Origin of the sequence: Mesorhizobium sp. M1143 (genome assembly GCF_040318435.1) — a bacterium.
GTDB lineage: Bacteria > Pseudomonadota > Alphaproteobacteria > Rhizobiales > Rhizobiaceae > Mesorhizobium.
The window spans coordinates 1-57671 of the sequence record NZ_JAMYMJ010000001.1 but is presented as its reverse complement, the minus strand read 5'-3'; the positions used below and the strand labels follow the sequence as shown (position 1 = coordinate 57671).

The 57671-nt window shown below is 63.7% G+C and carries 53 protein-coding genes (1 of these 53 running past the window's edge); 24 read left to right on the top strand and 29 right to left on the bottom strand.

The annotated features are described in order from the left end of the window. Positions 1 to 127: the 5' end (the start) of an asparagine synthase (glutamine-hydrolyzing) gene (gene asnB / locus NKH35_RS00265; RefSeq protein ID WP_023735002.1), read on the bottom strand. It extends 1811 nt beyond the left edge of the window; 127 of the gene's 1938 nt are visible here — the first part of the coding sequence; its start codon is at positions 125 to 127; its stop codon lies beyond the left edge, outside the window. Positions 128 to 425: 298 nt separating this feature from the next. Between asnB and NKH35_RS00260 the strand changes: the two genes are divergently transcribed. Continuing rightward, on the top strand, positions 426 to 1295 hold the full coding sequence (locus NKH35_RS00260; RefSeq protein WP_023737698.1) for a hypothetical protein: 870 nt from the start codon (positions 426 to 428) through the stop codon (positions 1293 to 1295). Between the two features lie 207 nt (positions 1296 to 1502). Here the strand turns inward: NKH35_RS00260 and amaB are convergent, their stop codons facing one another. The 11 genes from amaB to NKH35_RS00205 all read right to left on the bottom strand — a co-directional run bounded on the left by amaB (position 1503) and on the right by NKH35_RS00205 (position 16859). Further along, complete coding sequence (gene amaB, locus NKH35_RS00255) at positions 1503 to 3017, bottom strand: L-piperidine-6-carboxylate dehydrogenase (RefSeq protein ID WP_023671784.1); 1515 nt, start codon at positions 3015 to 3017, stop codon at positions 1503 to 1505. Positions 3018 to 3192: 175 nt separating this feature from the next. After that, complete coding sequence (locus NKH35_RS00250; RefSeq protein WP_023707663.1) at positions 3193 to 4467, bottom strand: RNA polymerase sigma factor; 1275 nt, start codon at positions 4465 to 4467, stop codon at positions 3193 to 3195. Continuing rightward, positions 4464 to 4838, bottom strand: a complete 375-nt coding sequence (locus NKH35_RS00245; RefSeq protein ID WP_023671781.1) for a YciI family protein — start codon at positions 4836 to 4838, stop codon at positions 4464 to 4466. Before NKH35_RS00245 ends, NKH35_RS00250 begins: the two co-directional genes overlap by 4 nt. An 82-nt stretch (positions 4839 to 4920) precedes the next feature. Further along, positions 4921 to 6021 (bottom strand): DNA topoisomerase IB, encoded by a 1101-nt coding sequence (locus NKH35_RS00240; protein WP_023686314.1) that lies wholly within the window; start codon positions 6019 to 6021, stop codon positions 4921 to 4923. Between the two features lie 63 nt (positions 6022 to 6084). Then, positions 6085 to 6846, bottom strand: a complete 762-nt coding sequence (locus NKH35_RS00235) for a hypothetical protein (protein ID WP_023686315.1) — start codon at positions 6844 to 6846, stop codon at positions 6085 to 6087. After that, the gene (locus NKH35_RS00230) at positions 6843 to 7721 is read right to left on the bottom strand and encodes a glycosyltransferase family 2 protein (protein ID WP_023725134.1); all 879 of its coding nucleotides are present in this window, start codon (positions 7719 to 7721) and stop codon (positions 6843 to 6845) included. Before NKH35_RS00230 ends, NKH35_RS00235 begins: the two co-directional genes overlap by 4 nt. Continuing rightward, positions 7714 to 8649 (bottom strand): glycosyltransferase family 2 protein, encoded by a 936-nt coding sequence (locus tag NKH35_RS00225; protein WP_352913055.1) that lies wholly within the window; start codon positions 8647 to 8649, stop codon positions 7714 to 7716. The genes NKH35_RS00230 and NKH35_RS00225 overlap by 8 nt, the downstream gene beginning before the upstream one ends. 101 nt (positions 8650 to 8750) lie before the next feature. Further along, positions 8751 to 9635, bottom strand: coding sequence for a transglutaminase family protein (locus tag NKH35_RS00220; protein WP_023683456.1), 885 nt, complete (start codon positions 9633 to 9635; stop codon positions 8751 to 8753). Between the two features lies 1 nt (position 9636). Further along, positions 9637 to 12048 (bottom strand): circularly permuted type 2 ATP-grasp protein, encoded by a 2412-nt coding sequence (locus NKH35_RS00215; RefSeq protein WP_023703955.1) that lies wholly within the window; start codon positions 12046 to 12048, stop codon positions 9637 to 9639. A gap of 6 nt (positions 12049 to 12054) precedes the next feature. Further along, the gene (locus tag NKH35_RS00210) at positions 12055 to 15414 is read right to left on the bottom strand and encodes a transglutaminase family protein (protein WP_352913053.1); all 3360 of its coding nucleotides are present in this window, start codon (positions 15412 to 15414) and stop codon (positions 12055 to 12057) included. A gap of 248 nt (positions 15415 to 15662) precedes the next feature. Continuing rightward, positions 15663 to 16859 carry an acyl-CoA dehydrogenase gene (locus tag NKH35_RS00205; RefSeq protein ID WP_352913052.1) on the bottom strand — a complete coding sequence of 399 codons (1197 nt, stop codon included), beginning with the start codon at positions 16857 to 16859 and terminating at the stop codon, positions 15663 to 15665. 106 nt (positions 16860 to 16965) lie between these two features. Here NKH35_RS00205 and NKH35_RS00200 point away from each other — a divergent pair, with 106 nt between their 5' ends. Beyond that, entirely contained in the window at positions 16966 to 17877 is a 912-nt protein-coding gene (locus NKH35_RS00200) for a LysR family transcriptional regulator (protein ID WP_352913050.1), read from the top strand. Between the two features lie 11 nt (positions 17878 to 17888). Here the strand turns inward: NKH35_RS00200 and NKH35_RS00195 are convergent, their stop codons facing one another. The 9 genes from NKH35_RS00195 to NKH35_RS00155 all read right to left on the bottom strand — a co-directional run bounded on the left by NKH35_RS00195 (position 17889) and on the right by NKH35_RS00155 (position 28756). Continuing rightward, the gene (locus tag NKH35_RS00195) at positions 17889 to 18071 is read right to left on the bottom strand and encodes a hypothetical protein (RefSeq protein ID WP_352913048.1); all 183 of its coding nucleotides are present in this window, start codon (positions 18069 to 18071) and stop codon (positions 17889 to 17891) included. 65 nt (positions 18072 to 18136) lie between these two features. Next, positions 18137 to 20458 carry a Tex family protein gene (locus NKH35_RS00190; RefSeq protein ID WP_352913047.1) on the bottom strand — a complete coding sequence of 774 codons (2322 nt, stop codon included), beginning with the start codon at positions 20456 to 20458 and terminating at the stop codon, positions 18137 to 18139. A 114-nt stretch (positions 20459 to 20572) separates the two neighbouring features. Further along, entirely contained in the window at positions 20573 to 21754 is a 1182-nt protein-coding gene (locus NKH35_RS00185) for a serine hydrolase domain-containing protein (protein ID WP_352913045.1), read from the bottom strand. 32 nt (positions 21755 to 21786) lie between these two features. Continuing rightward, positions 21787 to 22983, bottom strand: coding sequence for a serine hydrolase domain-containing protein (locus tag NKH35_RS00180; protein ID WP_352913043.1), 1197 nt, complete (start codon positions 22981 to 22983; stop codon positions 21787 to 21789). Between the two features lie 62 nt (positions 22984 to 23045). Next, a complete protein-coding gene (locus tag NKH35_RS00175; protein ID WP_023671767.1) occupies positions 23046 to 24080 on the bottom strand; it encodes an ABC transporter substrate-binding protein in 1035 nt (344 codons plus the stop codon). A 23-nt stretch (positions 24081 to 24103) separates the two neighbouring features. Next, positions 24104 to 24904, bottom strand: coding sequence for an ABC transporter permease (locus tag NKH35_RS00170; protein ID WP_023671766.1), 801 nt, complete (start codon positions 24902 to 24904; stop codon positions 24104 to 24106). Next, on the bottom strand, positions 24897 to 25817 hold the full coding sequence (locus NKH35_RS00165; protein WP_023691712.1) for an ABC transporter permease: 921 nt from the start codon (positions 25815 to 25817) through the stop codon (positions 24897 to 24899). The genes NKH35_RS00170 and NKH35_RS00165 overlap by 8 nt, the downstream gene beginning before the upstream one ends. Positions 25818 to 25819: 2 nt before the next feature. After that, positions 25820 to 26920 (bottom strand): ABC transporter ATP-binding protein, encoded by a 1101-nt coding sequence (locus tag NKH35_RS00160; protein ID WP_023699750.1) that lies wholly within the window; start codon positions 26918 to 26920, stop codon positions 25820 to 25822. A 156-nt stretch (positions 26921 to 27076) separates the two neighbouring features. Next, positions 27077 to 28756, bottom strand: coding sequence for an amidohydrolase (locus NKH35_RS00155; RefSeq protein WP_352913041.1), 1680 nt, complete (start codon positions 28754 to 28756; stop codon positions 27077 to 27079). A gap of 277 nt (positions 28757 to 29033) precedes the next feature. Between NKH35_RS00155 and NKH35_RS00150 the strand changes: the two genes are divergently transcribed. Both NKH35_RS00150 and NKH35_RS00145 read left to right on the top strand, forming a co-directional pair. Continuing rightward, entirely contained in the window at positions 29034 to 29687 is a 654-nt protein-coding gene (locus tag NKH35_RS00150) for a TetR/AcrR family transcriptional regulator (protein ID WP_352913039.1), read from the top strand. 24 nt (positions 29688 to 29711) lie between these two features. Next, complete coding sequence (locus NKH35_RS00145; RefSeq protein ID WP_023671761.1) at positions 29712 to 30743, top strand: histone deacetylase family protein; 1032 nt, start codon at positions 29712 to 29714, stop codon at positions 30741 to 30743. A gap of 87 nt (positions 30744 to 30830) precedes the next feature. Here the strand turns inward: NKH35_RS00145 and NKH35_RS00140 are convergent, their stop codons facing one another. Next, the gene (locus NKH35_RS00140; RefSeq protein ID WP_352762457.1) at positions 30831 to 32024 is read right to left on the bottom strand and encodes a TMEM43 family protein; all 1194 of its coding nucleotides are present in this window, start codon (positions 32022 to 32024) and stop codon (positions 30831 to 30833) included. Positions 32025 to 32054: 30 nt separating this feature from the next. Beyond that, entirely contained in the window at positions 32055 to 34994 is a 2940-nt protein-coding gene (locus NKH35_RS00135) for a M16 family metallopeptidase (protein WP_352913037.1), read from the bottom strand. Positions 34995 to 35501: 507 nt separating this feature from the next. Here NKH35_RS00135 and NKH35_RS00130 point away from each other — a divergent pair. Genes NKH35_RS00130 through NKH35_RS00120 form a run of 3 tightly spaced genes read left to right on the top strand, consistent with a single transcriptional unit; the run spans position 35502 to position 37484 of the window. Beyond that, complete coding sequence (locus NKH35_RS00130) at positions 35502 to 36212, top strand: helix-turn-helix transcriptional regulator (RefSeq protein WP_023671758.1); 711 nt, start codon at positions 35502 to 35504, stop codon at positions 36210 to 36212. Further along, complete coding sequence (locus NKH35_RS00125; RefSeq protein ID WP_023686334.1) at positions 36209 to 36979, top strand: helix-turn-helix transcriptional regulator; 771 nt, start codon at positions 36209 to 36211, stop codon at positions 36977 to 36979. The genes NKH35_RS00130 and NKH35_RS00125 overlap by 4 nt, the downstream gene beginning before the upstream one ends. Positions 36980 to 37016: 37 nt before the next feature. After that, complete coding sequence (locus NKH35_RS00120) at positions 37017 to 37484, top strand: hypothetical protein (protein WP_023725150.1); 468 nt, start codon at positions 37017 to 37019, stop codon at positions 37482 to 37484. 64 nt (positions 37485 to 37548) lie between these two features. Here NKH35_RS00120 and NKH35_RS00115 read toward each other — a convergent pair whose 3' ends face one another. From NKH35_RS00115 to motA, 6 genes are read right to left on the bottom strand one after another with little or no spacing between them, the layout of a single operon-like run. After that, positions 37549 to 37983, bottom strand: a complete 435-nt coding sequence (locus NKH35_RS00115; RefSeq protein ID WP_023725151.1) for a BspJ family T4SS effector nucleomodulin — start codon at positions 37981 to 37983, stop codon at positions 37549 to 37551. Continuing rightward, positions 37980 to 39062 (bottom strand): flagellar biosynthesis protein FlhB, encoded by a 1083-nt coding sequence (gene flhB, locus NKH35_RS00110; RefSeq protein ID WP_352913035.1) that lies wholly within the window; start codon positions 39060 to 39062, stop codon positions 37980 to 37982. The genes NKH35_RS00115 and flhB overlap by 4 nt, the downstream gene beginning before the upstream one ends. A gap of 13 nt (positions 39063 to 39075) precedes the next feature. Further along, positions 39076 to 40092: a flagellar motor switch protein FliG gene (locus tag NKH35_RS00105; RefSeq protein WP_023728370.1), complete on the bottom strand. Its 1017-nt coding sequence runs from the start codon at positions 40090 to 40092 to the stop codon at positions 39076 to 39078. Between the two features lie 44 nt (positions 40093 to 40136). Further along, positions 40137 to 40526 (bottom strand): flagellar motor switch protein FliN, encoded by a 390-nt coding sequence (gene fliN / locus NKH35_RS00100; protein WP_023671753.1) that lies wholly within the window; start codon positions 40524 to 40526, stop codon positions 40137 to 40139. Between the two features lie 33 nt (positions 40527 to 40559). Beyond that, positions 40560 to 41492: a FliM/FliN family flagellar motor switch protein gene (locus NKH35_RS00095; RefSeq protein WP_023671752.1), complete on the bottom strand. Its 933-nt coding sequence runs from the start codon at positions 41490 to 41492 to the stop codon at positions 40560 to 40562. A gap of 35 nt (positions 41493 to 41527) precedes the next feature. After that, positions 41528 to 42403, bottom strand: coding sequence for a flagellar motor stator protein MotA (motA, locus tag NKH35_RS00090; protein WP_023691719.1), 876 nt, complete (start codon positions 42401 to 42403; stop codon positions 41528 to 41530). A 144-nt stretch (positions 42404 to 42547) separates the two neighbouring features. Between motA and NKH35_RS00085 the strand changes: the two genes are divergently transcribed. From NKH35_RS00085 to fliF, 17 genes are all read left to right on the top strand, one after another. After that, positions 42548 to 44359, top strand: coding sequence for a DUF1217 domain-containing protein (locus tag NKH35_RS00085; RefSeq protein WP_352913033.1), 1812 nt, complete (start codon positions 42548 to 42550; stop codon positions 44357 to 44359). A gap of 7 nt (positions 44360 to 44366) precedes the next feature. After that, positions 44367 to 45092, top strand: a complete 726-nt coding sequence (gene flgF / locus NKH35_RS00080) for a flagellar basal-body rod protein FlgF (protein ID WP_352913031.1) — start codon at positions 44367 to 44369, stop codon at positions 45090 to 45092. Between the two features lie 4 nt (positions 45093 to 45096). Further along, positions 45097 to 46518 (top strand): flagellar protein export ATPase FliI, encoded by a 1422-nt coding sequence (gene fliI, locus NKH35_RS00075; RefSeq protein WP_352913029.1) that lies wholly within the window; start codon positions 45097 to 45099, stop codon positions 46516 to 46518. Next, positions 46505 to 47371 (top strand): hypothetical protein, encoded by an 867-nt coding sequence (locus NKH35_RS00070; protein ID WP_031249020.1) that lies wholly within the window; start codon positions 46505 to 46507, stop codon positions 47369 to 47371. Before fliI ends, NKH35_RS00070 begins: the two co-directional genes overlap by 14 nt. Before the next feature lie 84 nt (positions 47372 to 47455). Continuing rightward, the gene (gene flgB, locus NKH35_RS00065; RefSeq protein ID WP_023691724.1) at positions 47456 to 47836 is read left to right on the top strand and encodes a flagellar basal body rod protein FlgB; all 381 of its coding nucleotides are present in this window, start codon (positions 47456 to 47458) and stop codon (positions 47834 to 47836) included. Between the two features lie 2 nt (positions 47837 to 47838). Next, positions 47839 to 48255, top strand: coding sequence for a flagellar basal body rod protein FlgC (gene flgC, locus NKH35_RS00060; protein WP_023733433.1), 417 nt, complete (start codon positions 47839 to 47841; stop codon positions 48253 to 48255). After that, entirely contained in the window at positions 48255 to 48590 is a 336-nt protein-coding gene (gene fliE, locus NKH35_RS00055) for a flagellar hook-basal body complex protein FliE (protein WP_023733434.1), read from the top strand. Before flgC ends, fliE begins: the two co-directional genes overlap by 1 nt. A 12-nt stretch (positions 48591 to 48602) precedes the next feature. Then, positions 48603 to 49391 (top strand): flagellar basal-body rod protein FlgG, encoded by a 789-nt coding sequence (gene flgG, locus NKH35_RS00050; protein ID WP_023673650.1) that lies wholly within the window; start codon positions 48603 to 48605, stop codon positions 49389 to 49391. A 6-nt stretch (positions 49392 to 49397) separates the two neighbouring features. After that, positions 49398 to 49925 carry a flagellar basal body P-ring formation chaperone FlgA gene (gene flgA / locus NKH35_RS00045; RefSeq protein WP_352913026.1) on the top strand — a complete coding sequence of 176 codons (528 nt, stop codon included), beginning with the start codon at positions 49398 to 49400 and terminating at the stop codon, positions 49923 to 49925. Beyond that, positions 49922 to 51163, top strand: coding sequence for a flagellar basal body P-ring protein FlgI (locus NKH35_RS00040; RefSeq protein WP_023673652.1), 1242 nt, complete (start codon positions 49922 to 49924; stop codon positions 51161 to 51163). The genes flgA and NKH35_RS00040 overlap by 4 nt, the downstream gene beginning before the upstream one ends. Before the next feature lie 3 nt (positions 51164 to 51166). Next, a complete protein-coding gene (locus tag NKH35_RS00035; RefSeq protein WP_027049841.1) occupies positions 51167 to 51748 on the top strand; it encodes a MotE family protein in 582 nt (193 codons plus the stop codon). Further along, a complete protein-coding gene (gene flgH / locus NKH35_RS00030) occupies positions 51745 to 52449 on the top strand; it encodes a flagellar basal body L-ring protein FlgH (RefSeq protein WP_023691727.1) in 705 nt (234 codons plus the stop codon). The genes NKH35_RS00035 and flgH overlap by 4 nt, the downstream gene beginning before the upstream one ends. A 17-nt stretch (positions 52450 to 52466) precedes the next feature. Next, positions 52467 to 52967: a flagellar basal body-associated FliL family protein gene (locus NKH35_RS00025; protein WP_023673655.1), complete on the top strand. Its 501-nt coding sequence runs from the start codon at positions 52467 to 52469 to the stop codon at positions 52965 to 52967. Then, positions 52964 to 53695 (top strand): flagellar type III secretion system pore protein FliP, encoded by a 732-nt coding sequence (gene fliP, locus NKH35_RS00020; RefSeq protein WP_023710973.1) that lies wholly within the window; start codon positions 52964 to 52966, stop codon positions 53693 to 53695. The genes NKH35_RS00025 and fliP overlap by 4 nt, the downstream gene beginning before the upstream one ends. Positions 53696 to 53905: 210 nt before the next feature. After that, complete coding sequence (locus tag NKH35_RS00015) at positions 53906 to 54790, top strand: flagellin N-terminal helical domain-containing protein (protein ID WP_352913024.1); 885 nt, start codon at positions 53906 to 53908, stop codon at positions 54788 to 54790. A gap of 282 nt (positions 54791 to 55072) precedes the next feature. After that, on the top strand, positions 55073 to 55957 hold the full coding sequence (locus NKH35_RS00010; protein ID WP_023683302.1) for a flagellin N-terminal helical domain-containing protein: 885 nt from the start codon (positions 55073 to 55075) through the stop codon (positions 55955 to 55957). A 191-nt stretch (positions 55958 to 56148) separates the two neighbouring features. Beyond that, positions 56149 to 57671 (top strand): flagellar basal-body MS-ring/collar protein FliF (gene fliF, locus NKH35_RS00005; protein WP_352913022.1); only part of this gene is annotated, 1523 nt, incomplete at its 3' end.

The window sequence follows — 57671 nt, the reverse complement described above, 5'->3', positions numbered from 1 at the left end:
GCCCGGCATCGGGTGCTACGAATTTCCCTTGCTCATCCGGCCCACGATGGGCAATTGCGGCTACCATGTGCGTGAGCAAAGCTTCCGCATCCCGGATTGACCCGAAATAACCCCCGAATCCACACATCCCTTGAACTCATATTGAACGCTAAGGAACGGAACATAACCTCGATAGTGGCATCTGAGGTTAATCCGATATTTTCACCGAGCATGTGGTTAACAAGAAGTTTGCCACGATGTGGTCTTCGTGGCTAGGACGCGATGGCTCTCCTTCACCTCGCGGTTGCGGCCGTAATAGCCGGAACGATAGCCCAGGCTCGCTCTAGGCCTTTTTTCCGGGTTGGCATGGCTGGACACGGGCAGCTAAGGCTGGAAATGTGATTGCACGTCTTCGCTGCCGGGGGGCTGGCCGGAGGACGAGGAGGATGGCGCTGAATTTCGAATATATTGCCGGCCATCCGGCGCTGCACCGTCATGTCGAGGCGCAGTCGAAGGCGCTGCTGCATATCTATGAAACGAGCCCACGCCTGGCCGCCGTGTTCGCCACGCAACAGCGCTGGTTGCTGGCTCACACCGGCCTAGCCCTGCATTTCGCCCGCGACCCGCGCGATCCCCGCACGGAACTGACACTGGCCCGCTTCATCGATGCCGTGCTTCACTATTCCGTCGCCAGCCGCAACACGGCCGAAGCCTTCATCAAGGAGATGCTGTACTATCACATCATCGAATACCTGCCGCACACCGGTGATGGACGAGCCCATCCCTTTCAGGTGACGGCAGCGACGCTGAAGGAATTCGATGGCTGGGTGGTTGCGCATCTGCGCACGCTCGACGGTCTCGACGGCGGCGACCGTCTCGCCGCCTTTCTCGAGCAGCACGGCATGATTGCCAGGCTGCAGCCGCTGGTGGCGGAAGGCCTGCTCTCCTCCAACCCTGTGCGTGAGCCCAAGCAGACGTTTTCGCTGTTCATCTGGCTCAACAATGGCGGCATCGTCATGGATTGGCTGATGTCTGGCATCGATCCCGACAATGCCGGCCTCGACCGGATCCCGACCAGCGTGGTTTCGATCGGCGAATTCGCCAGTTGGCTAAAACTCTCGCGCACCCATCTTGCGCGCAAATTGCGCGACGCCGAAAAGCTCGGCAGCGTCGGCTGGCTAGGCCAGCGCGGGCATTCGGTGATGTGGGTGTCGAACAGCTTCTACCAGGAATACATGACCGTCCAGGCCGCCAAGCTTGCCGTTATCGATGCCGCGTTCGAAGCCTGCCGACCGGCGTCGCCGCACGCTGGCTGAACGTTCGGCGCAGACGCTGTTGCGCAGCCGATCGTGCCGACCGCGAGGACCCGTCCGGGCGCATGGCCGAGGTGGCCTTTCCGCCGTCGGGATACGGACATCTGGACAGCGGGGGCGAAGCCTGAAAGCGGAACGATCCGCGCGAGCGGCAGCGATCCGCCCGACGAGTTCGGGTGGATCAACTGGTCAAAGGCCGGGCGCAGCATCTCAATCGATGTCGAATGACACGCCCTGCGCCAGCGGCAGCGCCTTGGAATAGTTCACCGTGTTGGTGGCGCGGCGCATATAGGCCTTCCAGGCATCGGAGCCGCTCTCGCGGCCGCCGCCGGTTTCCTTCTCGCCGCCGAAGGCGCCGCCGATCTCGGCGCCCGACGTGCCGATGTTGACGTTGGCGATGCCGCAATCCGAACCATCGACGCCGAGGAAGCGCTCGGATTCCTGCAGGTCGCGGGTGAAGATCGACGACGACAGTCCGGCGCCGACCGCATTGTGCTCGTCGAGCACGGCATCGAAATCGGAATATTTCATCACGTAGAGGATCGGCGCGAAGGTTTCTTCGGTGACAGGAGCCACCTGCTTCGGCATTTCGACCAGCGCCGGATGCACGTAATAGGCATCGGGATGGCCATTCTCGACCCGCGAACCGCCGGTCAGCTTGCCGCCGTGAGCGGTGGCTTCCTTGAGCGCCTTCTGCATGGCGTCGAAGGCCGCCTTGTCGATCAGCGGCCCGACGAGCGAAGACGTCTCCAGCGGATTGCCGACCGAGACGCTCTCATAGGCCTTCTTCAGCCGCGGCAGCAGCGCGTCATAGACGCTGTCATGCACGAACAGGCGCCGCAGCGTCGTGCAGCGCTGGCCGGCGGTGCCCATGGCGCCAAAGGCGATGGCGCGCAGCGCCATGTCGAGATCGGCGGTCGGGCAGACGATGCCGGCATTGTTGCCGCCGAGTTCGAGCACGGCGCGGGCAAAGCGCTTGGCCAGACGCGGGCCGACATCCCGGCCCATGCGGGTCGAGCCGGTGGCCGAAACCAGCGCCACCTTCGGGTGGTCGACCAGGATCTCGCCGACGGAGCGGTCGCCAATCAGCACCGGTGCCAGGCCCTGCGGCGCATCCGCGCCGAAGCGCTTGACCGCGCCGGCAAAAATCGCCTCGCAGGCGAGCGCCGTCAGCGGCGTCTTTTCCGAAGGCTTCCACACCACGGCGTCGCCGCAGACCAGCGCCAGCGCCGCGTTCCACGACCACACCGCGACCGGGAAATTGAAGGCCGAAATGACGCCGACGACGCCGAGCGGATGCCAGGTCTCCATCATGCGATGTCCCGGACGCTCGGTGGCGATGGTTAGACCGTAGAGCTGGCGGGAAAGGCCGACGGCGAAATCGCAGATGTCGATCATTTCCTGGACTTCGCCGAGGCCTTCCGACGGGATCTTGCCGACCTCGATCGACACCAGCCGGCCAAGCTCGGTTTTGTGCGCGCGCAACTCCTCGCCGAGCAGCCGCACCAGTTCGCCGCGCCGGGGACCCGGCACCATCCGCCAGGCCTGGAACGCCGTGTGCGCGGCATCGATGGTCTTGGCCGCATCGGCCGGCGAAATCGTCTTCAGCGCCGCGATCTGTTCACCCGTCACCGGGCTGCGCACGACGAGGTCGCCGCCGGTCAGCGCGTCCTTGGCCACACCCAGTTTCGCCAGAAGTTCGGCCGTTTCCTTCGCTATCGTCATTTTTATCCCTTTCAGATCCGCTCGCCATCATAGGGCGGCGGTCGAGCCTTGGCGCCATTATCGCCCGCATGCCGCGGGCGCTGTCATGGCGTGCCATTACTCGTTTCAGGGGAAAATCGCCACCCCGGCATGGTCCAAGCCGAGATTGCACGATTGAGCCAGAGGAGGAACAGGCTTAGTGCGCTGTCTTCGCCGGCGCCTTCACGGCTCCGTCTCGCATCAGCCGGTCGATATGCATGCGGATATGGGCGGCTTCCGCTGCCGTGTTGGCCAACGCAATGGCGCGATCGAAGGCGACACGCGCCTCTTCGCCACGGCCGAGCTGCATCAACAGACCGCCCTTGAGGCCGAAGAAGTGGAAATAGCCGGACAGCCTCTCGCCAAGCGGCTCGATCATGGCGAGGGCAGCTTCCGGCCCGCGCACCTTGGCGACCGCAACCGCGCGGTTCAGCGTCACCACCGGCGAAGGTTGCATCGCCTCCAGCAGGCTGTAGAGCAGGTCGATCTCGGTCCAGTCGGTCTCCTCGGGGGTTGCCGCCCGCGCATGAAGGGCGGCGATCGCCGCCTGCACCTGGTAGGGTCCGGGCTTCTGGTGGCGCAGGGCCTTGTCGACCAGCGCCAGGCCTTCGTCGATCATCTTGCGGCTCCACAGCGAGCGGTCCTGGTCGTCGAGCAGCACGATCTCGCCATTCTCGTCGAAGCGGGCCGGCGCGCGCGCATGCTGCAGCAAAAGCAATGCCGTCAGACCCATGATCTCCGGCTCGGTCTGGAACAGCCGCAGCAACAGGCGCGCCAGCCGGATCGCTTCCTCGCAAAGCGGCGCACGCGCCGGCGCCTCGCCGCTGTTGGTGGAATAACCTTCGTTGAAGATCAGATAGACCATGGCGGCAACGGCGGCGAGCCGCTCCGAGCGCTCGACCGCTCCGGGCGTCTCGAACGGCACGCCGGCATCGGCAATGCGCGCCTTGGCGCGCGTGATGCGCTGTTCCATGGCGCTTTCGCCGACCAGGAACGCACGCGCGATCTGCTTGACTGTGAGACCGGAGACGATGCGCAGCGCCACCGCGATCTGCTGCGTAGGCGGCAGATCCGGATGGCAGCAGATGAACAAGAGCCGCAATATGTCATCGCGGTAGTGCGCGCCGTCCAGCCGTTCGGCGATATCGCTCTCGGCATCTTCCAAGTCCGAGATCTGGTCCTCTTCCGGCATTGGCGCCTGCTTGGCGCGCTTGCGCACCGCGTCGATGCCGGTGTTGCGGCCGACAAAGATTAGCCAGGCCGCAGGATCGCGCGGCGGCCCGTTCTGCGGCCAGTTCTTGAGTGCCCTCAGGCACGCGTCCTGGAAAGCTTCCTCCGCCGTATCGAGATTGCGGAAATAGCGCAGCAGCGCACCCATAGCCTGCGGGCGGGCAGCGCTGATCGCCGAGCTTATCCAGGCGAGGTCTGTCATGTGGCTACTCTGGTTGGGTTGAAGACGGAAACCGGTCGGATCTCATAGGATCCGCCGCTGGGATTGACCTCGGAAAGCTCGCGCGCGAAGTCGACGGCTTCGTCGAGATCGGCGCATTCCAGCGTGTAGAAGCCGAGGAACTGTTCCTTGGTCTCGGCAAACGGGCCGTCGATGACGACCGATTCGCCCTTGACCTTGCGCAGCGTCGTCGCGGCGGTGGTGGGCAAAAGCCGCGCCACCGGCCCAAGCCGGCCGGCTTGAGCATATTTTTCCTGCACATGCATGAGCTTTGCCATGACCTCGTCATCCTGTGCCTTGCTCCAGGAGGAGACGACATCTTCGGAGGCATAGCAGAGGATAGCGTAGAGCATGGGACGTCCTTTTCTGTCTCAAAGGACGAAACAGTAGGGCCTGTGCCGACATGGCGTCGACAAAAAAGTTACGCCATTTTTGTCAGCCTTCGCTTGCCTTCAACCATCTCAGCACAAGAGCCTCTTCATCATCGAGACCGTCGATCGCTCGCTTGCGCTTGTTGGCCTCGGTCATTTCGCTAAGCAGCCGCCCTTCCACCCAGGCTTCGAAAACCTGTGGATGGATGTAGCATTTGCGGCAGACGGCGCGTGTGTTGCCGAGCCGCTCGGCCACCTTGTCGATGACCGCGTTCATCACACGCTTGGTCTGCGCCTGGCTTTCGGGAAGCTCCGTCCGCGCAAACAGCGACGCGGCATGGATGGTGCCGCCCCAGGTGCGGAAATGCTTGGAGCTGAAATTGGCGCCGATCGCGTCGCGGATATAGCGGTTGACATCGTCGGAGCGCACTCCATGCCGCTCGCCGTCCTCGTCGAGATATTGGAACAGTTGCTGCCCCGGAATATCCTGCGCGCCGCGCACGACCCGGGCGATGCGGCGGTCGACCAGCTTCAACTTCCATTCCTTGCCGGACTTGCCCTTGAAGGCAAAGCGCAGGCTGGATCCCTTGATGTCGACGTGGCGGTCGCGTAGCGTCGTCAGCCCAAAGCTCTTGTTGTCGCGGGCATAGGCGGCATTGCCGACCCGGATCATCGTGTTGTCGAGCAGCCAGACAATTGCCGCCACGACGCGCTCGGCCGGCAGGCCACGGCGGCGCAGATCGGCATCGATCCGGCGGCGAAGCTCCGGCAGGCTTTCGGCAAAGGCGACAAGGCTGGAGTATTTGGCGCCGTCGCGCTCGGCGGCCCACAGCGGATGGTAGCGGTACTGTTTGCGCCCGCGCTGGTCGCGGCCGGTCGCCTGGATGTGGCCGGCGGGATCGGGCGAGATCCACACATCCGTCCATGCCGGCGGAATGGCCAGCGCCTTGATGCGGGCAATGGCTGCCGCGCCGACGGCCTGTCCTTTCGCGCCCTTGTAGGAAAAGCCTTCGCCCGCCTTCAGGCGCCGGATCCCCGGCTCGCTGTCGCTGATATAGGTGAGCGAGGCCTGTTCGGCAGCGGTCTGCGCGCCGTTCTTCGGCGCTCCATCGTCCCCCTGTCCGGCAGCCGACCGGCCGGATGGCGTCCCAGATTTGTCAAGCATGCCCGCTCCACGAGATTTTTCTCGTAGATAAGCGCCAGGCCGACTGCTGGTTCCACCCCGTTGCTATGGAATGTGGTCGGGTCCACCAATGGTGGCACCAGCCGGCACGGCCATCCAGAGGCCGCCATCGTCGACGTGAGGCGGATGGTAGTCGCGCCCGGGCGGAATCTGTTCGAACACGGCCCCTGCCTCATCGGCAAGGTAGTCATAGCCCACATCCTGCAGGAGCCCCTTTGGATCAAGGTGGTGGTAGAGATTGCGGCGGGCGATCCGCCGCTTCGGCTCCATCATCTTTAAATGATAGAGGTTGAGCCCGCTGTTGCGGGCCTTGAAACCAAGATCGGGAGGATACCAGAGCCCGTGCAGGTCCTCTGGTCGGTACTTCGCCGGATCGTAGGCTCTGAACAGACGATACTGGAACTTTTCGGCCCACAGCCCGTCGACCCGGTACTCGGTCGGCGAATACAATTCGCGGAGCCGGAACCCCCAGGCCATACGCCTGTAATCCCCCGTCAGCTGTCCGATCCGCTCCGCGGTACCGCGTTCCAGCCGCTCATCGGGATCAATAGCCAGGATCCAGTCGGCGGCAGCTTCATGCGCTGCGTCGAGTAAGATCCGCCGCCGCTGCGGCTCGCTGCTGAACACGCCGGTCGCCCCGCGATCGTCATAGGCAATCCAGCCGTCAACGACCGGATCGATATTGGTGATCAGATCGGCAACCAGATGCGCGTCATAACGATAGCTGAAAACTGCGACCGTTCTCTGGCGCGTCCAGAACAGTCGGCTCCGTCGCCAGCGTCGAGGCTTGATTTGGCTCGTTATCATTTTCTTGTTGCCGCTTTCACGCGATTTCGCACGCCAATATAGACACCCACGGATTTGACCAGCAGGGCAAGCCAGACAATTGGCATCGACATCATCGCGAAAGTTCGATCCCGATCGGAAAGCCCGATCTTCGCCAGCTTGCGGGCATTCCGCCGATCGCGAAACGTGTCGCGAAAACACCGAAACGGAGTGTTCAGGGCAGACGCTGCGAGGTAATCGCCGCGGCGACAGCCGCGCCTGTACTGATCGGCAAGCAATCTGGACAGCCGGGTTTCGTTGCGATGAACGGTTTGCACCTTAGGCTCCCACACCGGCTGCAGTTCCTGCGGCAGCCGCCCCAGGAATTCGGTGTCTTCGGCAGCAGGCATGGTTTCATCGAACAAGCCAAATTCATCGAACAGCCGCCGATCGAACGACACGCCGTAACGCAGCGCACGATCCGACGGCAGACCGGGAAGCCGTCGCATGAACATGATCAGATGAGCCGCACAGGCGATCAGATTGCGCGGATGGCTATTCACCATCGCGCTCGCCACGGCGCGGTCGCCAGCCAGATGCCGCTGCATCCGTGCCTCGGCCCAGCCCGAACAGGCGAGGCAATCATCGGCAAGAAAGGCAACGAAAGGCGCTTTGGTGGCCGCAATGCCGAGATTGCGGGCTGCGCCTACAAACAGCCTTCGACCGACCTCGATCACTGGCACCTTGACCCCGGCGCCGGTCAGCAGCGCCATGACCTCGCCTCCGCCCGAGTTGACCACCATGATCTCGAGCGGCTCATCCTGATCCAGCAGGGATGTCACCGCCTCGACGATTTGAGCCGGCGCGCGATAGCCGATGACAATGACGGCAAGCTGCGGCGGGGCTGATTCAGGCACGTTGCAACTGGACGCGCGGAGAGGAAAACCAGCGCCGCAGCGCCAGCTTCAGCTGGTAGCGCCTGCAGCGCCAGGTATTCGACCGCACCTTCGGCGCCGCCGCCGCGATCCTCAGGAACCGCGCCGCCGTCTCCAGATCACCGCGCGCATAGTGAACCCGGGCGATCTTGAGGGCGACCAGCCCCTCCCTGGTCTTTAGCGACGACAGTGGGATGCCACAGTCAGTCAGCTCGCGCAGCGCCAGCCGCCAGTCGAGAAAGCGGCGCACCGGCCTGGTGATGAAGCGATCATCAGAACGCACTGCCGAAACGTGGTAGATCATGACGGGATGCACGATCAGGGCAAGCGACGCCCTGCCCATCAGCCTGGACCAGAACAGCGTGTCCTCGTCATAGGCAAGCCCGGTCGGGAAGCGCGTGTCGCCGACGACCCGCCGGGAAACCAGCGCACTGCCCACGGCGATCGAGCGGATATGACCTTCCAGATAGGCCGAGGCATTGGCTATACCGTCTTCTATGTAGCCGGCTGGAAGCTTGAGGTTCCGGTTCTCGCCATCGGTGCGCCGACGGTAGGCGCCGATCACCATGTCGGCGGCCGGCTGCGCCCCCGCCCGGACCAGCATCGACCGCAGCCCGCCCTCCAGATGCAAGTCGTCGGCGTCGATCAGGTAGATCCAGGAGCATTGCGCCTGCGCCAGCGCCACATTGCGGGAGCCGCCCGCGTCCCGGCAGCTGCTCTTGAGCACGCGCAACGGCAACGAGAATTGCGTGGCGGCATTCAGCGCGGCTTCTGCCGTCCCGTCCGAGGAGGAATCGTCGACCAGCAGCACCTCGCCGATAACCTCGGCTTCGGAACGAAGCGAGGCCAGCGTGGCCGCAATGGTTGCCGCCGCATTGTGCGCCGGGATGATGACACTGATTGCCGTCAATACCGAACTCCGCATCAGCATGCCTGCCGACCGATCCTCCCCGAAGTTTCGACCGAGCATAACGGGCATGGCCGTTGTTGAGAAGCTGTGCTACGAGGCTGTCAGGCCTTCTCGAGCGCGACCGGGATGACGTCGACGGCCTGGTCGCCGACCTGGCCGCCGGTGGTTTTCAGCACGCCGACGATCGGAGCCACGTCGGAATAGTCGCGGCCATAGCCAACGGTGATGTGGTCGTTGCTGGCCCGCATGCCATTGGTCGGGTCGAATTCCTGCCAGCCGGCATCGCGCCCACACCACACCTTGACCCAGGCATGCATGGCATCGGCGCCTTCGAGCCGCGGCTTCCCTTTCGGTGGAATGGTGCGCAGGAAGCCGCTGACATAACCCGCAGGAATACCTAGACCGCGCAGGCCGGCGATCATGATGTGGGAGAAGTCCTGGCACACGCCCCGCTTCAAACGGAAGGCATCGCTGGCCCCGGTACGCACCGTGGTCGCTTCCCCGTCATAGGTGAAGTCGCGGTGGATGCGGTTGCACAGATCGATGGCCATGCCGACCGTCGAGCCGCCGGCGCTGTCGCGAGCATAGGCGGTGATCGCCGCATCGATGCCGGCATGATCGCTGGCGGCGAGAAAGTGATGCGGTGCATCCGGCGCCAGTGACCGTACGGCGCCGAGTTCTTCCCGCAGGCGCTGCAGATCGGGCGACACGTCGAGCCCAGGCTCCGGCCGTGACACCGACACGCGCGCGCTCATTCTGATGTCGAGCCCGTCATGGACGTCGCGAAAGGCGATCGCGGTGACATTGTTGCCGAAGAAATCGGCAAAATCCGTGCGCTCCGATGGGGTCGGCACAAACGAAAGCGAGGCCGCGATCACGCGCTGCACGCCGGCAATGGTCGGCGGCAATACACGCACCTGATGCCGGCTGCCGCCGGCCGCGGCGTCATAATCGTAGCTGAGATGAAGCCTGATATCGTACAGCATGTTAACCGAAATACGCTTTAGCCAGGCTGCTGTAGAGGTTGCCGATCTCAGTTGCGAGATCGTCCAGCACTTCCGCCGACATCTCCGATGGCTCCATGACGGCAATTGCCGTGTTGAGCTGCAGGATTTCCTTGGCCGCGACCGACATATGCCCCTCCGGCCCAACCGATGGCAACAGGCCGATCTCCGCCTTCAGCCGTTCGAGCTGGAACAGGATCGAGCGCGGGTTGAGTGGGTCGAGCGCCAAGAGGTCGATCACCGTGCGCCGTCCGGCCCGCACCGGATATTGCCGGCGGTGGGTCATGACGCTGTCACCGATCTCCAGCATCATGTCGAGCGAGCCGTCCGGCGCACCGGACCTTGTCAGTCGGGCTAGCGTACGGGCGATCTGGATGCCGCGCTCGATCCGCCGGCCGATCTCGAGGAAACGCCAGCCGGTGAAACGGTACATATTCTCGTGCAACAGGCCGGAAAAGCCGGCCAACTTGCGCAGCATGACCGTCATCGCCCGTGTCGCGTCGTCACCCGGCGCCACCGTGGTGGCGAACTGATGAATGGTCTTCGACAGGTCCTTCAGCGCCAGCCAGCCATCGGGTGAAAAGCGGTCGCGGATCTGTCCGGCGCTGTAGACGGCGCTGTCCAGCGTGCCGATCAATCCGGGCGGAATGGCCGCTTCGAGATCGATGCCGAAGGGTTCGAGATAGTCCCTTATATCGGCGAGCAGCAGCATGTCAGGATCGGACGTCTCGGCCAGCCGCACATGATAGGCGCGCAGGATACGCACCGTATCTTCCGAACGCTCGATATAGCGGCCGAGCCAGGTCAGGTTTTCCGCCGCGCGGCTGGGCAGGCTGCCCGGCATGGTGCGGACGAAGCTGTCATGCTCCTGCGGCAGCAGCGTCTCGCGCTCGACCGACCGGTCGCTGACCACCCAGACGTCGGCCGCCTGGCCGCCGCGCTGCATGGCGATGGCCGTCGGGTCGAGCGATAGGCCGACACGGGCGAAACCGCCCGGCATTACCGTCCAGCCATCGGGCGTGCGCGCCAGATAAACGCGCAGGCTTGCCGGTCGCGGTTCCAGCCAGCCGCCGACATAGACCGGCGTCGTTGACAGCGTCACCGCTTCCTGGCCGACGAAACCGCTGCCATCGCTCTCGATGCGCGCGATCAGCGCGATGCGTTCCTCCGGCGTCAGTGCCGAACCGAGCCTGGTCTGGCCGTCATCCTCGAAGGCCAGCCGCGTCGACAGCGCCGGACCGATCACCATGCGATCGATATTGGCAAGCACATGGGCCCGTTCGGTTGCTTGCCCGCACCACCAGGTGGCGACGCTTGGCAACAGAAGTTCTTCGCCGCGCAATGCGCGCGAAATCTTCGGCAGGAAAGCGAGCAGCGCCCGGGTTTCCATCAAGCCCGAACCCAGCGCATTGACCGTCGAAACCGTGCCGCGGCGGATCGCCTCGACCAGCCCCGGCGTGCCGATATGCGAGTCCGACCTCAGTTCCAGCGGATCGGCAAAGGCGGCATCGAGCCGCCGCCACAGCACGCTGATCGGCATCAGCCCGGAAACCGTGCGCACCATCAGCTTGCCGCCGGAGACGGTCAGATCCTCGCCCTCGAGCAGCATGATGCCGAGATAGCGGGCGATATAGGCGTGCTCATAATAGGTCTCGTTGAGCGGCCCCGGCGTCAGAATGGCGACGCGGCCGTCATTCTCCTTCGCCATGCCGATCAGAGCATCGCGAAAGCGACGGAAGAAACCGGCCAGGCGATGCACATGCATCTCGCCATAGATGTCGGACAAAGCCCGCGTCGTGGCGACGCGGTTTTCCAGCGCAAAGCCGGCGCCCGACGGCGCCTGCGTGCGGTCGCCCAGCACCCACCAGCTTCCATCCGGCCCACGGCCGAGCTCGAAGGCGCAAAAATGCAGGAAATGACCGCTGGCCGGCATGGTGCCGACGACGGGGCGCAAATATTCGGGGCTCGCCGCAATCAGGCCTGCCGGCAGGATTCCCTTCTCGATCAGCCGGTTCGGCCCGTAAATATCAGCGACTATCTCCTCGAAAAGCTCGGCGCGCTGGACGAGACCGGCGCTGATCCCGGCCCATTCCTTGTCTTCGATCAGCAGCGGGATATGCGCCAGTGGCCATTCGCGCTCGTTGGCGCCGGCCTTGTCGTAGACGCGATAATAAACGCCGGCGTCGCGCAGATACTGGTCGGCGCGGGCAAAGCGCTGGCCCAGCTTTTCGGGACCCAGCTCCTCCAGCGCCTCGATGAAGGGCGCCCAGGCCGGACGCGGATGGCCCGAAGCATCGACCATCTCGTCGACGACGCCGTCAATCGGCTGATAGTGCTCCAGCAGACTGTGCCTCAGCGGCTTGCCGCGGACCTTTTTCTGATTCCCCTTTGCCATCGCTGATCAGAGTCTTGCTGGCCGCCTGAGGTCAAGGGTCATGGGGAAGTCTTCAGAGGCTTCTTCATTGCGCACCACATAGGCCGACGGCGTATGGCCGCGCGGCTCGAAGCGGGCGAGACGCCGCGCCTCAGCCTCATTGCCGTTGACCGGGAAGGTGTCGTAGCTGCGCCCACCTGGATGCGCGACATGGTAGACGCAGCCGCCCACCGCCCGCCCCGACCAACGGTCGTAAATGTCGAAAACCAAAGGCGTGTTGACCGGCAGCGCCGGATGCAGGCCCGACGAAGGCTGCCAGGCCTTGAAGCGCACACCGGCCACCGCGACCTCGCGATTGTCGGTGACCTTCATCGGCACGATTCGGCCATTGCAGACAATGGCATGACGTTCCGGGTTGAGGCCTTCGGTCCTGACCTGCAGCCGTTCGACCGAGGAGTCGACGAAACGCACAGTGCCGCCGATTGCGCCTTGCTCGCCCATGACATGCCACGGCTCCAGCGCCTGCCGCAGTTCCAGCTTGATGCCGGCATGCTGGACTTCGCCGCAGAACGGAAAGCGGAACTCCAGCTGGGCATCGAACCATTCCGGCCGGAATTCGAACCCGTTGAGCTTGAGGTCGTCGAGCACGTCGAGGAAATCCGCCCAGACATAGTGCGGCAGCATGAAACGGTCATGGAGCGAGGTGCCCCAGCGCACGAAGCGGCCATCAAGCGGGTTGTTCCACGCACGGGCGATGATGGCGCGTACCAGCAATTGCTGCGCCAGCGACATGCGCGCATTGGGCGGCATCTCGAAACCGCGGAACTCAACAAGCCCAAGCCGGCCGGTCGGGCCATCGGGCGAAAACAGCTTGTCGATGCAGATTTCCGAGCGGTGCGTATTGCCGGTGACATCGGTCAACAGGTTGCGAAACAGTCGGTCGACCAGCCAAGGCAGCGGTGGGTTGCCCTGGCCCGGGTGCGGCACCTGCGCCATCGCGATCTCGAGTTCGTAAAGCGAATCGTGCCGCGCCTCGTCGAAGCGCGGCGCCTGGCTGGTCGGGCCGATGAACAGGCCGGAGAATAGATAGGACAGCGACGGGCGCCGCTGCCATTGCAGCACCAGGCTCTTCAACAGATCGGGCCGGCGCAGGAACGGGCTGTCATTGGGCGTCGCGCCGCCGACGACGACATGGTTGCCCCCGCCGGTACCGGTGTGGCGGCCGTCGATCATGAACTTGTCGGCGCCAAGCCGCGTCTGCCGTGCTTCCTCGTAGATCGCCGTCGTCGTCGCCACGCAGTCCTGCCAGTTGGCAGCCGGATGGATGTTGACCTCGATGACGCCGGGATCGGGTGCCACCCTGATGACGTTGAGGCGCGGATCGTGCGGCGGTCCATAGCCTTCGATATGGACGGGAAGGCCGATCGCCTTGGCCGCGTTTTCGGCGGCTGCGACGAGTTCGAGATAGTCTTCCAGCGCCTCGACCGGCGGCATGAACACGCAAAGCCGCCCGTCGCGCGGCTCGACCGAAAGTGCTGTACGCACCGCGCCGCCGATCTCGGTGATCTCCTGCTCCACCCGGTCTTGCTGGCCGGTCGTCGCAGTGAAAGAAATCGCCTGCTGGCGCCGCGCCATCTCGTCGGCGCCTTCCAGCTCGGCCGGAGCCGGTTCTGGCAGTATGGCTTCCCGCGCCGGCAGCGGTCCACGCGGCAGCGACGGATCGACCGGCACGATATAGGGGAACTGTGCCGGCGGCACATAGGGCAGCGTGCCCAGCGGCAGGCGGTAGCCGACCGGGGAATCGCCCGGCACCAGGAACAGCCGCCCGCGCCGCGTCTTCCACTTCTCCGAGCGCCAGCGCGGGTCCGATGCCTGGCTGTTCCAGCGCTGGACCGGCAGCACATAGCCGGACGGCCTGGTCAGCCCGCGCTCGAACACTTTCGCCATGCGGCTGCGCTCTTCGGGGTCTTCCAGTTTGGAGTTGGACGGATCGACATTGTCGGGCAGCTTACCTTCCTTCAGCAGCCATTCGGCCGGGTCCTCATAGGCCTCGCTGACCATCGCCTTGTCGATGCCGAGTTCGCCGGCGATTGCCGTCAGCAGGCTTTTCGCCTGCTGCGGCCCGACCTTCGCATCGCTCTTTTCGTGTGCGATCAGCGACGGATCGCTCCACACCGGCTGGCCGTCGGTGCGCCAATACAGCGAGAAGGTCCAACGCGGCAGGCTCTCGCCCGGATACCATTTGCCCTGGCCGTAATGGAGGAAACCGCCCGGCGCGAAGCGCTCGCGCAGTTTCCGGATCAACGCATCGGCCTTTTCGCGCTTGGTCGGGCCGACGGCGGCGGTGTTCCACTCGGCGGACTCGAAATCGTCGATCGACACAAAGGTCGGCTCGCCGCCCATTGTCAGCCTGACATCACCCGCTTGAAGTGCGGCGTCGACCTTGTTGCCCAGCGCATCCAGCGCCTGCCAACTCTCATCCGAAAACGGCTTGGTGATGCGCGGATGTTCGGCAATGCGGTCGACACGCATGTCGAAGCCGAACTCGACATTGGCAAAGCTCGCAATGCCGGAAATGGGCGCGGCGTTGCGGAAATGCGGCGTGGCCGCCAGCGGCACATGGCTTTCGCCGGTGAGCAGGCCGGACGTCGGATCGAAGCCGATCCAGCCGGCGCCCGGCAGATAGACCTCGCACCAGGCGTGCAGGTCGGTGAAGTCGACGGCGGTTCCGGCTGGGCCATCGAGCGCGACCAGATCGGGCTTCAGCTGGATCAGATAGCCTGAGACGAAACGCGCGGCGAGGCCTAGATTCCTGAGGATTTGCACCAGCAGCCAGCTCGAATCCCGGCACGATCCCTTTTTCGCGGCCAGCGTTTCCTCCGGCGAGAACACGCCGGTTTCCATCCGCACGATATAAGCGATCTCCCGCTGCAGCCGCGCATTGAGGTCGACGACGAAATTGACGGTGTTGGTGGCGCTACGGTCGATGGTTGCGAGGAAAGCAGACAGCAGCGGCCCCGCCGGCTCCGGCGTGCGGTAGATGGCGAGATCGTCCCTGATGTCTTCGGGGTACTCGAACGGGAGGGTCTCGGCCGATGGCTCGACGAAGAAATCGAACGGATTGTAGACCGTCATGTCGGCGACGAGGTCGACCTCGATCTTCAATTCCGTCACCGGCTCCGGGAAGACGAAGCGGGCCAGGAAATTGCCGTAGGGGTCCTGCTGCAGATTGACGAAGTGGTTCGCCGGCCCGACCTTCAGCGAATGGCTGAGCACCTTGGTGCGGGAATGCGGTGCCGGCTGCAGCCTGATGACCTGGGGCCCGAGAACCACCGGCCGGTCGTATTTGTAATGGGTCAGGTGGTAGACGGCTGCCAGTATTGCCATGGGGCCCCGGAGATCGGCGTTTCTTCAGCCGAACCCTGACACATCTATTGGCCATTCTCCAAGCAGAGATGTTGCGCTGCACCTAAATTAAGCAGCCGAAGCCGGCTACGCTGTGTCGAGATTCAGGTCAGGCCGAGTCGAAAATGGCTGATACCGAGAACCGGAGCAGAGCGTACTTTTGGTACGCGAGCACCGGAAGCGCAGGTATCGGCCATTTGCAGGCCGGCCTCACTTGAATTCGGCACAGCTTAGAAAAACGCCTGTATCCCCGTCTGAGCCCTGCCAAGGATCAGCGCATGCACGTCATGCGTGCCTTCATAGGTGTTGACCGTCTCCAGGTTCTGCGCGTGGCGCATGACGTGGTAGCCGATCTGGATGCCGTTGCCGCCATGCATGTCGCGGGCCTGGCGGGCGATGTCGAGCGCCTTGCCGCAATTGTTGCGCTTGACGATCGAGATCATCTCCGGTGCCATCTTGCCCTCGTCCATCAGCCTTCCGACCCGCAAGCTGGCCTGCAGGCCCAGCGCGATCTCGGTCTGCATGTCGGCGAGCTTCTTCTGGAACAGCTGCGTGCCGGCGAGCGGCTTGCCGAACTGCTTGCGGTCGAGGCCATATTGCCGCGCCCGGCGCCAGCAATCGTCGGCCGCGCCCATCGCGCCCCAGGAAATGCCGTAGCGCGCGCGGTTGAGGCAGCCGAACGGACCGCCGAGGCCCCTGGCGTTGGGCAGCAGCGCATCTTCGCCAACCTCGACGCCTTCCATCACCACTTCGCCGGTGATCGACGCGCGAAGGCTGAGCTTGCCGCCGATCTTCGGTGCCGAAAGCCCCTTCATGCCCTTTTCCAGCACGAAGCCGCGGATTTCGTCCTTGCCGTTGTCGCCCTTGAGCTTCGCCCAGACGACGAACACATCGGCGATCGGCGCGTTGGAGATCCACATTTTCGAGCCGGAAATCCTGTACCCGTTCGCGGTCTTCTCGGCCCGCGTCTTCATACCGCCGGGATCGGAACCCGCATCCGGTTCGGTCAGGCCGAAGCAGCCGATCCATTCGCCGGAGGCCAGCTTAGGTAGAAATTTCTTGCGCTGTTCTTCCGAGCCATAGGCATGGATCGGATACATCACCAGCGACGACTGCACGGACATCATCGAGCGGTAGCCGGAATCGACCCGCTCGACCTCGCGCGCCACCAACCCGTAGGTGACGTAATTGGCGCCGAGCCCGCCATATTCCTCGGGAATGGTGATGCCGAGCAGGCCGGCCTCGCCCATCTCACGAAAAATGCCGGCGTCGGTCTTTTCCTCGAGATAGGCCTCCTCGATGCGCGGCGCGAGCTTGTCGGCGGCAAAGGCGGCCGCGCCATCGCGCACCATGCGCTCATCCTCGGAAAGCTGGTTCTCGATCAGGAAGGGGTCTTCCCAGACGAACGCGTTCTTGTCGGCGGCCATGGCTTCGCTCTCTCCCAAAATCTTGAAGTGCTCGGGCTTATCCACCTCCGCTTCGGAAAAATCAAACAAAATTGCATCACAGATCAATGAGGTTTAGTAATGGATCATGAACGTCCAACGCCGGCTTTTACCCAGCACCAGCGCCCTTGCCGCCTTCGAGGCCGTGGCCCGCCTTGGCTCCTTCACCGCTGCCGCCCAGGAACTCGATTTGACCCAAGGGGCCGTCAGCCGCCAGATAGCACTTCTGGAGGAACAGTTCGGCCGCCGGCTGTTCGAGCGCGACAGCCGCAATGTTCGGCTGTCCACGGCGGGCGAAATCTATGCCGAAGCCGTGCGGGCGGCACTCGGGCAATTGCGCGACGCCGCGCTCGGATTGATGAGCAACCGGCATAGCGGCATGCTGAACCTCGCCATACTGCCGACCTTCGGCACGCGCTGGCTGATGCCGCTGATCCCGGATTTCGTCGCAGAAAACCCTGACATCACCATCAACTTTGTCACCCGCATCGGCCGCTTCGACTTCGCCCGCGAACGCCTCGACGCCGCTATCCATCATGGCCAGCCGGACTGGCCGGACGCCGATTCTACATTGTTGATGCGCGAAACCGTGATGCCGGTGGTTTCGCCCGACTTCCTCGCCAGCCGCGACATCACTGCTGCGGCCGACATCAGCCGCCTGCCGCTGCTGCACATGGCGACGCGCCCTGGCGCCTGGGGCGAATGGTTCGAGGAACAGGACTTGAGCGCACCGATCGGACCCGGCATGCAGTTCGAGCAATTCGGCACTGTTGCCCAAGCCTGCATGGCGGGGCTTGGCGTCGCGCTCCTGCCGCAAGTTCTTATCGCCGGCGAATTGCAGCGCGGTCAGCTCGTGCCGGCGCCGGGACAGCCGATGGAAAGCCGCAGCGCCTACTACCTCGTCGTCCCGAACGACAAGCGCGGCCATCCGCCGGTCGCCAGCTTTCGCGACTGGCTGCTGGGCCAGGTTGAGAAGGAACCGGCTGTTCTGGCCTGGTAGCTACTTCCGCTTCATCGGCTCGGTTTCCGGCTGGAAGCGCAGCGTTTTTGCGACTTGCGTTCGGCAACTTTCGCATCGAGCTTGCTTTTGATCCGGGCGAAAGCCTGGTCTCCATCGACCGAACTGCCACTCGCCATGCCCCCGTCCCAAAGACGCCCCAAGTCTTGGACACTCACTTTCTCGAAACTTGCCATATCGCGCGTATCTCCACACAAGGATGGTAGATAACGCTCTAGCGATTGCAAGGAACCATTCGAGGCTACTTCCGCTTCAAGGCATCGGCCAGTGCTGCGCCAAACGCGCCTTGCTGTGCCGGTCGTTCCGGCTGACGCTGCGGCATCGGCGAAGGTTGCGCCGGCTTGCCGCCGCCATTGTCGCGCGGCCCCTTCGGCGTCCCGCCCTCGCCGCCGTCCTTGCGCATGGACAGCGCGATGCGCTTGCGCTTGATGTCGACATCGACGACCCGCACCTTCACCACGTCGCCGGCCTTCACCACCTCATGCGCGTCCTTGATGAAACGATCGGCCAGTTGCGAGACATGCACCAGCCCGTCCTGGTGCACGCCGATATCGACGAAGGCGCCGAAGGCAGCGACATTGGTAACGGTGCCTTCCAGAAGCATGCCGGGCTTCAGATCCTTGATGTCGTCGATGCCATCGGCAAAGGTTGCGGTCTTGAAGCCGGGGCGCGGGTCGCGGCCGGGCTTTTCCAGCTCGGCAATGATGTCGCGCACCGTCGGCAGGCCGAAGCGTTCGTCGACGAAGACTCGCGGATCGAGCGCCTTGAGCGCTGCGCTGTCGCCCATCAGCGAGCGCACATCGCGGCCGCAGGCAGCGACGATCTTCTTGGCCACGCCATAGGCTTCCGGATGGACCGACGAGGCGTCGAGCGGCTCGCTGCCATTGGCAATGCGCAGGAAGCCTGCGGATTGTTCGAACGCGCGCGGTCCAAGCCGCGCCACCTTGAGCAGTTCCTTGCGGCTGGCGAACGGCCCGGTCGCATCGCGATGCGCGACAATGGCATCGGCAAGCGACGCGCCTAGGCCTGACACGCGGGCCAAAAGCGGCGCCGAGGCGGTGTTGAGATCGACACCGACGGCATTGACCGCGTCCTCCACCACCGCTTCCAGCGAACGGCCGAGCCGATACTGGTCGACGTCATGCTGGTACTGGCCGACGCCGATCGATTTCGGTTCGATCTTGACCAGTTCGGCGAGCGGATCCTGCAGCCGCCTGGCTATGGACACCGCACCGCGCAGCGACACGTCGAGCCCGGGAAACTCAGCCGCCGCTGTCGCCGAGGCCGAATAGACCGAGGCGCCGGCCTCGCTGACGATCACCTTGAGCGGCTTTGGCCTACCATCCGAAGGCATGTCGGACAGCATGTCGGCGACCAGCTTTTCAGTCTCGCGGCTGCCGGTGCCGTTGCCGATCGAGATCAGCTCGACCTTATGCTGGCGGATGAGTGCTGCGAGCTGGGCCTGTGTGCCGCGCACATCGTTCCGCGGCGGAAATGGATAGACGGTCGTCGTCGCCAGCACCTTGCCGGTGCCATCTACCACCGCGACCTTGACGCCGGTGCGGATGCCGGGATCGAGCCCCATGGTCGGCCGCGAGCCGGCGGGTGCCGCCAGAAGCAAATCCTTGAGGTTGCGTGCAAAGACATGGATCGCCTCTTCCTCCGCCCGCTCGCGCAGGTCGCGCATCAAATCGAGCGTCAGGTGCAGCGAAAGCTTGATCCGCCAGGTCCAGCCGGCGACTTCCATCAGCCAGCGGTCGCCCGGCAGGCTGCCGCCGATGGCGTAGGCATTGGCGATCATCCGCTCGACCGGCTTCACCGGCGAGGCATCGTCGGCATCGACCTCGATGTCGAGCGACAACACCTCTTCGTTGCGGCCGCGCAGCATGGCCAGCGCGCGGTGGCTCGGAACATTTGCCCAACGCTCAACATGCTCGAAATAGTCGGAGAATTTCGCCCCGGCCTCCTGCTTACCGTCGACGACACGGGCACGCATGAAAGCGCGCTCCTTCATGTAGGTGCGAAGCTTGCCGACCAGATCGGCATTTTCCGCGAACTGTTCCGACAGGATGTCGCGTGCGCCTTCCAGTGCGGCCTTGGCGTCGGTCACATCCTCGGTCACATAAGCCAGCGCCGCCTCGGCGGGCACCAACGACCGGTTGGCCAAAATAGCCTCCGCCAATGGTCCCAGCCCGCGCTCCCGGGCGATCTCGGCCTTGGTGCGCCGCTTGGGCTTGTAGGGCAGGTAGATGTCTTCCAGTTCAGCCTTGGTGGCGGCAGCCACAATTTTGGCCTCAAGTTCTTCGGTCAGCTTGCCCTGCTCGCGGATCGAACCGAGAATGGTATCGCGGCGCGCATCGAGTTCGCGCAGATAGGCCAATCGCTCGGCAAGGTCGCGCAATTGGGTGTCGTCGAGCCCGCCGGTGACCTCCTTGCGGTAGCGCGCCACAAACGGCACCGTCGCGCCCTCATCGAGCAGCCCTATAGCTGCTGATGCCTGCTCCGGCCGCGCCCCGATCTCTGCCGCGATGATGGATGCGATGCGTTTGCTGTCTGCTGCCATGCTGGTCCCTGTCGCAAAGAGCGGCGACCATAGGCGCTGATGTCCGTCACGCCAACCGCAGTGTTCTCAAGCGTCAAAGAGGTCCACAGGAAAGCGCCTTGCTTTGGCTCGTCCTCAGACCATCCCGCTCAGCGCCTCGAAAAAGGCAACGATCTCGCGTTCGAGCGGATAATCTTCAGGCACCGGCTGCGACCCCATTTTTGCAATCACCACTTCCGTCTTCGGGTTGACGTAGAGCCATTGGCCGTGGATGCCGATGCCGCAGAAGGCGCCGTTTGCCGCCCCCGTCTGGTACCATTTGTTACGGTAACGGCCCTTCGGGAACAGATGCACCATTGTGCCGCGCTGCCAGGCCTCCGCGCTGCCGCCGGCAACGGTCGTATCGCGCACCCAGCCTTCCGGCACGATGCCGCGGCCATTGGCCGTGCCGCCCTGCCGCATCATCTCGCCGATACGCGCCAGGTCGCGCGGCGTCACCGAAATGCCGCCGGCGGTGCGCGCCGTACCTTCCATGTCGACGCCGATCGAAGCCTCGCTGACTGCACCCAGCGGTAGCCACAGTTTCTCGCGCATCAGGTCCGGGAAGCGCTGGCCGGAAGCTCGTTCGAGCAGCAGGCCGAGCAGATCGGAATTGGGCGAACGGTAGCGGAAGGTTTTGCCGTGCGGTTCTTCGAGCCGCTGCAAGGTCAGAATGAATTCGCGCAGGCTTTCAATGCCGCCCCCCGGGTTCCACAGGGTGGCGCGACGGTAACGGGCAAAGGCGCTTTCGGGATCGAGATAGGCCTCCTCGAAGTCGAGGCTGACGCTCATGTCGAGCACATGCCGGCAGCTTGCATCGGCATAGGCCGAGCCGGCGGCTTCCGGAATGTACTGGGTGACCGGCACCTCCGGATCGAACACGCCCTCGCCTTCCAATATGCCGGCGATGATGGCGGTGACCGATTTGCTGATCGAGAAGATGATGTGACGGGCGCCGAAATCCATATTGGGCGCGAACCAGTCGCCGATGACCTTGCCAGCCTTCATCACCGTCAGCGCGTCGCTGCTCGAACGTGTGAGGAATTCGGCCACCGTCTCCGGCGCGCCGGCGACGGAGACGTTTTCGCCGAGCAGGCCGCTCAGGTCCCGCACCGGTGCCTCGACGCTTCCCGGCGTCGCCGCCACGGGAGCGGTAGGCACCAGCTCGCCAAGGTTCTGGAACGACCAGCGGTTGAACGGGCTTTCGCGCCAGTTGGAGAGCAGCACCTCATTGCGGGCGAAGCCGTAGCGGGTCTCGAACGCGGTCTTGCCGGTCATGAACGTTTCCTCAGAGGGTGATTTGTTGTGGGTCAACCAAGCGCCATGGCGATGGTGTGCACCGCCTTCAGCGTTGCCACCGAATAGGCGACATTGCTGAAATCCGGATAGGTCGAAAGCTTGACCACGACCATGCCGATGTCCCAGTCGATATGGATCATCTGCCCGAACACCCCCCGGCACATCAGTGCGCGTGAGCGCGGGTTTTCGATCCAGAACTGGTTGCGGTAGCTGCCCTCCGGCAGGCTCGGATTGAAATCCGGCGCATGCCTGCCGTTGCGCGTCGCCTCGATCCAGTCGGCCGGCACGATGCCGCGGCCATTGTCGAGGATCAACTGGCCGAAGCGGGCGTAGTCTCGCAGCGTCGCGTTGAAGCCGCCATCGGCCAGCGCATAGCCGGCGCTGTCGACCGTGAAGCAGGCGCTCTCGTCGGCGCCGAGCTTTTGCCACAGCTCCTCGGACACCAGCTGCGCCAGCCGTTTACCGGTGACCCGCTCCATGATGAAGGCAAGCACGTCGGTCTCGATCGAGCGGTACTCGAACGCGGCGCCATGCGGCCGCACCTTGTCCTTCAGCTGCAGGATCAACTCGAACAGATGCGGCGGCCATTGGAAATCCGGATCGCTGTCCGGCGGCACCGGCTTCCAGCCGGTGGCGACATCGACCTGGCCGATATCGGAATAGCGATCGGTGTATTCCTCGGAAAAGCGAACACCCGTCGTCATGTCAAGCACATGCTGCACGCTGGCGCCGTCCCAGCCGGTCCCGCCGAGCTCCTGCAGATAGGCGGTCACCGGTTTGGCCGGGTCGATCAAGCCGCGCCCAACCAGAATACCGAACACGGTGCCTGTTACCGACTTCGCCATCGACTGCGACAGATGCAGCGTGCGCTCGGCCATGCCGTTGAAATAGCGCTCATAGGCGACCTTGCCGTCTTTGAGCACCAGGAAGCCGTCCGTGTAGGTCTCGTCGAGCAGGCCAACGAGCGTCGTCGGACGGCCCTTGCTGTCTTCCACCGGCAGCGCGTCGAGATCGGTCTCTGCGCGCTCAAGACGATGGCGATGGCCATTACCGCGCCAGACCTCGATGGTCGGCAGGAATTCGCGGATGTGTTGGAAGGCCCAGCGATTCCATGGCGGCCGGTCCCAGTCGAGCTTCGGCAGCACCATTTGAGGCGGCGAGCCCTGCATGATCGACGGCCGCGGATCGCTGTTGCGATAGGAGTCCATGAAAGCCATTCCGGAAAAGAAAAGACCCGGCGGCGCATGCCGCCGGGTCTGTCAGACTGCGGTTATTTCTGCAGTTCGGTCCAGATCTTGGTGTAGATGTCCTGGATCTCAGGCGCGCACATCTTCTGGAATTCGCCTTGTGCCTTCGCAGCCTCCGGAATGACGACTTCCGGGGCATCCTTCATATCGGCCGGCATGTACTTGTCCGAGCCGGTAATGGCGTTTGCGTAGCGATGGAAGGCCGAGAGGCCGGCCGCGTTTTCCGGATCCATGATGAAGTTCTGGAACAGCTTGGCGTTCTCGACATTTTTGGCTTCCTTGAGAACGACGACGTTATCGCTCCACAGGCCGTAGCCTTCCTTCGGATAATTGTAATGGATGGCCGGATTGGCCAGCCGCTGACGCAGCGCCGAACCGTTCCAGTCGCTGGTCGCCTTGAAGTCGCCGGCGCCCATCTTTTCGATGGTGTTGTATTCCATGGCGATCCAGTTCGGCTTGGCCGCGACAAGCGTGTCGCGCACCTTCTTCAGCACTGTCTTGTCGTCGGTGCACTGCTGGCCGCCGACATATTTGATCGCCGCGAAGATAACGTCATTCATCTCGGGAACGACATTGGTCTTGCCCTTCAGCTCGTCCGGCGTGTTGAAGATGATGCCCCAGCTGTCGGCTGGTCCCTTGTAGGCATCGGTGTTGACGACGACGCCGACGGTGCCCAGCGCCCACGGCACGGAATATTTGCGGCCGGGGTCGAAGTCTGGATTGGCCCATTCCGGCGCCACGTTCTTGAAGTTTTCCATCTTGCCCGGATCGGTCTCCTGCACGAGGCCCTCCTTGATCCAGATCGGCACGTAGGTTTGCGACGGAACGGCGATGTCGAAGCCGGTGCCGCCCTGGCGTACCTTGGCGAGCGCCGTATCGTTGGAATCGTAATCGGTGATGGTCACCTTGACGTTGTATTTGGCTTCGAACTTTTTGATCACATCGGGGCTGGTATAGTTGCCCCAATTGTAAATGTTCAGCTCGCCATCGGCGCGGGCCAGGCTCGTCGTTGCGAGCAGCGCCAACCCGATGGCGGCTGTCGTTGTTTTCCAGTTCATGGTTTTAGCTCCCATTTGTCGGTTCAGTCTCTTTTCCTGCTGACGAAGAAAAACAACGTGACGATCGCGACCGAAAGCAGCAGGAAGGCGGTCGATATCGCGTTGATCTCAGGCGTGATGCCGCGGCGGATCTGGCCGAGCATGTAGGTGGGCAGCGTGTCCTGGCCGCCCGATTTGACAAACTCGGTGATGACGACGTCATCGAGCGAGATGACGAAGGCCAGCATCAGTCCGGCCAGTATGCCGGGCCACAAAAGCGGCAGCGTGATGCGGCGGAAGGTCTTCCACGGCGTCGCGTACAGATCGGCGGCCGCGCGCTCCAGCGTCAGGTCCATGTTTTCCAGCCGCGCCCGGATCGGCAGATAGGCAAACGGGATGCAGAACGCCGTGTGCGCGGCGATCAGATAGCCGATGCCGGAATAGCCGGTGAAGATCTTGATGCGCGAGAAGAAGATCAGCAGCGCCACGCCGGTGACGATCTCGGGCACCATCAGCGGCTGGTTGATCGCCGCATATTTGAAGGTGAGGCCCGGATAGGACGCGGTGCGCGTGGTGGCGAGCGCGGCCATGGTGGCAAAGATTGTCGACAGCACCGCAGCGACGGCGCCGATCTGGAACGAGCGTAGCGTCGCGTCGATAACTTGCACGTTCTGCCAAGCCGACTGGAACCAGCGCATCGAAAAGCCGCCCCATTCGGACGTCGAGTTCGCCGCGTTGAAGGCATAGGCGACCAGCACGATGATCGGCAGATAGAGCACGATAAAACAGGTCGCAGCGATCACCGTGAAGCCGGTCTGGTGCTTGATGGAAAAGTTCTTAGCCATGCCGCGCCCCCGACTTGCCGGCATTGCGCACATAGGCAAGCAGCGCCACCATGACGATGATCATCACCGTGATCGACAGCGCCGAGCCGAGCGGCCAGTTGCGGCCTTGGCCGAACTGCAATTCGATTAGGTTGGACAGCATCATGTTCTTGCCGCCGCCAAGCACGCTCGGCGTCACATAGGCGCCAAGGGCTGGAATGAAGACCAGGATGGAGCCGGCAATGACGCCGGGTTTGACCAGCGGGAAAATGATCTTCCGCAATACCTTGAATCGGGTCGCGTAGAGGTCGTAGCCCGCCTCGACGAGGCGAAAATCAAGCTTCTCCATGCTGGCATAGATCGGCAGCACCATCAGCGGCAGATAGACATAGGCCATGCCGATCAGAATCGCCGTGTCGGTGAAGAGGATCTGGACCGGCGCTGAGACGATACCAAGCTTGATAAGGATGGTGTTGATGATGCCTTCGTTGCGGATGATCTGCAGCACGGCGAAGGTGCGGATCAGAAGGTTGGTCCAGAACGGAATGGTGATCAGGAACAGCCAGAGATCCCTGGTTTTCTCGCTCCGCGTCGCCATGAAATAGGCGGTTGGAAACCCCAATGCCAAAGTGGCGATCGTCGTTATCACCGCCAGCTTGATCGAGCGCCAGAAGATGGTGACATGCGCTGCCGCAAGCGAAAGCGTATCGTCGAAAATGTCGCGTTCCATGAACACCGACAGCCAGGCATCGGGCGAAAACTGCCACTTCACATCGCCATAGGGGCCAGGCGTCAGGAACGAGTAGATCAGCACGATCAGCAAGGGGCCGGTCGCGGCGAGGAAGATCACCAGCAAGGCTGGCGCTGACAGCAGCCACCGGTCGCGCACATCGCGTCGCTCCGCTGCCTTGGCGACTTGTTCCGCGGTCGCCATGATCAGTCCTTCAGCACTTGCGCGGCGTCGTTGCCGATCGTGATGCCGATCTGGCCGCCCTGCACGAAGCCGTCACCGGCGCCGCGGCTGTTCTGACGCCGCACGATGAACGGCTCGCCACCGGCAAGGCGCAGATGGAAGTGCGTGTCGGTGCCGAGATAGACGATGTTTTCGACGGTGCCGGACAGCGAAGCGCTCGGGCTGGCCGTGCCCAACTGCGCATGCTCTGGACGCACGACGATGGTGACCTTGCCGCTGGGGCTGAAGCCTTCCGGCAGCGAGGCTGGGATTTCCACACCAGACGGCAGCTTCACCGTCGCCCGGCCACCAGTCGCGCTAACCACATCCGCCTTGAGGAAGTTCGACTCGCCGATGAAGTCGGCGACGAAACGCTCGGCCGGCCGGTCGTAGATGTCGCGCGGCGAGCCGACCTGCAGGATTTTGCCCGACGACATCACCGCGATGCGATCCGACATGGTCAGCGCTTCCTCCTGGTCGTGGGTGACGAAAATGAAGGTGATGCCCGTCTCGTGCTGCAGCCGCTTCAATTCGATCTGCATTTCCTTGCGCAGCTTGTAGTCCAGGGCCGAGAGCGGTTCGTCGAGCAGGAGCACCTTGGGCTGCGGCGCCAGCGCCCGGGCGAGCGCCACGCGCTGCTGCTGGCCGCCGGAGATCTGGCTGGTGCGGCGGCCCGCCAGCGCCTCCATCTTCACCAGTTTCAGCATCTCGGCGACGCGCGCCTTGATCTCGGCCTTCGGCTTGCCCAGCATTTCCAGGCCAAAGCCGATATTGTCGGCGACCGTCATATGCGGGAACAGCGCGTAGGATTGGAAGACGGTGTTGACCGGTCGCTTGAAGGGCGGCAACGGCGCGATGTCCTGGCCGTAGAGGAGGATTTCGCCGGCGGTTGGAAAGTCGAAGCCGGCAATCAGCCGCAGCAACGTGGTCTTGCCGCAGCCGGATGGTCCCAGCAGGGTGAAGAACTCATTCTCGCGGATGGATACCGAGACCGTATCGAGGGCAGCGACCTGCCCCTCACCCGATCCGAAAATTTTACTGACGTTTACGACTTCAATTGCATTCCGATCCGGTTTTTCCGGCACGATACGCCTCACTGTTGACCCCGCTCTTGCTGGCGGAGTTTTTCCCCTGTTCGATGTGACCACACGGCCGGTAGGTTGGCAAGTCCGGCATTGAATCACAGTTCAGTCAGTCATTTCGTCTTGCAAGCGGCAAGCTGTGCAAGCCGCATGCCATTGTCAGGCCTGGTAGGTGACCTTGCCACCGCAGACCGTCGTCACCGGTCGCAGCTTGTGCAGATCGGCCGGCGCCGTCTTCTCGATATCGGCCGACAAAACCACCAGATCCGCCATGTAGCCGGGTTTCAGAACGCCTTTGCGATGCTCGGCGAATTCGGCATAGGCGCCCTCGACCGTGTAGGCGGCAATCGCTTCCTGCAGCGAGAAACTCTGGTCAGGATCGCCTTCTGCCCATGGTTTGCGCTGCACTGCCGCCTGAATGCTCAGGATCGGGTCGATCGCTGCCACCGGCCAGTCCGAGGCGAACACGACATGGGCGCCGGCGCTTTTCAGGGTGCGCCAGGCATAGCTCAGCGGCCAGCGGTCCCGCCCGATGCGTGACACCGTCGGCTCCAGCGGAAAATCCATGGCGCCGGGCGGATGCGACGGCTGCATCGAGGCGATGACGCCGAGTTCGGCAAAACGCGGCACGTCGGCTGCTGTGGTGACCTCGATGTGCTCAACCCTGTGCCGGCTGTCGCGCTTGCCATTGACCTTCCGCGCCGCCTCGTAACCGTCGAGCACCGCGCGCACCGCGCCGTCGCCGATCGAGTGCACGGCGATCTGCAGCCCGCGTTTGTCGATAGCCACGGCGAGATCGATAAATTGCTGCGGCGTGAACAGCGGCTCGCCGACCCAGTCGGGACGATCCGCATAGGGTTCGACCATAACAGCGGTCCAGGAATCGAGCACGCCGTCATAGAACACCTTGACCATGCCCGATGACAGCCACTCGCTGTCGTAGCGCTCGGCCATGACGGATGCCTTCTCGAGCATGTCGAGCGTCATGAAATTCTTGTAGTGGAACGGGATCTTGACGCGGCAGGGCAGGCCTTCCTCGGCCTCGATCTCGGAAAGCAATTCGAGCTGGTAGAGATTGCCGTCCATGTTCTGGATCGAGGTGATGCCGTGGCGCGCGCACCAGGCAAGTCCGCGCCGCATGATGTCACGGTCAGCGGCCCGCTCGGCGGCCGACGGCATTGGGTCCGGCTCGCCGCCGGTCGACAGCCCCAACCGCACCCGGCTTTCGCCGGCAAGGTCGAGCACCGGACCGAAGGCCTCGCCCTCGCGCAATTCGCCCGCGGCCAGGCCGTCGTCACCCATCACGATCTCGTTGCCCGGACCGAGCGTGCGTCCCTTCAGGATGCCGGCCATCTCCAACGCCTTGGTGTTGGCCCACATCGTATGGTGGTCGGGCGCCGCCATGCAGAAGGGGCGGTCGGGCAGGATGGCGTCGAGATGATGGCGTGTCACCCGCTCGTCGCCGAGCACGGTGTAGTCGACGCCCTGGCCCACAAGCATTTTCGCCTCCGGCCGCGTCGTTGCGTAGTCGCGGATGGCGCTTTGAAGCGCCTCGAAGCCATGGATACCGCCGAGTTGAAGATGCGCGAGCTCGGCCCCTCCCGAGAACAGATGCATGTGGGTTTCGATGAAACCGGGCAGGACCGAACCGCCCTTGGCGTCGATCACCTCTGTGGTCGTTCCCTTGAGTTTTTCGATGGCGGCGTGGTTGCCTATGGCGATGATGGCGCCGTCCTTGACGGCAATCGCCTCGGCGGCGGGATTGTCATCGTCCATGGTCCGCACGCGACCATTGATGACGATCAGATCAGCATTTTGACCCGCACCCGTGACAGACATCGCGACTCCGCGCTTTTGACGACTGGCTGAGACCGACAACCCTCTTGTCCGACAAGCTGCCACTCCGCTGGAGCGGCGTTATCGGACGAAAACTGATGCCAGTGCGCTGTTTCGAAATTCCCCTTGTGATCTCTCAAAACAGCGTGGATAAAAGAATGCGACTAATTATTCGCGTTTGTCAACGTGCCGAATTTCGAATGTATTGTGGACAACACACCACGCCAATGTTGAGACCGGGACCTGTGTTGAAACCGGCAGGGAACGAAGGCATCAATCCGTGAAGCGCAGTCTCAGCCGCGAAACCAGGATGGCGCTCGAACCGCGCAAGCAGCCGCGGCAGGAACGGTCGAGCAAGGTGGTCGACAGGATACTCGACGCTGCGCTGATCCTGACGCGGGAGCAAGGAACCAAGGCGCCGACGACGCTCGCCATTGCCCGGCGCGCGGGCCTGTCGGTCGGTTCGGTCTACCAGTACTTTCCCAACAAGGAAGCCATTCTCCTCGACCTCGCCCGGCGCTGGCTGTCGTCGTTTCCCGAGGTGATCGCCAGGCGCATCGAGGTCACCCCACCCACCAACCGCGACGAGTTTCGGCAGGAGGTGCGCAAGCTCTTCATCGATACCTCCAGAATATATCTCGAAAACGCCACCCTGATGCCGGTGATCGAGGCGATATCCGGCAATGCCGACCTCAGGCCGATCCAGGACGAATATGACGAGCAGATCATCGCGCTTTACGCCGCGTGGCTGCAGCATGTGAACCCGGCCCTTGAAGACAAGATCGCCAGCCGGCTCGGCGTGCTGATGATGGATGTCGGGCACGCCTGCCGGCTTGTGGGGTTGAAGCGGGATCGCAAGACATACGACCTCATCGAGGACGATGTGGAAAGAATGTGGCTCGCTTTGGTCACCCCCTATCTCAACCTTGACTGATTTCGCTATTTCGAGAGGAAATTCATGAAGACTGTCTATTCGCCGCTTCATGCCGGCCATGCCGGCCAGATGGAACTGGTCACGTCGGCAATCGTGCCGGGTTTCGAAAAGCCGTCGCGGGCCGAGTTCATCAAGGCGCGGGTCGAGAGCGAGAAGCTGGGGCCGATCATCGGACCGGTCGAGCACGATCTCACAGCCGCCAAGCGCATCCACAAGGCCGACTATATCGACTTCCTGCCGACCGTCTGGCCGGCGTGGAAGGCCGCCGGCTTCGAGGGCACGGCGATGCCCTTCACCTGGCCGACGCGCGGCCTGCGCGGCGACGTGCCACCCAAGCGCGTCGACGCCTTGCTCGGCTACTATTCCTTCGACGCCGGCGCCACCTTCGTCGAAGGCACATGGACCGCGATCAAATCGTCCTATGACGTGGCGCTGACGGCGGCGGCCTTGGTCAAGGGTGGCGAGCGGTCGGCCTTCGCGCTCTGCCGCCCGCCCGGCCATCACGCCGGTGCCGGGTTCATGGGCGGCTACTGCTACATCAACAATGCCGCGGTCGCCGCGCAGTGGTTCCTCGATCAGGGCGCAAAACGCGTCTCGATCCTCGACGTCGACTATCACCACGGCAATGGCACGCAGGAGATCTTCTATGAACGCGCCGACGTGCAGGTTCTCAACCTGCATGGCGATCCCATGGTGGAGTATCCGTTCTTCCTCGGCCATGCCGATGAACGCGGCGCCAGCGCCGGCGAAGGTTTCAACGTCAATTATCCCATGCCCTTCGGCACCAATTGGGACGCCTGGAACGCCTCGCTGGAGGACGCTTGCGCCAAGCTCGCCGCCTACGCCCCCGATATCGTCATCGTGTCGCTCGGCGTCGACACCTTCGAGAAGGACCCGATCAGCCAGTTCAAGCTGAAAAGCCCGGACTATCCGAAGATCGGCCATCGCATCGCCAAGCTCGGCCTGCCGACGCTGTTCGTGATGGAAGGCGGCTACGCCGTCGAGGAGATCGGCATCAACGCCGTCGGCGTGCTCACCGGCTTCGAGGACAAATAGGAAAGCAATTCCAGGATAAGTGTGAGGCGGTTTTCCGGCCGGAATTGCGCCAAGGAGATATGGGGCGGCTCCGGCCGCCCCGACCATCTAGGCGGCCGCAGCCGGGTTGGGTGCAACCACCGGAACGGCTGGCCTTCGCGACCGGCCGATGCGGTAGACAATCACCGCCGCAATCACGCCTGCCGCCAGGATGGCCACCGCCAGCAACGGCCGGTACCAGAACCAGGCAATCGCAATCGTCACCGTGCCGACCAGGATCGCCAGGACGAAGGCGATAATGCCGGTACCCATCCGCGCCATGCTGCCGAGGAAGGGTATGACATCGAGGATCACCCCGATCGGGCTGAGGAACAGCGCAAAGCCTATGGTCAGCAACAGCAAGCCGGCGCCGCGCAGCAGCCAGGTGATCAGCGTGTTGGCGCTGACGGCGTCGGCGAACATCTTTTCGGCCGGGACGTTGCCGGTGTCGACCATCAGCAGCGCATCGCCGGCTTGCGTCTGGTAGGGCTCGAAGCGGCTGCCGGCCTGGCGCGCGATGATACTGATCACGCCCAGCGGCGCCAGTTCGTAGCCGATGCGATAGTCGCCCAAAGCGGGCTTCGTGTTGTCATTGCCGAGATAAATCTTGCCATCGACGATGCTGAGCGGTTTCGTTCCGGTATAGGCAGCCTTTATCGCCGCCGACTGGTCGGCTGACAGGGAATAGTCCTTGTCACCCTCGATGCGGTCCAGCACCGGCGTATCGAGATCGAAGGCGACAAGCTTGCCCTCAGGAATCTGGAAGGTCCGGCCGTGGATTTCCATCGGCGGAGTCTGGTGGCCGTCCGGCTTCTTGAAATCGGAGGAGTCGATCTGGCTGTCGTCCCACACCTTGGAATAGCTGTAGGTGGTCACCGTCTCTTCGCCACCGCCGAGCTTCTTCGTCGTCTCCGACTTGGACTCTTCCTTCCACTGATACATCTCGACGCTGCGCGACAGCCGCAGCCCTTGCGCCGCAATGCCGAAATCCGGATCCGCCAGACCGCTGTCCGCCGTCACCAGTCCGCTGACATGAACCAGCTTGCCGTCATTGGCGGTATCGACGCTGTCGGCGCCGACCGAAACCACCGCTCCAGAACCTTCGGCCAGCGAGCGCGCCGTCTGCACGGCGCGGCCTTCGTTCCAGAACAGCCCGATCACCATCAGCACGATCAGGATAAGGCCGAAGATGACCCCGCCGACCGCGCGCTTGATCCGCCCGAACCACGAGACGGACGTTACTTCCCGAAATGAATCGCTCATCGTTTCCCCCGAAACAAAGTTATCCCAAAATTACAACGCGGCCGGCGGCTGCGCGTTTAGCCCGTCAATCGGCGTGGATCTGCGCGCCGCAATCCCTTCGCCGGCGCAGGCGTGCACCGCGCGCGTCGTGCCGCCATCGCCAACCCGCCACGGCGAGGCAGACAGCGGCGCCTGGCGATTGCCCCCGAGAAGATCGAGCGCCCGCATCGCCGTCTCTTCACCAGCCTCGTCACGCTTGACGATCTCGACGTCCTTGAAACCGATAGCGGCAAGCTGCGGCATCACCACATCGGGGTCGCCCGCCACCACGATCAGCGACGGATCGAGCGACGCCAGGGCCAGCGCCTGTTTCTGAACCGCATCGAGCGTCAGCTTTGTGCGCGCCGCCATGCGGGTTTGCTGGTCCTCCAGCGTCGATCCGCTGCCGACCGCGTCAATCAGCGAGGAGAACAGACCAGCCGACGTCTCGGCCGATCCAGCCAGCGCCCGGCGATAGACAGTCACCGTGCGGTCGACCTCGTCCTGCGCCACCGGCAAGGTGGTCAGGCCGGCAAATCCTTTCAGGATTTCGGTAATCGCCGGCCCGGTGTTGGCGCGCTCGACGGTGGTTGCCACGACCAATCCCGAGCCGGCCTTCATCGGGCTCATCAGATAGCTCGACACGCCATAGGAGTAGCCCTTCTCCTCGCGGATCACCGAATTCAGCCGGCTGGAGAAATCGGCGCCAAGCAGGTTGGAGACCGCGGTCGATTCAGCGCGCTCGTTCTCGTCGGTGCCGGGCGCCGGCCGCGCCACGAACAGCGCCGACTGGCTGGCGCCGGGTTCGGGCACCAGCAGCACTTTCTGTCCCCCGTTAAAATGCGCCGCCGGCGACGGCTCGACGGCATAGCCGGCGGTGTCGCTTGTCCACGCGCCGAATGCTTTTTCAAGGCTGGCGGTGACGGTCGCGACCGGCATCGGGCCGACGCTGTAGAAGGTCACCGCCTTCGGCGTGAACTCCGCCTTGAATGCGTCCCTCGCCTCGTCCAGCGAGATCGAGGCCAGCGCCTTTGCCGACCAGTCCACCGCTGCCTTGCCCGGCACCTGCGGGATCAGCGTCGCCTTTGCCATGCGGCCGGCAACGCCGGGCAGATCCGCCTCGCGGCCGTTTAGCCAGTCGACTGTCTGCGCCATCAGCACCGTCCATTCGGTCTTGTCGAAACGAGGCTTCAGCACCGCGTCGGCGAGCAGGCCAATACCCTGGTCGAGCTTTTCCGGCGGCACGCCAAGCGTCATCATCGTGGTCAGCGTTCCGGCCTGGTGGCCGACGCCGGCGCCGATGTCGCTGGCCGCCTTGGCGAAATCAGCCGAGCCGCGATCGGCGGCCCCGCGTGTCGCCATGCTTGCTGCAAGTTCCAGCAATCCCTCCTTGCCTCCCGGCACGCTGTTCCAGCCGCCGGCGGCACTGGCCGCGACATACACCATCGGCGCTTCCGGCATTGTGTAGTGGACGAGTTTGATGCCATTCGAGAGCGTCGCCGTTTCCATGGCGGGCAGTGTTGCCGAAGGCGCTTGCCCGGCCGCATGCTTCGGAATGTCGATCGCCGCTCGCTCCGGCGCGGTGAACGGCTGCGGTGTGCCGGACGACCCGATCAGTGCATCGGGATAGCCGCCGCGCGGGCCGGGCTTCAGCACCAGTATGCTGGCGTCTTCCGGTTTCAACAGCCGCTTCATCGTTGCCTCGACGCCCGCCACGCTGGCGTCCTTCACCCGCGGGTCGTCGACCAGCGCGCTCTGCGCATCGCCGAGCACGTCGGCATTGTAGGAGACGACGCCGGCGCGATCCTTCAGTGCTTCGCTGCCGAGCCGCGCTGCCTGCAAGATGCCGGTGCGCGCACGCTCGACATCGACCGGATCGAGCGGGGTCTTCAGGAAATCCGCAAACGCCGTTTTCATCGCGCTTTCCAGCGCTTCCGGCGCCACACCTTCGGCGGCACCCGCCTCGAAGGTAAAGCGGCCACCGAGCAGACCGCCGGTCCAGCTCGCGCTGGCATAGGTGGCAATGCCCAACTGCGAAACCAGCCGGTTGCGCAAAAACCCATATTCGCCGTTGCCGAGCAGTTCGGCGGCAATGCTGAGCGCACCATTGTCGGGCGACTGCGCCACCGGGCCACTGAAGCCGACCACGACGATGGGGCTTGGCACACGATCCTCGAGCACCAGCTTGAGCCGGGCTTGCGTCGGTGCCGGCACGGCGGGCCGCGCCACATCGGCGCCGCGCGCCACGCGGCCGAACGTGTCGGCAATCAGCGCCTTGGTGTCGTCGATCTCCAAGTCGCCGACCAGCACCAGCACCGCATTGTTGGGCAGATAGTAGCTGTTGAAGAAACCCCTGACATCGTCGAGCGTCGCCGCATCGAGATCGGCGACCGAGCCGATGACCATGCGGCTATAGGGATGCGGCTTCGGGAACAGCCCGGACCAGAAAGCTTCCCAGCCGGATGCGCCGGCCTTGTCGAGCACGTTCTGGCGCATCTCGTTCTTGACCACCGAGCGCTGCAGATCGAGCTTGGCCTGAGTCACCGAGCGGCCGAGATTGGCCATGCGGTCTGCCTCAAGCGACAAGATCATCGGCAGTGACGACGACAGCCCGTCGACATAATAAACCGTGCCGTCCTCGGTGGTCCAGGCATTGATCTCGTTGCCGAGCGCGGCGTGCGCGCCGAACACGTTCGGCCAGGCCGGCGTGCCGGAAAACATCAGATGTTCGAACAGATGCGCAAAGCCCGAGCGTCCCGCGGGTTCATTCATCGACCCGACGCGGTAGCGCAGGTTCATCACCACCTTCGGCACGCGATGGTCGGGCACCAGCACCACCTGCAGCCCGTTGTCGAGCGCATAGGTAACGGTCGGCTCAGCCTTGGCGGGCGCTGCCATGCCGGCAAGAACCGCAAGCACCACCGTGAACGCCAGGAAAACCTGCTTCATCATGACCCCCGATGCTGATGGCCGCGAGCAAGCGCCGCCAAATCCGCCGTATGACCGAAGGGATGCCCACCCCTCCCGGCTGCCGAGACCCTATCGGAATCGATCGGCCCTCGATACGGCAGTATCGCAACACCCTCTGGCTTTTTCGTGTCGGCGTTTCAGGCCTTTTGCGGCGGAAAAGGCCGCGAAAGCCGCCCCTGAGTCGCTTGAGTCCAATAATATTGATTTTGTCAAATCGCGTTTGATGTCGGATTCATCTGCGGGTAGATTAGACCCGAATCAGCCGGTCCTTGGGGGGCGCGGCGACCACCCAAAGTCTCAAGTTCCGGCCAATGACCGGCACCAGACGCGGACGGCTTCGCGTTCCCTGAATGGATTCGGCGATCAGCGCGACCGCCGCGCCGTGTGAGTGCTTCGTAAACGTGATGCGTCTTCAAGTTCGGCCGCTGCCAACCCCAGCGTCCGGGCTCAAGAAAAGACTCCGGCCATGACATACAACCAAAGCATCCAATGAGCAGTTCCGCCGCGCTTCTCCAATCCGATACGTTAGGCTCGCGCCTTGAATCGCGCGGCGATCTCACCTCCTTTTTCATGCAGCTTGCCGCCGAGATCGGCGCCGACAGCTACATGCTCGTCGCCATCGTCCACGACCAAGATCGCAACGACGCCCGCATCGTCTCATCCAACTGGATCTTCGACGCCATTGAACTGATCGGCAAGCGGCTGATCGCCGGCCTTGCCCAGGGACCGCTGACCGTTGCACCTGGCATCCGCCCGAGGCCACTGGTCGCCGCCGCGGCGCCCGACGCCGGCGGACTGCTCACCGGCGAAGAGGCGCGCCTGCTCGACGTGCTTGGCCATGCCGAAGTCTATTCACTGCGGCTCAATGTCGGTCGCCAGCGGCTGTTTGCGCTTTTCTCGGCGGCCGAGGCCGGCAGTATCGACCAGCCGGCGCTGATGAAGGCTCAGTTGAAGTGCTGTTACGCGCTGTCCGCCATCCCGCAATTGATCGCCGCCGCCGCCATGCAGGACCCGTTGTCCGACCGCGAGCGCGAGTGCCTGTTCTGGGTGTCTGAAGGCAAGACCACCGATGAGGTCGCGGTGATCCTCGGGGTCTCGTCCAACACCGTCAACAGCTACATCACCCACGCCATCCAGAAATTCGCGGCCTCGAACCGCGCTATGGCCATCGCCACGGCGATCAGGAGCGGCATCATTTGAAACACGCTGACATCAAGGCGGCGGCCGAAGCCCTTTTCAACGAGCAGCGCAATCCGTTCGGCGCCTTCTCCATCGGTTCCGAGACGCACCATGCCGTTACCATCCCGGACGCGGTGCGCCGCTGCCGCTGGATCGCCGTCGACATCAACGCGTCGGCGTTTGGCCTCTATTTCGTCAGCCCCTCGCCGGAACGGGCGCGCCTGGTGCCGAGCTTCGATTCCGACTATCCAGCCACTGCGGTGACAACCAAGTTCATCGCCGGCGCCAATGGCGAGGAGATGGTGCGCCACAGCGGCGCCTCGACAGCGCCGCGCTGGTGGGCCGATGACGGCATCGCCGGCTCGGACGCCGTCTTCCAGAACCTCGCCTGGGCGGAGCGGACGGCGCCGCTGGCGCCGGGCACCAACGGCATTGCCTTTCCCGTCCATGCCGATCGCGGCCATTGCGGGCTGGTGGTGTTCCTCGGCTCGACGATCGCTCTGCCGGAGGACACGCTCTACGAAATCCACGCCCGCTGTTTTTCGCTGTTCGCCGCCGTCGCCCGCATTCGTCCGAACGATGCCGGCCGGATGCGGTCGATCTCCAAGCGTGAACTGGAGTGCCTGAAGCTGACCGCCAACGGCAACACCAGCGAAGAGATCGCCAGGCTGCTGAAGCTGTCGGTCCACACCGCCAACCAGTATCTCACCCAGTCGACGCAGAAGCTCAACGCGGTCAACCGCAACCAGGCGGTGGCCAAGGCGCTGCGGCTGGGGCTGATCGAGTGATCCGAGTTGCCCAAAAAGCGGTTTTGGGAGAACAACGTTGAGCAATGACAAACAAGTCACGGGGAACATCGGCGTCTACTATGTGGCGTGGCAGCTGTCGCGGATTGGCTGGAATGTCATGCTCACGGTTCGGAACGCAAAAGGTGCCGATATGTTCGCCGTGTCCGAAGACGAGAACACCCAGCATCCGATTCAGGTTAAGGCTCATGCAGCAAAACCACAGGACACGTTCCTTGGCCTTCAGCCTGAGAAGCACGTTACCCGATGGTGGATGTTTGTCGCGTTTGCGCGCAGCGCCGAACCGGTGTGCTATGTCGTGTCGCTGGACGAGGTTCGTGTCCGCATGGGCCGCGATCCAGGTACCCGATCAGGCAAAACCGAACTTGAGCGCTCGTTCTGGCTTGATCGTCGCTACTACACCCCCGGATCAGACCGCGAGATGATCGAGGCGCGCAACGCTTGGCACCGTCTCGGACCGGCTAGGACGACCATATCGCAGATTTAGTTCTCTATGTCTGCCGCGAACGGTACCTGCCATACCCTGCGGGTACACGTCTCAGACTTTGCCGCTAAAATGCCAACGGCTCGGTCCGGCGAATCCGCGCCTCTTCGATCACTGTCTCCAGCAAGGCGGTGTTGTGCTCGGGGTCTTCGCCGGGCTTCTCGAACGACACATAGTTGACCGCGACCGAAGACCTCTCCTCGCTCAGCGTCAGCTGGAAATAGACGGTGACGCCCGGCGGCCGAAGCTCGAGATCGAGCACGATGCGCGGGCTGCCGCTCCAGTCGACATGTGCCTCTCCGCCATGGCCGAGCCTGAGCGTGCCCGGCAGGAAGAACAGCTCCACCGCCGAATCCACCAGATCCGACAGGCAAGCGAAATGCTCGAGCCGGATGAAAGCGATGTAGTCGGCGACATCGATCAGCCGCAACTCGTCGACCACCTGCTCGATGGCCTTGGCGACGATGAGTTCGCGGGATTTTGCGTGCGGTTGGCGGTTCATGAAATTTGTCTCCGCTCAGCCTTTTTGGAGTAGACGATCCGCACCAGTTCGGCGACGGCCTGGTAGAATTGCGACGGGATCACGCTATCAACCGAAACTTGCTTGTACATGGAGCGGGCGAGCGCCACGTCCTCGAAGATCGGGATGTTGTGCTCCTTGGCGATCTCGCGAATCTTGAGCGCAACCAGGTCCTGGCCCTTGGCCAGCACCAGGGGTGCTGAATCCTCGTCGCGGACATATCTGAGCGCGATGGAAAAGTGCGTCGGATTGGCGATGATCAGCGTCGCGCGCGGCACCGCCGTCATCATCCGCTTGCGCGCCCGGTCACGCGCCAGCGAGCGCAGCCGGGACTTAATGATCGGGTCGCCCTCGGACTGTTTGAACTCGTCCTTGACCTCCTGCTTGGTCATCCGCAGATCCTGCTTCAAGTGGAAGCGCGACCAGACGACGTCGACCGCCGCGATCAGCCCCATGACGAAGACGATCGCCACCAATATGTCGACGGTGATGCTTTTGATGACGAGGCCGAAAGCGACGGGGTTGGTGATCATGCCGGCCAGGAGCTGGCGGTAGTCCTGCGACAGCGTGAAGTAGAGCACGATACTGGCGAAGCCGAGCTTGCCCAGCGATTTCAGGAACTCGACCCAGCCCTGAATGCCGAACATCCTGGTCCAGCCTTTGGCTATCGAGATGCGCGACAGCTGCGGCCGGATCCGCTCGCCGACGAATTGCGGCATGTTCTGCAGCACCGAGGCGCCGATGCCGGCCACCACCAGCAGCGCCAGCAGGCTGACAACGGCATGGCCGATCTCCATCATCACGGTCTTGTAGAGCGCGATGACGTCGGTCTCGGTGTCCATCGGCCACGCCTCGGGCTTTTCCAGGAACATCGACAGGAACATGCCGAGATCAACGACCGCGTCCTTGGCGTAGAAGACGGTGAACACCAGTATGGCGATGAAGGACGCCAGAAGTGCGGCCTCTCGCGAATGGGGCAGCTTGCCCTGTTCGACGGTGTCGCGGATCTTCTTTTCGGTCGCGTCTTCGGTTTTGGAGTCTTTGTCCGCCGCTTCAGCCATTCAGCGCTCGGCGTTAAGCCGCTTCGCTCTGCTGCGATGAGGGCAGTTCGAAAGCCCCCTCGCGCGAAAGCCGGATTGTCGCCACCGCGATGTTCTTGCGCGCCGTCATGATGTCGGCAAGCTGAATGCCTTCCGAGCCCTGTCCGAGCTCGGACTCGATCATGCGCCGCGACCGTGCGCCGATCGCCGAGAGCGCCGATTCCGTCAATGCGGGTGGTGCACCGCGCAGCGCCAGCGTAATCAGTTCGGTCGACAGCCCGTCGAACAGAAGCACCCGCGCCTTCTGCGTCAAAAGCGGCAGATCGTCGAAGGCAAACAACCTGGAGCGGACACCGCCGAGGTCCGGCGTGCCGGCCTCTTCCAGATCCTGCATGACCTCTTCCAACTGAGGCTTGTCCATCTCGTTGAGCATACTGGCGACGCGCGCCTGTCCCGCCGAGATGTCCTTGGTCGCTGTCTGCGCCAGCACGCTGGCGCGCAGCTGGTTCTCGATGATCCTGGTCGCCGCGTCCGGAATGGTCGCCATCGTCACCATGCGCTTGATGATCTGGCTGCGCATCGGCTTTTCCATCGTCAGCAGAATGTTGGCGGCGGCCTGCGGCGCAAGCTTCGACAGCACCATGGCCGCGGTCTGGGGATGCTCGGCGGCAAGGAACGTGCCCAGACGCGTCGGCTCGAGCTTTTCCAGCTCCGGCCAGATCGGCGGTGGTCCTTCCGGCGCAACCTCGAAGCGCTTGTCGCCCATGATGGCGCTCATCTCTTCGGGCGACAGCGATTCATTGAGGATCGTGTCCATCCGGTCGGCGGAATCGAGCAGGCCCGCACCTTCGGTGAACTCGGCCTCGAATTCGGCAACGATGCGTTCGAGGTCGCTTTGCGGAATGGTGCGCAGCAGCCGCGCCCCTTCGATCAGTGCCTTCAGTTCTTCTTGCTTGAAGAATTTCAGCAGCCGGCTGGCCGAAGGCTTGCCCATCGCCACCAGGATGGCGGCGGCCTTTTGCGGGCGCGTGAGCGTCACCGGCGTCGTCATGGCATAAGCTCCGATCGCTGCTGAGACCGCATGTCGTCTAATCCTCAGGCGCTCTTGGCGGCAGCGATGATTTCGGTCAACCTGATGCCAAAGCGCGACGGATCGCTTTCCAGCACGGTGATTTCGCCGCGCGCGATCTTGCGGCCGTTGACCACGACATCGACCGGTTCGCCGATGCGCCGGTTGAGCGCCACCGTCGAGCCCTTCTGCAGCGCCATCAGGTCCGACACCGGCATTTCCGTACTGCCGAGGATGATCTGCACATCGACCGGGATGCTCATGATGATGTTCGAATTGGCGCCGGACGTGGCAGCCCGCAAGGCGGCGTCGGGGCGCTTTTCCTCCTCCTGGAGGACACCGCGCAATTCCTCGATGGCGCGGTCGAGCTGTTCGTCCGGCTGGTCGATATTGGCTTCCACCTTGGTCTTGGCCATCAGTCGTCTCCAAATGCTTGAGCTTGCCCGGCGTCAGCCCGGCATGAGCCCGTCGATAAAATCCTGACCGGCATCGTAAGGATGCCTGATCCGGACGGTGTAGTTCTGCCCGAGTTTGCCGAACTCGCAGACAAACAGCGTCTTGTCGCGCGCGCTCAGCTTGGCGTGCGACTGCGCGGTTTCCTCGAACTCGATGACCTGGCCCGGCTCGAAACCGGCGAGATCGCCGAGCGTCAGGCGGGCCAGCGGCATGGTCGCTTCGAGCGTCACCGTCGAGCGCATGACCTCTTCGGAAAAACGTGCCCGCCAGTCGGAGGTCGTGCCTTCGCTGTCGTGGACATCGGCGATACCGCGTGTGGCCAGCAGGATGCGCTGCGGGATCATCACCGTGACCGTTCCGCTGTCGGTCGGCGTCGAGATGCCGAAGACGATGCGCACCGCCGCGCCATCGCGCAGCACGCGGCGCTTGGCTTCGCTGCCCGAAAGCGCCCGCGGCACCGGCAGCCGCAGCTCGAGCGAGCGCCGGCCTGATCCGTTCAACGCCTGCGCAACTTCCTGGAAGACCGTGGTCGCAACATCGGTCTCGATCTGCGACAGAGCGCGCTCGATCGGCGAAACCGGCTGATCCGGATCGCCGCCGAACAGCGCGCACACCATCACGGCGATGGCCGGCGCATCTGCCACCAGCGTCATCGCATCCGAAGACGTCGGCGATGCTATGATGGCCATGGCAAAGGCATCGCCGGCATTCGTGCGGGCATCGGGAACACGGCTGATCTCGACCGCGCGCAGGTCGACGGTGACCGGTGCGCCGAGTTCGCCGGCCAGGCTCTTCTGCAGCAGCGGCAGGGCGCGCTCGCCCATCGAGCGCCCGGTGCCGATGACATGAGCGGCCTCACCGCTGTCACCGACCAGACGCTCAATGATCAGCGAGCGGGCTTGCGAGGGGCTGCCAGGACTTGTCATGACGGCGTGCGGTCCTGTCTGTCGTCATGCATGGCTCAAGCCGCTTTCTTCTCGGCGGAAGCTGTGTTCATCGTGCTTTGCTCGACGGCATCGATCGTCGGCCGCTCATAGGACGAGATGGTCTTGCGACCGAACTCGATGGCCACCTGCGGCAGGGCGCCGTTCATGTAGGCAAGCAGCGTCTGCTTGACGATGATATAGAGGCGGTTCTTCTTCTCGCGCACCGTCTTGATCTTGGTGGCGACCGGCCCGACCACCGCATAGGACAGGAAGATGCCGAGGAAGGTTCCGACAAGGGCAGCGCCGATCAGGCCGCCGAGGATTTCGGGCGACTGGTCGAGCGCGCCCATCGCCTTGACCACGCCGAGCACGGCGGCGACGATGCCGAGCGCCGGCAGACCATCGCCCACCGCCACAAGCGCGTGGTAAGCCTTCATCTTGTCGGACTTGATGGTCTGGATTTCCTCGTCCATCAGCGCCTCGATCTCATGCGAGCGGGCATTGCCGATGATGATGATGCGGCAGTAGTCGCAGATGAAATTCGTCAGATCGTGATTCTTGAGCACGGTCGGGAATGCCTGGAAGATCGCCGATTCCTCCGGATTGTCGATATGTGCCTCGACCTCGCTGCGCGACTTCGAGCGCAGTTCGCGCATCAGGCTGTGCAGCACGCCCAACGTCTCCAGATAGTCGCGCTCCCTCGGCACCGCCTGCTTGAACGCTTCGAGGATACCCCTGCCGGTGTCCTTGACCGTCTTCATCGGGTTGGCGACGAGAAAGGTTCCAAGTGCGGCGCCGCAGATGACCACCGCTTCCCAAGGCTGCATCAGCACATGCAGATGGCCGCCCATCGCCATGAAGCCGCCGAGAACACAGCCGAGCGTCACCACAAGTCCGATCAGAATGCCCACGCCAGATCCTTCCGCATCACGTCAGGCCTAACCGATAGCCCCCGTGCCTTGTGTGAGGCTTGAATCATACAAGGTGAGGCGATTCAGCCTCGCGCAAGCAAGTCCGCATAGTCTTGCTTTTGAAGCTGCGACCGGAGGCATGTCGTGTTGAGCACTTTTACCAGCTACCAGCTCATAGCCAGGGACATCCCCAAGGCGATCGACCGCATCGAGGCGGAGCCGATCACCAAGCGCGACACCGACTACTATCTCGCGAACATCGGCAGCGTGAAATCGATCGACGATTTCGTCAAGAACGACCGGCTGTTCAAATATGCCATGAAAGCCTTCGGTCTCGGCGACATGGCTTACGCCAAGGCCTTCATGGTCAAAGCCCTGAAGGAAGGGGTGTCGGATTCCGACAGCTTCGCCAACAAACTGAGCGACAAGCGTTATGCCGAGTTCGTGTCGGCCTTCAATTTCGCCGCACTTGGCGCTAATGCCACGAGCTACAATTCGGCACAGCAGGGCGTGACCAACAATTATGGTCTCCAGGTCTCGGTCGGCCCTTCGCAGAACGGCTTCACCTACTACAAGGGCGAAACCTCGTACTACCTGAGCAACATTTCCAACGTAAAATCGATCGACGACCTGATGGGCAACGATCGCCTGCTCACCTATGCGATGGCCGCGTTCGGCCTGGACGCCGACGCCGAGCCGGCTGCGACCGTGCGGGCCATGCTGGAAGGCGGCGTCACCGACCCGAACAGCCCCGCAAACACGTCGACAAACAAGGGCTATGCGGCTTTCGTCGCGGCTTTCGACTTTGCCCAATATGGCGACCAGGCTACGGCGCGCGACGCCGTCCAGCAGGCGGTGCCGAAGGCTGTGATCGGCGGAACCGGACTGTTGCTCGTCAAGCCGACCGCGCAATACATCAAGGGCGAGGCCGACTACTACGCAGCCAACATCTCCAAGGTGAAGTCCATCGAAGACCTGCTGAAGGACAAGCGCCTGCTGACCTTCGCCATGGCTGCCTATGGGCTTGATGCATCGACCCAGACGACGAAGCAGATCCGCACCATGGTCAATGGCGGCGTCACCGATCCGTTGAGTCCCGCCAACCTGTTGACCGACAAGAGCTACGCCAACTTCGTCAGCGCCTTTGATTTTGCCCAGTATGGCGATCAGACGACCACGCGCGACGCGGTGCTGAAGACCACGCCGAAGCTCTACACGACCGAGTCCAGTCTCGGCCTCATCAAGCCGAATGCGGACGCCGTCCAGGCCGAGACCAGCTACTACCTCGCCAACATCACCAAGGTGAAATCGGTCGACGACCTGATGGCCGACAGCCGCCTTTATAACTATGCTCTGTCCGCAAGCGGGCTCGATCCGGCGACCACCAACAAGGATCTCGTCCGTGATGTCCTTGAGGGCGGTGTCCGCGATCCCGCCAGTGTCGCCAACAAGCTCTCCAACAAGGCCTATGCCAGGCTCGCCACCTCGTTGAATTTCGAGGCCTACGGCGAAGCGGCAACGACCCGCAGCCCGTCGCAGCAGCCGGTGGTCGACAAATACATGCGCCAGACCCTGGAAGAAGACGCCGGCAAGACCAATGAGGGCGTGCGGTTGGCGCTCTATTTCGAGCGCAAGGCCTCGACCATCACCAACTGGTACGACGTGCTGGCCGACACGGCCCTGGCCAGCGTGGTACGCACCGCCATCGGCCTGCCCGATTCCTTCGCTGCCGCAGATATCGACAAGCAGGCGCAGGCCTTCGAGGCAAAGCTCGACCTCACGGATTTCACCGACCCGGCCAAGCTCGAGAAATTCCTCACCCGCTTCACCAGCCTTTGGGAAATCAATCATCCGACCTCGACCGCCCAGACATCGATCGGTGTGCTGTTTGCGCAGCCGACCACCGTCGGCATCTCGACCGATCTGATGATGGCCATGCAGAAACTGAGATTCTGAGAACACCATGCAGGACAGCCTTTACGTCGCCCTTTCCTCGCAGATCGCGCTTGAGCGCCGTCTCGACACCGTCGCCGATAATGTCGCCAACGCCTCGACCATCGGCTTTCGCGCCACCGGCGTGAAGTTCGAGGATGTCGTTTCCGGCAGCGGCCCCAAATCGGTGTCCTTCGCCTCCTCCGGCAAGACCTATTTGTCCGGCGCGCATGGCGCGATGACGCAGACCGGCAACCCGTTCGACTTCGCCGTCCAGGGCGATGCCTGGTTCGGCATCGACACCCCGGCCGGCACCGTGATGACGCGCGACGGACGTTTTTCGATGAACGAGAACGGCGAGTTGATGTCGCTCGAAGGCCATCCGGTGCTCGACGCCGGCGGTGCGCCGATCCAGCTCGACCCGCGCGACGGCCCACCCAAGGCGGGCGCCGACGGCTCGCTGCGCCAGGGCGACAAGCTCGTCGGCGCCATCGGCCTGTTCAATTTCGATCCCGGCCCGAATTTCGTCCGCTACGGCAATTCTGGCATCGTGCCCGCGCGTGCGCCGGAGCCGGTCACCGACCGTTCCGATCTCGGCGTCGCGCAGGGCTATGTCGAGGAATCTAACGTCAATCCGGTGCTGGAGATGACGCGCCTGATCATGGTCCAGCGCGCCTTCGAGAACACGGCGGCGCTGATGCGCCAGACCGATGCCTCGACCGACGACGCCATCAAGACGCTCGGCTCCAAGTCGTAGCAGCATGTCGAGCAGCAAATCATCGATACGCGCGCTTGAACGGCAACCGGAGACAGCACCGGAAAACCGGCTGGCTGCGCTGGAGCGGATCTGGCGCCGCTTCGATGACACCGAGACGTTGCTGCGGCGCGGCGGCCGTGTTTCGGAGGTTTCGCCAACGCATTACAAGGTGCGCGGCCTGTCTGAAGTCGCCAGGCTTGGCGACCTCGTCGAACAGCGCGGCAATGCCGGCACGCGCCGCGGCGAGATCGTCAGGATCGGCCGCGACGAAGTCGTCATCGCCCCCTTCGAACGCAGCGCCGACGCCGGCATCGGCGACGCCGTGTTTCGCCGCGGCCCGCTGACGGTAACGCCGCATGCTTCGTGGCGCGGGCGCGCCATCGACGCGCTGACCCGCGTCATCGACGGCGGTCCGCCGCTGATCAGGATCGGCGAGGCTGCGAGCGGCGACGGCACAACGCCCGGCGCCATGGCGCGGCAGCGCGTCGGCACCGCCTTCACGACCGGGGTCAAGGTCATCGACATCTTCACGCCGCTCTGCCTCGGCCAGCGCCTCGGCGTCTTTGCCGGTTCCGGCGTCGGCAAGTCGACGCTGCTCGCCATGCTGGCCGGCGCCGACGCCTTCGACACCGTGGTCGTGGCGCTGATCGGCGAGCGCGGCCGCGAGGTACGCGAATTCCTCGAAGACACGATCGGCGCAGAGAGCATGGCCAAGACGGTCGCCGTCGTCGCCACCAGTGACGAGCGCGCCATGATGCGCCGGCGCGCGCCGGATACCGCCATGCGCGTTGCCGAACATTTTCGCGACCAGGGCCATCGCGTGCTGCTGGTGCTGGATTCGATTACCCGCTTTGCCCATGCGCTGCGCGAGGTGGCGACCGGCACCGGCGAGCCGCCGGTCGCCCGGGGCTATCCCGCTTCGGTTTTCACCGACCTGCCGAAGCTGCTCGAACGCGCCGGACCTGGCGCTGAAGGCCCCGGTATCAAAGGACAGGGATCGATCACTGCCATCATCTCGGTGCTGGTCGACGGCGATGACCACAACGACCCGGTTGCCGATTCGGTACGCGGCATCCTCGACGGCCATGTCGTGCTCGACCGCGCCATTGCCGAACAGGGCCGCTACCCCCCGGTCAATCCGCTGTCGTCGATCTCGCGCCTCGCCGACAAGGCATGGAGCCCCGAGCAACGCATGCTGGTGACCAGGCTGAAATCGATGATCTCGCGCTTCGAGGACACCCGCGACATCCGCCTGCTCGGTGCCTATCAGGGCGGCGCCGACGCCGAGCTCGATATTGCCGTGCGCCAGGTGCCGCTGATCTACGAGGCGCTGACGCAGTCGCCCAGGGATCGCGCCTCGAGCGACGCATTCTCCGACCTCGCCCGTCATCTGAAAGGCAAGCAAAGTGTCGATGCAGGAGACTGAGCTTCAGTACACCGAGCGGCTTTTGCGCGAGATGATCGCAGAGGCCAGTGCCGCGGAAGAAGCCCGGGCCAACGAAGCGAGAGCTGTCAGGGCAAAGGCCGATCTCGACAAGGCCGCCAAGGCTGAGGCCATTCTGGCCAGGGCCGCCAGGCCATTCTTGCCCAGGGTAGCCAGCGTAGTCGAGTCCACTGTGCCTCGCTTGGCCGAGCCTGCCTTGCCCAGCGTCGTCAAGCCTGAATTGCCAAGGACCCCTCGCGCCGGCCCCAAAGAAGCTATCGAGACCAGTCGCGACTCGCTTCTCGACGGGCTGTTCCCGGTCACCGAATGGCCGCAGCCGCCAAGGCCGCAATATCCCAGGCTCGACAAGAAATCCGACCGCCGCAGCGATATCGTCTTTGCCGCGCTCGGCATCACGCTCGGCCTGATCTGCGCGCTGTTTCCCTGGTATATCTTCTTCAATCAGGACCAGTTCGGCGTGCAGGCGATCAAGTTCGGCGGCAGCGGCACCAATGCAGGGCGGGTCAGCGGCGGTTCGCAGATGGAAAACAGCGGTCAGCCGCTGACGGCAAACGATGTTCCCGATGTCGACCTGTTCGCCACCGGCACGCTGCAGGACCCCGAGGACAAGACCCAGCCTCCCGGCGTCGACGAGCAGCCCTTCCCGGCGGATCCCAAATTTCGCATGGTTCATGTCGCCAATGGCCGCGCCATGATCGAGGACGATGCCGGCCTGTGGATCGTCCAGCGCGGCTCGAAGCTGCCCGACTCCAGCGTCGTCTCGTCGATCGAGCAACGCGGCGGCAAGTGGGTCATGGTCACCAGCACCGACCAGGTGATCGAACTCTCCAAATAGCGGCACACCGGCTTACGCCTGGCCCGCGCAAGGTCCGCGCAAGACTGGCAGCCTAGTCTTGTACGTACCAGCCTGGAGATCCCCATGGAGCCCATCAACCTTTTCGATCTCGCCGCCAAGCAGTCGCAATGGCTGTCGGTGCGCCAGTCCGCAATTGCCGGCAACATCGCCAACGTCAACACGCCCGGCTACACCGCCGGCGATGTCGAGCCGTTCGAGAAGGTGCTCGACCGCACGGCAGTGTCGCTGACCGCCACCCAGGCAGGCCACCTCGGCACTGCCGCCACTAATGCCGGCTTCACGGTCAAGCCAGAAGAGACGACCGGCGCCATCATGCCCTCGAAGAACACGGTGGTGGTCGAGAACGAACTGATGAAGGCCGGCGAGGTCCGCCGCTCCTTCGAGCTCAACACCGCGATCGTCAAGGCCTTCCATTCGATGATGATGATGGCGGTAAAGAGCTGACAATGGACGCCTTGACCTCAGCCCTCAAGATCGCCGCGTCCGGCCTCAGCGCCCAGTCTGACCGTTTGCGCGTCGTTTCGGAAAATCTCGCCAACGCGCAGTCGACCGGCAACACCCCGGGCGCCGACCCCTATCGCCGCAAGACCATCAGTTTCGCCTCGGAACTCGACCGTGCCTCGGGTGGCACGACAGTTGAGGTCAACTCCATCGACCGCGACCCCAGCGACTTTCCCGTCGAATTCCAGCCCGGCAACGAGGCCGCCGACGACAAGGGCTACGTCAAGATGCCCAATGTAAACGTGCTGGTCGAGATGGCCGACATGAGCGAGGCCAACCGCTCCTACGAAGCCAACCTTCAGGTCATCAAGCAGGCGCGTGATCTGATCTCCATGACCATCGACCTGATGAGGAACCAGTAATGATCAGCGGCATTGGCGGTATCGGATCGCTTCCCCTCAAGCCGGAGATCGGTGGCGCCGATACCACGACCGACCTGTTCCAGGGCATCAGGGCGCCGATGGCCGGCAGCGAAATCGGCACCACCTTCGCCGAAGCGCTGAGCCAGGCTGCTTCAAAGACCGTCAACACCTTGCAGAATGCCGAGCAGGTGTCGATCCAGGCGCTGAGGGGCGACGCCGACACCCGCCAGGTCGTCGACGCCGTCATGAGCGCCCAGCAGGCCCTGCAGACCACGATCGCCATTCGCGACAAGGTCGTCTCCGCCTATCTCGAAATCAGCCGTATGGGCATCTGAGGAGAACTTGCCGTGAAAGCACTCGCCATCGCAGCGACCGGCATGAATGCCCAGCAGACAAATCTGGAAGTCATCGCCAACAACATCGCCAACATCAACACCACCGGCTACAAGCGCGCGCGCGCCGAATTCTCCGACCTGCTCTACCAGGTCGACCGCACGCAGGGCGTGCCCAACCGCTCCAATTCATCGCTTGTGCCGGAAGGCGTGTCGATCGGCCTCGGCGTCAAGACGACGGCGGTGCGCAACGTCCATACGCAGGGCGAACTGACCTCGACCGGCAACAGTTTCGACATGGCGCTGACGGGCCGCGGCTGGTTCCAGATCGAGGGCGGCGACGGCGGCACGCTCTACAGCCGCGCCGGCGCCTTCAACACCAACGCCACCGGCCAGCTGGTGACCGTCGACGGCGCCAATGTCATCCCGGCCATCACCGTGCCGACCGATGCCATCGAAGTTGTCGTCAACAAGACCGGCCAGGTCTTTGCCCGCATCGACGGCCAGACCGACCTCCAGCTGCTGGGCCAGCTGCAGCTCGCCAACTTCGCCAATGAAGCAGGCCTCGCGCCGCTCGGCGACAATCTGTTCCAGGAGACGCCGGCCTCCGGCCCGGCCAATGTCGGCGTGCCCGGCGATCCCGGCTTCGCCTCGGTCGAGCAGGGTTATCTCGAGGCCTCCAACGTCGATCCGGTCAAGGAAATCACCGAGCTGATCTCGGCGCAGCGCGCCTATGAGATGAACTCCAAGGTCATCCAGGCCGCCGACGACATGGCCTCCGTCGTGTCCAAGAACATCAGGTAAGATTTGATGGTCTCTCCGGCCTTCCGCTCCGCGCTTTGCCGCACCGCGCTGATCCTGGCGCTGGTGGCCGGCGGTGGGCCGGCGTTTGCCCAGGAGAGCGCAGACCAGCAGACCACCACTCAGGTCGCGAGCAGTCAGGCAACCGGCGAGATCGTTCTGATCCCCAACCGGGTCATTTATCCCGGCGAGATGATTGACACCGGCGTGCTGAAACCGGTGACGCTGCTCCCCGGCAAGCACAGGCCAGATGCGGTCGCCACGCGGGCCATGGAACTCCAGGGCAAGGTCGCCAAGCGCACGCTGCTGCCCGGCCGCTATATCCCGGTCGCCGCCATCCGCGACGCCTGGCTGGTCGAACAGGGCGCCGACGTGCAGGTCTATTTCATCGCCGGCGACCTCACCATTTCGGCCACGGCGGTGTCGCTGCAGCCGGGTGCCGCCGGCGATTTGATAAAGGTCCGCAACACAGACAGCGGCAAGATCTTTTCCGGCACGGTGATGGCTGACGGCACCATCCGGGTCAGCGCGTCATGAGACGCGGAGCTGCCCTTCTGCTCGCGGCCGTTGTCGGCCTGCAGCCGGCGCTGGCCGACGGTCTTACGCCGAAGCAAAAGCGCGATCTTGCCGGCCAGAATGGCGGCGCCTTTGTCGATCCCGAATACGATCCGGCCACCACCAACCGCATGTTCAGGGTCTCCAACGGCCCAAGCTCTCTGCCACCCGGCCAGGTCGCATCGCGCATCAAGGACATTGCGCAGCTGCAGGCTTCGCGCGACAACCAGCTCGTCGGCTACGGCCTCGTCATCGGCCTCGCCGGATCGGGCGACAGCCTGCGCAATTCGCCCTTCACCGAACAGTCGATCCGCGCCATGCTCGAAAATCTCGGCATCGCCACCGAAGGTGGCAGCGCGCGGGCCAAGAACGTCGCCGCCGTCATCGTCACCGCCAACATGCCGCCTTACGTGCAGTCGGGCGCCCGCATCGACATCGACGTCTCCTCCATGGGCGACGCCACATCGCTTGCCGGCGGCACGCTGATAATGACGCCACTGAAGGCGGCCGATGGCGAGATCTATGCTGTCGGGCAAGGCTCGGTCATCGTTTCCGGCTTCACTGCCCAAGGCGATGCCGAAAAGCTGACGCAGGGCGTGCCGACGGCCGGCCGCGTGCCCAACGGCGCCATCGTCGAGCGCACGGTGCGCGCCGAATTCGAGGACCAGGCGCTGCTCACCTTGCAATTGCGCAACCCCGATTTCTCCACTGCCGTTCGCATCGCCGACGCCATCAACGGCTACACCTCGCAACGCTTCGGCATGCGCGTGGCGGCGGAGCGCGATGCACGTACCGTGCAGATCAGGCGGCCGAAGAATGTTTCGGCGGCGCGCTTCTACGCCGAGATCGAGAATTTGGTGGTCGAGACCGACACGCCGGCACGCGTCGTCATCGACGAACGCACCGGCACCATCGTCATCGGCAACGAGGTCAAGATCTCGCGGGTGGCGATCAGCCACGGCACGCTCACCGTGCGCATCACCGAACAGCCGAAGATCGTCCAGCCGGAACCGTTCTCCAAGGGCGTGACAGCGGAGGAACCCTTCACCACCATCGATGCCACGCGGCCTGACGCCCGCGTCAATGTGCTCGACGGACCGAACCTCGAAACGCTGGTGTCGGGCCTCAACCGTCTCGGCGTCAAGCCGGACGGTATCATTGCCATTTTGCAAGGCATCAAGTCGGCCGGCGCTTTGCAGGCCGATCTGGTTCTCCAATAGGCCATGCCGATGATCGATTTCTTTTCCCAAAAGCAGCACCGCCGCAGCGCAGCCTTGGCAGCTTGCGTCATCGCCGCCACCGTCCTTGCCGGCGGCACTGTCCGCGCGGAAGAAGCGGTGCGGCAGGTTCTGCCTGGCGGGCAACAGCCGGCGGCAGTGCAGCAGCTGGTCCGCGAGAAGGTGCCCGATGAAAGCGAGATCCAGCGCTTCTGCTCCAACATCGCCGACGCCGCCCGCGACCGCCGTTACGCGCTGCAGGCCGAAGAGCTGAAGCAGCTGCAGGCCGGCATCGACCTGCGCATGAAGGCGCTGGACGACAAGCGCGCCGAATACGAGCAATGGCTGAAACGGCGTGAAGTCTTCCTGGCCCGCGCCGAGGATGGCGTCGTCAAGATCTATGCCGGCATGAAACCGGATGCCGCGGCCGAGCGCCTGGCCATGGTCAACGCCGATCTCGCCGCCGCCATCCTGATGAAACTCGATTCGCGCAAGGCCGGCGTCATTCTCAACGAGATGGACCAGAAGGCAGCGGCCACACTCACCGGCATCATGGCCAGCGCGGCCCGAAGGGTAGATCCGTCATGAAGTCGCATATTCTCGCCCTGGTCGCCACGGCTTCACTTGCCGGCTGCGCCTCCGACCCCAGGGAGATCGGCAGGGAGCCGGCGCTGTCGCCGGTCGGCACCGGCATTACCGGCAGCGTCAATGCGCCCTACTCCTATCCCGAAACGCCAGCCGCGCCGGTGAAGAAATTCTCGCTGTGGGACGACCGCCAGAGCCGGCTGTTCACCGACCCGCGCGCGCTGCGCGACGGCGACATCCTGACCGTCAGGATCAAGCTCAACGACAAGGCCAACTTCAAGAACCAGAACGATCGCAGCCGCACCGCCGGGCGCAAGCTCGGCTATGACGTCAACCTCGGATGGGAAGGTGCCACCACCAGCGGCAAGGGCGACGCGGGGCTGAGCTCCACCACCGAAACCAATGCGGACGGCGAAATCAAGCGCTCGGAGAACCTCGAGCTCAACGTCGCCGCCGTCGTCACCGAAGTCCTGCCCAACGGCAATCTGATGATCCGGGGCTCACAGGAGGTGCGCGTCAATTACGAGCTCAGAGTGCTGACCATCGCCGGCATGGTGCGTCCATCCGATATCGGCGCTGAAAACACCATCTCTTATGAACGCATCGCCGAGGCGCGCATCTCCTATGGCGGCCGCGGCCGCGTCAGCGAAATCCAGCAGCCCGCTTACGGTCAGCAGATCCTCGACCAAGTCCTCCCCTTTTAGGACTGGAGAACGGCGCCGTGGCAAATGTCGAACAGGTTCAGCAAAAAAAGGGCCCGTCGCTTGTCATCCAGCTTGCGATGCTGCTGGCGGTGACGGGCGCCGCGATCGGCATGGGCTGGATGTCCGGCGGCTATCTGAAGGGCGTCGGGGGACCGGTGCCTGTGCCCGCCGCACCGGAGAACCAGTCCAATGCCGAGCAACCGAGCAAGGCGGCCGAACATGCTCCCGGCACCGGGCCGACGCTTGTCCAGCTGGCGCCGATCACCACCAATCTGGCTTCGCCTGCTGACACCTGGATAAGGCTGGAAGCGTCGGTGGTCTACGATGCGCCGCAGCCGCCGGAACTTACCGAAAGCATTCACCAGGACCTGCTTGCCATGGTCCGCACCCTGAAGATGCATCAGATCGAAGGCGCCAGCGGCTACCAGCATTTGAAAGCCGACCTCGAGGAGCGCGCCGCAATCCGCAGCGGTGGCCATGCCAAACAGGTTCTGATCAGGACATTGCTGCTCGAATGAGAAAACTCGTCCTCGCCGCCGCGATCGTCGTCGCCGCCACCTCTGTCGCCGCCGCCCAGCAGCTCGATCTCGGCGGCATCGGCAAGGCCGACGGCGCCACCGTCGGCTATATCATCCAGATGTTCGGTCTGCTCACCGTGCTGTCGGTGGCGCCGGGCCTGTTGATCATGGTGACGAGCTTCACCCGCTTCGTCATCGCCTTCTCGATCCTGCGCGCCGGCATCGGCCTGCAGTCGACGCCGGCCAATCTGATCCTGATCTCGCTGTCGCTGTTCATGACCTTCTACGTCATGGCGCCGACCTTCGACCAGGCCTGGAACACCGGCGTCAAGCCGCTGATGGACAACCAGATCAGCCAGACCGAGGCGTTCGAAAAGATTTCGGACCCGTTCCGCACCTTCATGCTGCACAATGTCCGCGACAAGGACTTCGACCTGTTCGCCGATCTCGCCCGCGAACGCGGCCAGGTCGTTGCCAGGGACACCGTCGACCTGCGCATCCTGGTGCCGGCCTTCATGATCTCCGAAATCCGCCGCGGCTTCGAGATCGGCTTCCTGATCGTGCTGCCGTTCCTCGTCATCGACCTGATCGTCGCCACCATCACCATGGCCATGGGCATGATGATGCTGCCGCCGACCGTCGTTTCGCTGCCCTTCAAGATCCTGTTCTTCGTCCTCATCGACGGCTGGAACCTGCTTGTCGGCAGCCTGGTGCGCTCCTTCACCTGACCGTCCGCGCGCCCTTGGCGCCTTGCTAAAATTTTATGCAATATATTTCCGGTTAACCGTCCCGTTTAGCCCTTTGGTAGGGACTTGCCCGCATATTGCTCGCAGATGGCGGGTGATCGGGTCTCACGATCATTGGCATGATGCCGCTCCGTCATACCGGAAAAGCCGGTATGTCAAAAACACCCTGTAAAAATCAAGGTACGAGTAGCCATGTCCAGTATCATGACGAACGCCTCGGCGCTGACCGCGCTGCAGAGCCTGAACAACACCAACAAATCCCTCGAGCAGACGCAGGCCCGCATCTCGACCGGCTACCGCGTTGCCACCGCTTCCGACAACGCCGCTTACTGGTCGATCGCGACCTCGATGAAGTCCGACAACAAGGCCAACTCGGCCGTGCAGGACGCCCTCGGCCTCGGCGCCGGCAAGGTTGACACCGCCTACACCGCCATCAACGACGTCAAGGACCAGGTCGACCTGATCAAGACCAAGCTGGTCACTGCCCGCAGCGCCTCGAAGGAAGACCAGCAGAAGATCGCGACCGAAATCAACGCCATCCAGGCGCAGATCAAGTCCTCGGTCGCCAATGCCAACTTCGCCGGCTCGAACCTGCTGCAGAACGACGCTGCCGCTGCGTCCGACCTGAAGATCGTTGCCGCTTACAACCGTACCGGCGCGACCGTCACCATCGACACCATCGACGTCAAGGCTGCCGATACGCAGGTTCTCGATGTCGCCGGCTCGGGCGGCATCGGCGGTGGCCTGCTCGCCGCGGCCTTCGTCGACCCCAGCACCACGGCGGTTACCCCCGCCGCCATCGACACCGCGCTCGGCACTGTTGAAACGGCGCTTGCCAAGCTGTCCACCGGCGCTGCCTCGCTCGGCGCTGCCAAGTCGCGCATCGACACCCAGAAGAGCTTCCTGTCGAACCTGTCGGACTCGATCGACAAGGGCGTCGGCGCTCTGGTCGACGCAGACATGAACAAGGAATCGACCCGTCTGCAGGCCCTCCAGGTCCAGCAGCAGCTCGGCATCCAGGCGCTGTCGATCGCCAACGGCAACTCGCAGTCGATCCTGTCGCTCTTCCGCGGCTGATCTCTCGACTTTACGACTGTCACCATCCGTCGGGCCGCGCCAACAGCGCGGCCCGATTTCTTTTTGCGGCTGTTGATTTTCTTCCTAAATGGCGGCCGATTTTTGCTTCTGGCCAGCGCCCTGAATGGCTTGGTTTAACAGGCCATTAACCATATCCCGGTAGTCATGGTTAACCATTCCATGGCGGGCAGACCATACGGTCGATGGGCTTATGCCTACCCCCTTGATGAAGTTGATCCGGCGTGTTCGGGACACGCCAGTGTTTGAAAAGGGGTAAATATCTTGGCTAGCATCATGACGAACGCTTCGGCTCTGACCGCGCTGCAGAGCCTGAACAACACCAACAAGCAGCTTGAAACCACCCAGTCACGCATTTCGACCGGCTACCGCGTCGCCACCGCCAGCGACAACGCCGCCTACTGGTCGATCGCCACCACGATGAAGTCCGACAACAAGGCGCTTTCGGCCGTTCAGGACGCGCTTGGCCTCGGCGCCGGCAAGGTCGATACCGCCTACACCGCCATCACCGACATCAAGGACCAGGTCGACCTGATCAAGGCCAAGCTGGTCACTGCACGCAGCGCCAGCAAGGACGACCAGCAGAAGATCGCGACCGAAATCAAGGCCATCCAGGACCAGATCAAGTCGTCGGTCACCAACGCCTCCTATGCCGGCTCGAACCTGCTGCAGAACGACGCTGCTGCGACCTCCGACCTAAAGATCGTCGCGTCCTATAACCGCACCGGCACGACCGTCGCCATCGACACCATCGACGTCAAGGCGGCCGACACGCAGGTTCTCGATCTTCCTGGCACTGGCGGCATCGTCGGCGCTCTGCTGGCGACGACCTTCTTCGATCCCAGCACCACCCAGGTCCTCCCGGCGGCCATCGACACCGCACTCGGCGCCGTTGAAACGGCGCTTGCCAAGCTGTCCACGGGTGCCGCCTATCTCGGCGCCGCCAAGTCGCGCATCGACACCCAGAAGAGCTTCCTGTCGAACCTCTCGGACTCCATCGACAAGGGCGTCGGCGCGCTGGTCGATGCCGACATGAACAAGGAATCGACGCGGCTGCAGGCACTCCAGGTCCAGCAGCAGCTCGGCATCCAGTCGCTGTCGATCGCCAACGGCAACTCGCAGTCGATCCTGGCGCTGTTCAAGCAGTAAGCTGAACGCTGCTCCTCCCCTTGAATTAAGGGCCGCGCCGCCGGCGCGGCCCTTTCGCTTTGTGGCTGTGTTTTGACGCATGTCGTTGACCCGGAACCGCTGCACACTTCCGGGCGACATGCTCTATCATCTTCGCACAAGCTTCGCGGTCTAGTGTTCCCACGGAATATCATGCTGGGAGCGCTTGAATCGTGCCGCAACAGATCCAGAGCATCATCTCGAATCTCAGGGCATTTGGCGTCAGGCGCCTTGCCATGCTGGCCGGCATTGCCGCGCTGGTGATGGCCGTCATCGGCATCGGCTCGGTCTATCTCAACCGCCCGGCCTATGAGACGCTCTATGTCGGGCTCGATCGCTCCGACGTGAACCAGATCGGCCTGGTGCTCGGCGAGGCCGGCATCGGCTTCGACGTCGGCTCCGACGGCACCTCCGTGCTGGTGCCGGCCGGCACCACCGCGCAGGCGCGCATGCTGCTCGCCGAAAAGGGCCTGCCGACCAGCGCCAATGCCGGCTACGAACTGTTCGACAATGTCGGCTCGCTCGGGCTGACCTCCTTCATGCAGCAGATCACCCGCGTGCGCGCCCTGGAAGGCGAGATCGCCCGCACCATCCAGTCGATATCCGGCATCAAGGCCGCCCGCGTTCACATCGTCATGTCCGAGCGCGCCAATTTCCGCCGCGACGAACAGCAGCCCTCCGCCTCGGTGGTCATCCGCTATTCCGGCATCGACGCCGAAAAGAGCGCCATGTCGATCCGCCATCTCGTCGCCGCCGCCGTGCCGGGCCTGTCGGCCGACAAGGTTACCGTGCTCGATTCCAACGGCAACCTTCTCGCCGCCGGCGACGATCCCTCCAACACAAGTGCTGCCCGCACGCTCGGCGTCGAGCAGACCGTCGAGGCGCAGATCGGCGACAACATCCGCCGCGCGCTGACGCCTTATCTCGGCCCCGACAATTTCCGCGCCAGCGTCAAGGCCGACGTCAACACCGACACCCGCCAGACCGAAGAGACGATCTTCGATCCGGAGTCACGCGTGGAGCGTTCCGTGCAGTCGGTGCGCGCCAACGAGAACAGCAACCAGAGGCAGGCCTCGACCCCGGCCAGCGTCGAGCAGAACCTGCCCGAGACCCAGGCGACCAGCACCGACGGTCCGCAGACGTCATCGGCGAACGACCGCAAGGAGGAGATCACCAATTACGAGATCAACTCCAAGAAGATCGCCACAGTCTCGAACGGCTATTCCGTTACCAAGATGTCGATCGCCGTCGTCGTCAATCAGCAGCGGCTGATGACCATCCTCGGCAAGGACGCAACGCCCGAGCAGATCGCCAAGCGCGTTGCCGACATCCAGAAGATGGTGGCTTCGGCCACCGGCTTCGACGACAAGCGCGGCGATATCATCGATGTCTCGGCGGTCGAGTTCATCGACGGGCTGGACGGCGAAGCGGTCGAGCAGCCGGGCATAATGGCGTCGATCGGAACCCATGCCGGTACGATGATCAATGCCGGCGCGTTCATCGTCGTGGTGTTGCAAGGAGCCCTGGTAAGGCCGGGGGCCCACGGCCGCCCCCGGAGCCGCCCCGCCGCCCCCCCCCCCGGCCCGCGCCCCCCCCCCCCGCCCCCCCCCCCCCCCCCCCCCCCCCCCCCCCCCCCCCCGCCCCCCCCCCCCCCCCCCCCCCCCCCCCCCCCCCCCCCCCCCCCCCCCCCCCCCCC

What these genes read in the sequence shown, in the direction of transcription:
- NKH35_RS00145 (WP_023671761.1), top strand. Translation starts at nt 29,712, where the DNA reads ATGAAGACTGTCTATTCGCCGCTTCATGCCGGCCATGCCGGCCAGATG.
- NKH35_RS00240 (WP_023686314.1), bottom strand. Translation starts at nt 6,021, where the DNA reads ATGCTTGACAAATCTGGGACGCCATCCGGCCGGTCGGCTGCCGGACAG.
- NKH35_RS00130 (WP_023671758.1), top strand. Translation starts at nt 35,502, where the DNA reads ATGAGCAGTTCCGCCGCGCTTCTCCAATCCGATACGTTAGGCTCGCGC.
- flgA (WP_352913026.1), top strand. Translation starts at nt 49,398, where the DNA reads ATGGTCTCTCCGGCCTTCCGCTCCGCGCTTTGCCGCACCGCGCTGATC.
- NKH35_RS00035 (WP_027049841.1), top strand. Translation starts at nt 51,167, where the DNA reads ATGCCGATGATCGATTTCTTTTCCCAAAAGCAGCACCGCCGCAGCGCA.
- flhB (WP_352913035.1), bottom strand. Translation starts at nt 39,062, where the DNA reads ATGGCTGAAGCGGCGGACAAAGACTCCAAAACCGAAGACGCGACCGAA.
- flgC (WP_023733433.1), top strand. Translation starts at nt 47,839, where the DNA reads ATGGACGCCTTGACCTCAGCCCTCAAGATCGCCGCGTCCGGCCTCAGC.
- flgB (WP_023691724.1), top strand. Translation starts at nt 47,456, where the DNA reads ATGGAGCCCATCAACCTTTTCGATCTCGCCGCCAAGCAGTCGCAATGG.
- NKH35_RS00095 (WP_023671752.1), bottom strand. Translation starts at nt 41,492, where the DNA reads ATGACAAGTCCTGGCAGCCCCTCGCAAGCCCGCTCGCTGATCATTGAG.
- NKH35_RS00260 (WP_023737698.1), top strand. Translation starts at nt 426, where the DNA reads ATGGCGCTGAATTTCGAATATATTGCCGGCCATCCGGCGCTGCACCGT.
- fliE (WP_023733434.1), top strand. Translation starts at nt 48,255, where the DNA reads ATGATCAGCGGCATTGGCGGTATCGGATCGCTTCCCCTCAAGCCGGAG.
- NKH35_RS00185 (WP_352913045.1), bottom strand. Translation starts at nt 21,754, where the DNA reads ATGACCGGCAAGACCGCGTTCGAGACCCGCTACGGCTTCGCCCGCAAT.
- NKH35_RS00140 (WP_352762457.1), bottom strand. Translation starts at nt 32,024, where the DNA reads ATGAGCGATTCATTTCGGGAAGTAACGTCCGTCTCGTGGTTCGGGCGG.
- NKH35_RS00015 (WP_352913024.1), top strand. Translation starts at nt 53,906, where the DNA reads ATGTCCAGTATCATGACGAACGCCTCGGCGCTGACCGCGCTGCAGAGC.
- amaB (WP_023671784.1), bottom strand. Translation starts at nt 3,017, where the DNA reads ATGACGATAGCGAAGGAAACGGCCGAACTTCTGGCGAAACTGGGTGTG.
- NKH35_RS00170 (WP_023671766.1), bottom strand. Translation starts at nt 24,904, where the DNA reads ATGGCTAAGAACTTTTCCATCAAGCACCAGACCGGCTTCACGGTGATC.
- flgH (WP_023691727.1), top strand. Translation starts at nt 51,745, where the DNA reads ATGAAGTCGCATATTCTCGCCCTGGTCGCCACGGCTTCACTTGCCGGC.
- NKH35_RS00190 (WP_352913047.1), bottom strand. Translation starts at nt 20,458, where the DNA reads ATGGCAGCAGACAGCAAACGCATCGCATCCATCATCGCGGCAGAGATC.
- flgF (WP_352913031.1), top strand. Translation starts at nt 44,367, where the DNA reads ATGCAGGACAGCCTTTACGTCGCCCTTTCCTCGCAGATCGCGCTTGAG.
- NKH35_RS00155 (WP_352913041.1), bottom strand. Translation starts at nt 28,756, where the DNA reads ATGTCTGTCACGGGTGCGGGTCAAAATGCTGATCTGATCGTCATCAAT.
- NKH35_RS00070 (WP_031249020.1), top strand. Translation starts at nt 46,505, where the DNA reads ATGCAGGAGACTGAGCTTCAGTACACCGAGCGGCTTTTGCGCGAGATG.
- NKH35_RS00245 (WP_023671781.1), bottom strand. Translation starts at nt 4,838, where the DNA reads ATGCTCTACGCTATCCTCTGCTATGCCTCCGAAGATGTCGTCTCCTCC.
- NKH35_RS00215 (WP_023703955.1), bottom strand. Translation starts at nt 12,048, where the DNA reads ATGGCAAAGGGGAATCAGAAAAAGGTCCGCGGCAAGCCGCTGAGGCAC.
- NKH35_RS00175 (WP_023671767.1), bottom strand. Translation starts at nt 24,080, where the DNA reads ATGAACTGGAAAACAACGACAGCCGCCATCGGGTTGGCGCTGCTCGCA.
- NKH35_RS00040 (WP_023673652.1), top strand. Translation starts at nt 49,922, where the DNA reads ATGAGACGCGGAGCTGCCCTTCTGCTCGCGGCCGTTGTCGGCCTGCAG.
- NKH35_RS00105 (WP_023728370.1), bottom strand. Translation starts at nt 40,092, where the DNA reads ATGACGACGCCGGTGACGCTCACGCGCCCGCAAAAGGCCGCCGCCATC.
- NKH35_RS00165 (WP_023691712.1), bottom strand. Translation starts at nt 25,817, where the DNA reads ATGGCGACCGCGGAACAAGTCGCCAAGGCAGCGGAGCGACGCGATGTG.
- NKH35_RS00180 (WP_352913043.1), bottom strand. Translation starts at nt 22,983, where the DNA reads ATGGACTCCTATCGCAACAGCGATCCGCGGCCGTCGATCATGCAGGGC.
- fliI (WP_352913029.1), top strand. Translation starts at nt 45,097, where the DNA reads ATGTCGAGCAGCAAATCATCGATACGCGCGCTTGAACGGCAACCGGAG.
- NKH35_RS00205 (WP_352913052.1), bottom strand. Translation starts at nt 16,859, where the DNA reads ATGGCCGCCGACAAGAACGCGTTCGTCTGGGAAGACCCCTTCCTGATC.
- NKH35_RS00115 (WP_023725151.1), bottom strand. Translation starts at nt 37,983, where the DNA reads ATGAACCGCCAACCGCACGCAAAATCCCGCGAACTCATCGTCGCCAAG.
- fliN (WP_023671753.1), bottom strand. Translation starts at nt 40,526, where the DNA reads ATGGCCAAGACCAAGGTGGAAGCCAATATCGACCAGCCGGACGAACAG.
- NKH35_RS00195 (WP_352913048.1), bottom strand. Translation starts at nt 18,071, where the DNA reads ATGGCAAGTTTCGAGAAAGTGAGTGTCCAAGACTTGGGGCGTCTTTGG.
- NKH35_RS00210 (WP_352913053.1), bottom strand. Translation starts at nt 15,414, where the DNA reads ATGGCAATACTGGCAGCCGTCTACCACCTGACCCATTACAAATACGAC.
- NKH35_RS00235 (WP_023686315.1), bottom strand. Translation starts at nt 6,846, where the DNA reads ATGATAACGAGCCAAATCAAGCCTCGACGCTGGCGACGGAGCCGACTG.
- fliP (WP_023710973.1), top strand. Translation starts at nt 52,964, where the DNA reads ATGAGAAAACTCGTCCTCGCCGCCGCGATCGTCGTCGCCGCCACCTCT.
- NKH35_RS00220 (WP_023683456.1), bottom strand. Translation starts at nt 9,635, where the DNA reads ATGCTGTACGATATCAGGCTTCATCTCAGCTACGATTATGACGCCGCG.
- NKH35_RS00135 (WP_352913037.1), bottom strand. Translation starts at nt 34,994, where the DNA reads ATGATGAAGCAGGTTTTCCTGGCGTTCACGGTGGTGCTTGCGGTTCTT.
- NKH35_RS00200 (WP_352913050.1), top strand. Translation starts at nt 16,966, where the DNA reads ATGAACGTCCAACGCCGGCTTTTACCCAGCACCAGCGCCCTTGCCGCC.
- NKH35_RS00250 (WP_023707663.1), bottom strand. Translation starts at nt 4,467, where the DNA reads ATGACAGACCTCGCCTGGATAAGCTCGGCGATCAGCGCTGCCCGCCCG.